Source organism: Pseudoalteromonas sp. MMG006 (genome assembly GCF_018101025.1).
In the GTDB taxonomy this organism is placed as follows: Bacteria; Pseudomonadota; Gammaproteobacteria; order Enterobacterales; family Alteromonadaceae; genus Pseudoalteromonas.
This window is the reverse complement of the sequence record NZ_JAGJEJ010000024.1, coordinates 1-50,141: the sequence shown is the minus strand read 5'-3', so window position 1 is coordinate 50,141 and position 50,141 is coordinate 1. Positions and strand designations below refer to the sequence as shown.

37 protein-coding genes and 1 pseudogene are annotated in these 50,141 nt (G+C 39.5%); 21 read left to right on the top strand and 17 right to left on the bottom strand.

Annotated elements, in window-relative coordinates; translation table 11 throughout:
- Nucleotides 1-164 precede the first annotated feature (164 nt).
- From J8L73_RS17290 to J8L73_RS17260, 7 genes and pseudogenes are all read right to left on the bottom strand, one after another.
- Nucleotides 165-3,092, bottom strand: a pseudogene (locus J8L73_RS17290) (TonB-dependent receptor).
- A gap of 169 nt (nucleotides 3,093-3,261) precedes the next feature.
- Nucleotides 3,262-3,966, bottom strand: coding sequence for a metallophosphoesterase (locus J8L73_RS17285; RefSeq protein ID WP_211018943.1), 705 nt, complete (start codon nucleotides 3,964-3,966; stop codon nucleotides 3,262-3,264).
- Nucleotides 3,967-4,165: 199 nt separating this feature from the next.
- A complete protein-coding gene (locus tag J8L73_RS17280) occupies nucleotides 4,166-4,411 on the bottom strand; it encodes a YfhL family 4Fe-4S dicluster ferredoxin (protein WP_211018940.1) in 246 nt (81 codons plus the stop codon).
- Nucleotides 4,412-4,840: 429 nt separating this feature from the next.
- Complete coding sequence (locus tag J8L73_RS17275; protein ID WP_211018938.1) at nucleotides 4,841-5,134, bottom strand: cyclic-phosphate processing receiver domain-containing protein; 294 nt, start codon at nucleotides 5,132-5,134, stop codon at nucleotides 4,841-4,843.
- Nucleotides 5,135-5,209: 75 nt separating this feature from the next.
- Nucleotides 5,210-6,307, bottom strand: a complete 1,098-nt coding sequence (locus J8L73_RS17270; protein ID WP_211018937.1) for a cell division protein FtsZ — start codon at nucleotides 6,305-6,307, stop codon at nucleotides 5,210-5,212.
- A 78-nt stretch (nucleotides 6,308-6,385) separates the two neighbouring features.
- Entirely contained in the window at nucleotides 6,386-7,360 is a 975-nt protein-coding gene (locus J8L73_RS17265) for a WYL domain-containing protein (protein WP_247659699.1), read from the bottom strand.
- A 144-nt stretch (nucleotides 7,361-7,504) separates the two neighbouring features.
- Nucleotides 7,505-8,128, bottom strand: coding sequence for a hypothetical protein (locus J8L73_RS17260; RefSeq protein WP_211018935.1), 624 nt, complete (start codon nucleotides 8,126-8,128; stop codon nucleotides 7,505-7,507).
- A 153-nt stretch (nucleotides 8,129-8,281) separates the two neighbouring features.
- Here J8L73_RS17260 and J8L73_RS17255 point away from each other — a divergent pair, with 153 nt between their 5' ends.
- The 3 genes from J8L73_RS17255 to J8L73_RS17245 all read left to right on the top strand — a co-directional run bounded on the left by J8L73_RS17255 (nucleotide 8,282) and on the right by J8L73_RS17245 (nucleotide 12,748).
- Nucleotides 8,282-8,809, top strand: coding sequence for an RNA polymerase sigma factor (locus tag J8L73_RS17255; RefSeq protein WP_211018933.1), 528 nt, complete (start codon nucleotides 8,282-8,284; stop codon nucleotides 8,807-8,809).
- A 63-nt stretch (nucleotides 8,810-8,872) separates the two neighbouring features.
- Nucleotides 8,873-9,850 carry a FecR domain-containing protein gene (locus tag J8L73_RS17250; RefSeq protein ID WP_211018931.1) on the top strand — a complete coding sequence of 326 codons (978 nt, stop codon included), beginning with the start codon at nucleotides 8,873-8,875 and terminating at the stop codon, nucleotides 9,848-9,850.
- Nucleotides 9,851-9,892: 42 nt separating this feature from the next.
- Complete coding sequence (locus J8L73_RS17245) at nucleotides 9,893-12,748, top strand: TonB-dependent receptor (protein ID WP_211018929.1); 2,856 nt, start codon at nucleotides 9,893-9,895, stop codon at nucleotides 12,746-12,748.
- Here the strand turns inward: J8L73_RS17245 and J8L73_RS17240 are convergent.
- Entirely contained in the window at nucleotides 12,745-14,532 is a 1,788-nt protein-coding gene (locus J8L73_RS17240; RefSeq protein ID WP_247659698.1) for a metallophosphoesterase, read from the bottom strand. The two genes, J8L73_RS17245 and J8L73_RS17240, sit on opposite strands and share 4 nt — an antisense overlap.
- Before the next feature lie 179 nt (nucleotides 14,533-14,711).
- On the opposite strand from J8L73_RS17240, the gene J8L73_RS17235 reads away from it, so the two are divergent.
- From J8L73_RS17235 to J8L73_RS17225, 3 genes are all read left to right on the top strand, one after another.
- The gene (locus J8L73_RS17235; RefSeq protein WP_211018927.1) at nucleotides 14,712-15,773 is read left to right on the top strand and encodes a Ca2+-dependent phosphoinositide-specific phospholipase C; all 1,062 of its coding nucleotides are present in this window, start codon (nucleotides 14,712-14,714) and stop codon (nucleotides 15,771-15,773) included.
- A 21-nt stretch (nucleotides 15,774-15,794) separates the two neighbouring features.
- Nucleotides 15,795-18,518, top strand: a complete 2,724-nt coding sequence (locus tag J8L73_RS17230) for a TonB-dependent receptor (RefSeq protein WP_211018925.1) — start codon at nucleotides 15,795-15,797, stop codon at nucleotides 18,516-18,518.
- A 600-nt stretch (nucleotides 18,519-19,118) separates the two neighbouring features.
- On the top strand, nucleotides 19,119-20,012 hold the full coding sequence (locus J8L73_RS17225; protein WP_211018923.1) for a LysR family transcriptional regulator: 894 nt from the start codon (nucleotides 19,119-19,121) through the stop codon (nucleotides 20,010-20,012).
- A 44-nt stretch (nucleotides 20,013-20,056) separates the two neighbouring features.
- Here J8L73_RS17225 and J8L73_RS17220 read toward each other — a convergent pair whose 3' ends face one another.
- Both J8L73_RS17220 and yegQ read right to left on the bottom strand, forming a co-directional pair.
- Nucleotides 20,057-20,929 (bottom strand): DMT family transporter, encoded by an 873-nt coding sequence (locus tag J8L73_RS17220; RefSeq protein ID WP_211018922.1) that lies wholly within the window; start codon nucleotides 20,927-20,929, stop codon nucleotides 20,057-20,059.
- Between the two features lie 223 nt (nucleotides 20,930-21,152).
- Nucleotides 21,153-22,538 carry a tRNA 5-hydroxyuridine modification protein YegQ gene (gene yegQ, locus J8L73_RS17215; protein ID WP_211018920.1) on the bottom strand — a complete coding sequence of 462 codons (1,386 nt, stop codon included), beginning with the start codon at nucleotides 22,536-22,538 and terminating at the stop codon, nucleotides 21,153-21,155.
- A 217-nt stretch (nucleotides 22,539-22,755) separates the two neighbouring features.
- On the opposite strand from yegQ, the gene ndk reads away from it, so the two are divergent.
- The 9 genes from ndk (at nucleotide 22,756) to der (ending at nucleotide 33,517) form a co-directional block, all read left to right on the top strand.
- On the top strand, nucleotides 22,756-23,187 hold the full coding sequence (gene ndk, locus J8L73_RS17210) for a nucleoside-diphosphate kinase (RefSeq protein WP_002961288.1): 432 nt from the start codon (nucleotides 22,756-22,758) through the stop codon (nucleotides 23,185-23,187).
- A gap of 170 nt (nucleotides 23,188-23,357) precedes the next feature.
- Entirely contained in the window at nucleotides 23,358-24,488 is a 1,131-nt protein-coding gene (locus tag J8L73_RS17205) for a bifunctional tRNA (adenosine(37)-C2)-methyltransferase TrmG/ribosomal RNA large subunit methyltransferase RlmN (protein WP_058550525.1), read from the top strand.
- A gap of 126 nt (nucleotides 24,489-24,614) precedes the next feature.
- Nucleotides 24,615-26,486 carry a type IV pilus biogenesis/stability protein PilW gene (gene pilW / locus J8L73_RS17200; protein ID WP_211018911.1) on the top strand — a complete coding sequence of 624 codons (1,872 nt, stop codon included), beginning with the start codon at nucleotides 24,615-24,617 and terminating at the stop codon, nucleotides 26,484-26,486.
- Nucleotides 26,483-27,352 carry a RodZ domain-containing protein gene (locus J8L73_RS17195; RefSeq protein WP_211018910.1) on the top strand — a complete coding sequence of 290 codons (870 nt, stop codon included), beginning with the start codon at nucleotides 26,483-26,485 and terminating at the stop codon, nucleotides 27,350-27,352. Before pilW ends, J8L73_RS17195 begins: the two co-directional genes overlap by 4 nt.
- 5 nt (nucleotides 27,353-27,357) lie before the next feature.
- Complete coding sequence (gene ispG / locus J8L73_RS17190) at nucleotides 27,358-28,476, top strand: flavodoxin-dependent (E)-4-hydroxy-3-methylbut-2-enyl-diphosphate synthase (RefSeq protein WP_211001699.1); 1,119 nt, start codon at nucleotides 27,358-27,360, stop codon at nucleotides 28,474-28,476.
- Between the two features lie 390 nt (nucleotides 28,477-28,866).
- The gene (hisS, locus tag J8L73_RS17185) at nucleotides 28,867-30,147 is read left to right on the top strand and encodes a histidine--tRNA ligase (protein ID WP_211018908.1); all 1,281 of its coding nucleotides are present in this window, start codon (nucleotides 28,867-28,869) and stop codon (nucleotides 30,145-30,147) included.
- A 19-nt stretch (nucleotides 30,148-30,166) separates the two neighbouring features.
- On the top strand, nucleotides 30,167-30,787 hold the full coding sequence (locus J8L73_RS17180; RefSeq protein ID WP_211001701.1) for a tetratricopeptide repeat protein: 621 nt from the start codon (nucleotides 30,167-30,169) through the stop codon (nucleotides 30,785-30,787).
- Nucleotides 30,788-30,797: 10 nt separating this feature from the next.
- Nucleotides 30,798-31,976 (top strand): outer membrane protein assembly factor BamB, encoded by a 1,179-nt coding sequence (gene bamB / locus J8L73_RS17175; protein WP_211001702.1) that lies wholly within the window; start codon nucleotides 30,798-30,800, stop codon nucleotides 31,974-31,976.
- A gap of 74 nt (nucleotides 31,977-32,050) precedes the next feature.
- The gene (gene der / locus J8L73_RS17170; RefSeq protein WP_058550518.1) at nucleotides 32,051-33,517 is read left to right on the top strand and encodes a ribosome biogenesis GTPase Der; all 1,467 of its coding nucleotides are present in this window, start codon (nucleotides 32,051-32,053) and stop codon (nucleotides 33,515-33,517) included.
- 71 nt (nucleotides 33,518-33,588) lie between these two features.
- Here the strand turns inward: der and J8L73_RS17165 are convergent, their stop codons facing one another.
- Complete coding sequence (locus J8L73_RS17165) at nucleotides 33,589-34,176, bottom strand: DUF4202 domain-containing protein (RefSeq protein WP_211018906.1); 588 nt, start codon at nucleotides 34,174-34,176, stop codon at nucleotides 33,589-33,591.
- Between the two features lie 228 nt (nucleotides 34,177-34,404).
- Here J8L73_RS17165 and J8L73_RS17160 point away from each other — a divergent pair, with 228 nt between their 5' ends.
- Entirely contained in the window at nucleotides 34,405-36,132 is a 1,728-nt protein-coding gene (locus J8L73_RS17160; protein ID WP_211018905.1) for a DUF885 domain-containing protein, read from the top strand.
- A 121-nt stretch (nucleotides 36,133-36,253) separates the two neighbouring features.
- Nucleotides 36,254-37,564 (top strand): DASH family cryptochrome, encoded by a 1,311-nt coding sequence (locus tag J8L73_RS17155; protein WP_211018903.1) that lies wholly within the window; start codon nucleotides 36,254-36,256, stop codon nucleotides 37,562-37,564.
- Between the two features lie 26 nt (nucleotides 37,565-37,590).
- Here J8L73_RS17155 and J8L73_RS17150 read toward each other — a convergent pair whose 3' ends face one another.
- The gene (locus J8L73_RS17150; protein WP_211018944.1) at nucleotides 37,591-38,673 is read right to left on the bottom strand and encodes a YeiH family protein; all 1,083 of its coding nucleotides are present in this window, start codon (nucleotides 38,671-38,673) and stop codon (nucleotides 37,591-37,593) included.
- A gap of 121 nt (nucleotides 38,674-38,794) precedes the next feature.
- On the opposite strand from J8L73_RS17150, the gene J8L73_RS17145 reads away from it, so the two are divergent.
- Nucleotides 38,795-39,673 carry a LysR substrate-binding domain-containing protein gene (locus tag J8L73_RS17145; RefSeq protein ID WP_211018901.1) on the top strand — a complete coding sequence of 293 codons (879 nt, stop codon included), beginning with the start codon at nucleotides 38,795-38,797 and terminating at the stop codon, nucleotides 39,671-39,673.
- Between the two features lie 325 nt (nucleotides 39,674-39,998).
- On the opposite strand, the gene J8L73_RS17140 is transcribed toward J8L73_RS17145, so the two are convergent.
- The 4 genes from J8L73_RS17140 to J8L73_RS17125 all read right to left on the bottom strand — a co-directional run bounded on the left by J8L73_RS17140 (nucleotide 39,999) and on the right by J8L73_RS17125 (nucleotide 44,597).
- Nucleotides 39,999-40,667: a hypothetical protein gene (locus tag J8L73_RS17140; protein WP_211018892.1), complete on the bottom strand. Its 669-nt coding sequence runs from the start codon at nucleotides 40,665-40,667 to the stop codon at nucleotides 39,999-40,001.
- Nucleotides 40,668-40,922: 255 nt separating this feature from the next.
- Entirely contained in the window at nucleotides 40,923-41,381 is a 459-nt protein-coding gene (locus tag J8L73_RS17135; RefSeq protein ID WP_211018890.1) for a thioredoxin family protein, read from the bottom strand.
- Between the two features lie 94 nt (nucleotides 41,382-41,475).
- Nucleotides 41,476-43,443 (bottom strand): hypothetical protein, encoded by a 1,968-nt coding sequence (locus tag J8L73_RS17130; RefSeq protein ID WP_211018888.1) that lies wholly within the window; start codon nucleotides 43,441-43,443, stop codon nucleotides 41,476-41,478.
- A 227-nt stretch (nucleotides 43,444-43,670) separates the two neighbouring features.
- Nucleotides 43,671-44,597 carry a LysR family transcriptional regulator gene (locus J8L73_RS17125; protein WP_211018886.1) on the bottom strand — a complete coding sequence of 309 codons (927 nt, stop codon included), beginning with the start codon at nucleotides 44,595-44,597 and terminating at the stop codon, nucleotides 43,671-43,673.
- A gap of 166 nt (nucleotides 44,598-44,763) precedes the next feature.
- Here J8L73_RS17125 and J8L73_RS17120 point away from each other — a divergent pair, with 166 nt between their 5' ends.
- The 3 genes from J8L73_RS17120 to J8L73_RS17110 all read left to right on the top strand — a co-directional run bounded on the left by J8L73_RS17120 (nucleotide 44,764) and on the right by J8L73_RS17110 (nucleotide 49,412).
- Nucleotides 44,764-45,441 (top strand): glutathione S-transferase family protein, encoded by a 678-nt coding sequence (locus tag J8L73_RS17120; RefSeq protein WP_149592725.1) that lies wholly within the window; start codon nucleotides 44,764-44,766, stop codon nucleotides 45,439-45,441.
- A 43-nt stretch (nucleotides 45,442-45,484) separates the two neighbouring features.
- On the top strand, nucleotides 45,485-46,612 hold the full coding sequence (locus J8L73_RS17115) for a zinc-binding dehydrogenase (protein ID WP_211018884.1): 1,128 nt from the start codon (nucleotides 45,485-45,487) through the stop codon (nucleotides 46,610-46,612).
- 238 nt (nucleotides 46,613-46,850) lie between these two features.
- Complete coding sequence (locus J8L73_RS17110; protein ID WP_211018876.1) at nucleotides 46,851-49,412, top strand: CotH kinase family protein; 2,562 nt, start codon at nucleotides 46,851-46,853, stop codon at nucleotides 49,410-49,412.
- A 207-nt stretch (nucleotides 49,413-49,619) separates the two neighbouring features.
- Here the strand turns inward: J8L73_RS17110 and J8L73_RS17105 are convergent, their stop codons facing one another.
- Entirely contained in the window at nucleotides 49,620-49,796 is a 177-nt protein-coding gene (locus J8L73_RS17105; protein ID WP_211001007.1) for a hypothetical protein, read from the bottom strand.
- Nucleotides 49,797-50,141: the final 345 nt, after the last annotated feature.

Here is a 50,141-nt window from a genome sequence, read left to right as displayed (position 1 = left end):
CGATAAAACTTCAAATAAAACACTGTTCGTTGAGTATTTGAGCTAAACACATTAAAAAAACAACATAACCAGCACTTTATTAACATTTTATACCTTTTAAAATTGTTTGTTATAGCTTGCTCTATCAAATAATAATGTCTTTGATCTGCTATTAAGCCATATATCTAAAAGCTATAGTTAAAACCAGCGTAATAACGACGACCTGAGTAGCTAGTATTGAGTAATCGTGCATCGGTGTCATTTCCTAAACGCGTTACTGATTCAGATTTAGTTAAATTAATAACCGCTGCAGTAAAGCTAAGCCCATCGTATAAATTTACGGATGCATTTACATCGAGTTGTTCGTAAGGGTCTTGGTATACATTTAACCCGCTATTTAAACCGAGTACTGTTTCTCCTCGCTTATTATAAGAAGCACGTACATTAAAATAATCAGCTTCGTAATAAACAGATGTATTGTACTGATATTTAGCGCTGCCAATTAGTGGCGATTAACCGAACGCTTCGCCATTTATAGTAACGTCTGCTTTATTAGTTTTGTTATAGGTATAGTTTGCGTAAAACCCGAAGCCATTATCAAATGCATGCTGAATAAATACTTCCACGCCTTTTGATACTGCATCGGTGCCATTACCCACAGTGCTGTAGGGTGAAATAGTAATAGTACCACTATCTACTATGTTGGTTTTTCCTGCAAAGCTTTGCTGTGCATTTATTACAAGCGGTACGACAAAGTTATCGACCTTTTTGTAAAATAGTGCCAAACCTACTGCTGAGCCTTCGCTGTAATAATACTCAATAGATAAATCGCTCTGTACTGACTCAAACGGTTTTAAGTTTTTATTACCACCGCTGCCACTAAAACCAGGAAGCTCGTTAAATGCAGATCTATCATTTGCCCATTCATCCGATACAAATGTAATACGCTGCTGCGCACCTAAATCGCCGTAATCAGGACGCGACATTCCTTTTGCAATTGCTCCACGAACAACCAAATCATCGGTAGCATCCCACGCAATATTAAAGCTTGGCAAAATTTGAGTGTCTTTATTTTGCTGAGTGACTAATTGATAGTCTTCTACAAAGCGAGCGTCACCTGTTACTGGCTCTCCTGTTTCATCATTTGTATGATCTAATTGATAGGTATATAAGTCAGTAGATGAAGTAAATGTTTTAGTTTGTACTATGCGTACGCCCAAATTACCTCTTACTTCACTAAACTCAAAATCACCTTGAATATAAAAAGCAGATATTTTTTCTTCTATATCGTAAACAAAGTTATCTTCAATTCGCGTATATGGGTTGTAGTTAGCTGTCACTAAATCACGATACTTGTCCCAGTCAACACTTGGCATTTGGTTTATGCCAAACCCACCTATGATATTTGTTTGATTAGTAAATACATCTTGTGCCAGCGGCATCCCACCATTCCATTGATAACTATCGAACTGCGTTATTCCTTGCTCACTCGCTTCACCTGCAGCAATATCAAAATTAGGATCTAAAAAAAACGTATTACCTGTTTCTCTATGAAGCGTCGCATGGCGATATTTAGCGCCTGTTCTAATGGTTTTTAAAAAGCCCCAGTCAACATAAAAATCGACATCTGATTGATAGTAGTCTTCTTCAAGCTCGCTGCGTACAAAGCTTGAGTTTGAAGAACCCGCATCACGCCCACCACCAATGCCATTTTGTAAGTTAGCGAGTGTGTTTGGATCAATATTAAGTGACACGTTATCTTGCTCTAGTGACCAACCAGCCGTTTGAGCTGCGTTTTGTATAGTCGCTGCGTTTTCGCCCGCGTTAGAACTTTTATACGCCGCTTCCCAGCTTTCCTCTGGGCCACCCTCTGATTGTGTATTACCAATTACAAAGCGTGCTTTGAAGTTATCATCCTCGTAAGTTAAATTAAAATCAAACGTGTCTGAAGTTGACTCTTCTCGCACATAGCTTCCGCGCATCCACGGAAACTGCATATCATTTTCGACGCCGCTTGCCATAGCATCGTACTGCATACCAGTTGCAATAGTGCCTGTTTCGTCGAGATTAACCGCCGTTAAAAAGTCTGGGCTGAGTGACCATTCAGGTATATCAATTACAGACTCAGTTCGGTCTTGCCCGAGTGTAAAACCAAAATAATTAAAACCTAGCTCTAAGCGATTTGTTGGCCGCCACTGCGTACTAAATTGAACCCCTTCGCGCTCACGTTGTTCGTTCAGTACTGAGCCACGCACTACTTGCGGAAACCACACCCCATCGTAACTATTACCACTTGCATCATTTATCGTATCCCAGCCATTGTTGTTATCAACTGAGTTACCAGTAATATCAGTAGGTTGGCTGTCACCAGTGTAGCGCCATACATTTGCATCGGTACCACCTGAGAGCGTTCTATTTGTTCGCTCTTGATAGGTATAACCCACTAAAATGCCAAAATTTTCATCATCGTTTTTCCACGAATACAACCCAGTAAATTGTGGTTCATACTCTTTGGTAACATCGGCGTAAGTGCTTTCTACATTAAATACACCTGAGTTCGCCTCCATGCTTAACGGCTTTCGGCTACGCATTAATACAGTACCACCAACACCACCTTCGTCTAATCGTGCTTCTGGCGATTTAAATACTTCAACGCTTTCAATCATAAAAGAAGGTAGTAATGTGTAATCAAAAGAACGCGAGGGCTCGCCCGGCGAAGATGCAATAAAATTACCATTAAGCTGAGTAAACGTAAGCTCAGACGATAAACCACGAATACTCACCGACGCACCTTCGCCACCATCGCGTTCAATAACAACACCGGGTACACGTTGTAATGAGTCAGCCACATTTTTATCAGGGAACTTACCAATATCCTCAGCAGTAATTGCGTCTACTACAGATCCCGACATACGCTTAACATCCAAATTTTCGGCCATGCTGGAACGTATTCCGCGTACTTCTATTACTTCCATCTCTTTTTTATTTACTGCATTTAAAGCTTCTTGATCTGCATAGGCGTAACCTGAACCAAGCGCTGAAAGTACAGATAAATAAAGTGATGATTTACAAAGTTTTGAAAAAGGGAGAGAAAAATGGCGTGTTAGTAACATGAGAGAGGCTGTTCCATTTAAACTTGCTTTGCACAAGCTAAAGCAAATAGTTAATCCTTTTACGTAATTATGTTACGTAATGGCAAATTTGCGCCAATTTTACATAGCCAAACTTAATCGTTTGTTAACGCAAATAAAAAATAGATTATTAAACAGCCATTACTATTAATTATTTTAAAGATATACTTTTAATAACTTCACTAAGCTCTAAAAGAGTTGGTTTTCCTCCTAAATAATTTGTATCAATATGATAGCTATTGTTAATCCAAAATGGCGTTTTGGTTGAATTATGCCCATGAATAGAAAAATCAACGCCATCACTGCTTATTATTTTATCGTGCTTAACTACATTACGATCCCACAGTAACGACTCTACAACGGTTGGCTTATCATCTGGGTAATTATTCCAATCCCATATTTGAGGAAATGTGTGAGATAAACCAACTTTGTAACCACGATATTCGAGAATTATCGAAAGCGGCTTACTTAAAAGCGCATTACACATAACTTTAAGCTTTTCACTTGAAATTGACTTGTGCCAATTACCACCATTTTCTGTCCATAATTTATATGCAGCTATATCGTTACTCAATAACGACTCAAGCATTAAATGCTCATGATTACCTAAAACCATAAATGCATTAATGGCCTGTAGGTAAGAGAATAAATCCGGGGTTTGCTCACCTCGATCAACAAAATCGCCTAAGCAAAATAAAAAATCTATTTGCGGGTCAAAATTTACTTTATTAAGTTCATGCTTTAAGGCAGGTAAGTCACCATCAAGATCGCCAATAACAAATACGCGACAATCATTATCAAGCGATATTACGTGTTTAGAGGGTGCACTTTGGATAGCGTTAGTACCTATTTTCAAAATAGACTCCTATAAATCTAACCCTATATCTAGATTAAACGTTGAGTTTATAAAGTACTAAAGTAACACACTATAATTAACATTTAATGAAGCTAAAATAATATTGGCCTCTCGGGATTGAAGTATGTTCAAGTTATAAGCAACCTTAGAGGAAACTATATTTGTACTATATTGTGATTACTTGAAAGATTTATTAACGCTAACTAGTTAACCTGACATACTTTTGAGCTAGTTCATCGAGGTTTTCACGATTATTAGGATCGGGCTTTATACAATTAATTGGGCATACAATAACGCACGTAGGGTTATCATAATGCCCTACACATTCTGTGCACTTTGCAGGGTCTATTTGATAAATTTCAGGCCCCATATAAATGGCCGTATTCGGGCACTCGGCAACACAAATATCGCAGTTAATGCATTTATTATTTATAAGCAAAGCCACTTTTTACCCTTTTTCAATTAAAATCATTATAAGACAAAAAGATGAGAAAAATTACAGCTGTGTTGAGGCTAATTTACACTCAACATTAGCTTAGTAAAAAGCCACAATTTTTAATTTTTTGGTGTGAGATACAGCCGCGAATTATGCCTGTTTTCTCTGTTGCTTTGTTGATCTCAATCAATAAAAATCGCCGTAAGGCCTCTATTTGTGAAGGTAATAGCAAAGCTAATAAATTTTTATCTAAATCGTCCTGTGGTCGCGCTTACCTATAGCTATATACCGCTGTCTTTGCTTGCAAACCCTACAAAGTGCTTTTACTACGTGGTGCAGATTGATTTCTTCTAAGAGCAGGGGTATCAAAAATATCCTATGCTTTTCGCTCAGTGGCGACCACTTTAGAACGTGACTTATTTTTAGTCTCATTCAATATTAATGCCTAGCCAGTAAATTAATTTGTGCAATTGCGCATTCCATTTTAATTCGTGCTGAGCTATTAGCTGAATGGACGGCTATTATCGGTGGTACAAAGCCATCAATAAACACTGCCCGCTCAATCCAAAGTAAAACGTCATAGCCAGTGCCTTTATTATCATTTCCTAAATCATGATCAAGGCTGAGCTGTTTTACTTTGCCGCTCTGCAAAAGTGCAATCACTTCATCAGGCCAATAGGCTCGTAACCAACCGGCTGGTGTTTCTCTTTCATCATCTAAATATACATTCATAGGTTTATCTCACTGAAAAATTTATTCAGACTCTGAAAGCAATAACTAACAACCCTTTAAGCTATATAATAATAGTTATTTTCCAGATGGTGCTGGAGCTTGATTACGTATAAACGCTGGTATGTCAAAAATATCAGAAGTTTGAGGTTTAGCTCTTGCAGCTAGCGATTGTTCGACTTCGCTACTAGGCGCATTATTGAAAGGTTCAACAATCATCTTAGCGCTTGCACCGGTTGCGATGATCAACAGCTCATAGTTAGTCGCTAGGCTTTCTATTTTTGATACACCACAAATAACTAACGCATTAGGGCTTACCTGCTGACGTACTGTATCGGTAATCAGGTTATAACTACCTAGTGAAATTTCATCTTTGCAATTTACTTGTATTATCACACCTGTACTTGATGACATATCAACTTGATTAACCAGCGGATTGTTAAGTGCACTATCAAGCGCAGTAGTAAGCTCGCTTTCTTCATCGCATTTACCAACACCTAGTACAGCATCTCCCTGGCAATCCATAATTTTAGCAAAGTCATTTAAATCAACGTTTATTAAGCCTTGATAGCAAAGCATATCGATTAATGATTTTATGAGTGAGTGGAGTATTTGGTTTGAGTGTTTAAACGCATCAAATAAGCCAATATCATTACCTAGCACTTTAATGAGTTGATCGTTTGGGAGCGTAATAACCGCATTAGCATACTCTTTGAGTTCATTTAGACCAGTTTGCGCTATATTGCTTCTAAACTCACCTTCACTACTAAATGGCAATGTAGCAACAAATATAATGGGCTTACCTTGCTCACTAGCAAGCTCTGCAATATACGGGCTAGCGCCAGTTCCAGTACCACCACCCAACCCTGTTGCACACAGTATGATATCGCAACCATTAATAAGCGTTAAAAGCTGCTCTTTACTTTCCTCTGCTGCTTGCAGCCCAACTTTAGGATCGGCGCCCGCACCATATCCATGAGTGAGCTCAGCACCTATAAGCACTGCTTCATCACTTTGTGTATGCTCAAGCACTACTTTGTCGGTATTAACACTGTACAAGTGCGCCTGATCAGACTCACGTTGCTCAAAAATACTGTTAAGCGTATTACAACCGCACCCACCAATACCAAATACACCGATTGATAAACCATCATTTTGCTGAATTAATTGAAACATAATCTAATCACTCCTTAACTTTTAAAGGAGCATAACAAATGGGTGCGTCAAAAATTGACGCACCTAAACAAGTTGGAGTTATTTATAGATGTTAGCGGCCGCTTTAAGCTTTGTAGTGATTCTTTGCCGCAGCTTTTCAGGTTTAATAACTTCAAGCCAATGAGCACATTTAAATAGCTCATCGGTTAGTTGCTCGGTATCAATCGTCCGGTAGGTAAGTAATACGTTTTTATCGTCAATCTGTTGCTTATCAGTCAGCTCACCAAGCTCAATAAAGCCTTGATTAACCGCCGAGTGCCTGGGTACTTTTACAATTAACTCAATCGCTTCTTGCGACATGCCTTTGTTAATCGCACTACGTAACGACTTTAATTGCTCAGAACTTGGCTCACGTCGTGTCTTTTGCAAAATGTGTACATTACGAATGCGGTAAACCGGCATTTGATAACACTTGTCGTGAAGCTCTCCCACCATAAACTGCGCCATTAAAACGCCGCCTTGCTCGACTAAGTTATAAAAACTTAACTCCGCAAATTTTAGCCAATGAGCCTCATCGTAAAGTACTCTATAAAGCTCAGCGCTCACGACACGCTTATGCTTAATCGCATGCTCAATTTGCGCAACTAATTTGCTATCAATATTCACTTTTAACGCCGGTTTTGGCAGGGTTGAAAGCCAATCGGGCAAATGGCCATTAACACGTTTAAGCGCCTGCTCTGCTTTAATATGAACTGAGCGTTTAACATCGCTCGATACAGATTGCGGTAGTAACTGCTCCAACAACAAATAATGCTCAGCAACTTCGCTGCTCATAACTTTTGCGTTACCACCTCGCCACTGCGCGTTAATAGACCAACCATAGGGCTTACTACGCATATCTTTTTCAAGACCAAAACAACCTTGATCGTAAAGTGATTGTAGATCGCGTTGCAGCATGCGAGTTGAAATATCAAAGTCACGTTCAAGCAATTTTTGCTGCAACTGGAATGTCGAAATAGAGCTTGGCGCTATTGGCACAAGCTCTAAAATGGATAAATGGCGGTGTGAGATCATTATATTAAATGGTGTGGAGTCATTTTTGAATTACTCTAAAGTGCTCTTGGATACTTCGTCCAAATTTTATGTCAGCTGATAAAGCTATACGATACCCACGTAAATAATGTTTATCTAACTTTGATCGATCTTTTAAAGGGACTGTTATGAGCTTTTTTTCATAACTTCAACCGCATCCCATGCAGAAATATCAACTTCAAGAGAGGCAATTATTACTTGGTTTCCAGGACTCCCCGTAATACCAAGTATTAACGTCGGAGACAGTTTTTTATCTTTAATCCAAGTACCTAGATATTTATTATTTCCTAGTTGCCAGTATTTTTCTACTCTTTCAACTATTGCAGCATCACTAGGTGGCTCTACTAAATTATACCCAACTCTATCACCTAACGTTTTATCTGTGACCTTAACTAATATAATTGACTCTGTATTCCCTTTAAACAAATCGCCATAGTTTAAAGGTTGTTGCTCAAGCCTAGTAACGTATTTTTCTGGCACACCCAAAGGGCGAAAGCTGTACTTGGAAGACTCTTTTCGCATATTAAATTCAGGCTGGTGAGTGGAAATTAATGCTTCTTCAACAGCAATTGCTGTTTGTTCATTTTCATACGGGCCTGCTATTTCGAGCTTATAGCTTGCATTTTTCAGCCAATTCTCAAATTCGATGTTATGTGTCTTTTTTTGGTGCGATGAGGCTCGTGTAGCAGACTTTCCCCGCCCCGCATATTTAATTTTGAAAAGCCTTTGGGTCTCTGTATATATAGACATACTGTTCATTAACTTTCATAGATATCCTTTTTAAAAATTAAAGCTTATAAGTCCAGTTCTTAATTACCTTCTTTGACTTACCAAGCGTACCTGTAATCAATTGGTCATATTATTCACTTAGTATTTATTTAAAACAAAATTCTAGACTGAGTAATGAAGACTTTTAAAAGCCCCCTGCCATCAAATTTAAATATTTCTTCTGAACAAAGCGATGTAAAAAACGTTATCAGCCATATTCGTAAATTCATTAGTCGTCGGACCAATAATACAGATGACGTAGACGATCTTGTGCAAGAAGCTCTAATAAGAACATTAAATAGAAATGATACATCAGAAATTGAAAACTTTCAGGCGTACATAAATCAAGTCGCAAAGTCTGTTATGTATAGTGATTGGCAAAAAAATAAAAGCCAGCCAAATAATGCAGAAGATATTGAGCTTTTTACAAATGATAATAGCGATCCAGAAGCGCAGTCTATTACAGAGCAAAAGCTCGAGCTTGTTAAAAGTGCGTTGGAAGAATTGCCACCGTTAAGAAGAAAAGTATTTAAGCTTCGACGTATTGACGGATTAAGTCGCGAAGAAATTAGTCTGCAATTAAATATGAGCCAAGAATCTGTAAAAAAACATATTACGCGCGCAATGATACAAATAACGCTTAGCATTGAAAAAAATCAATAAAAATGTCCCCTTTATCACACTTTTACGCTCTTTATATTTAATAAACGCAGGTTAGGTTTTTTAATGAACGAACAACGCTTAGAACAGGCAGCAGATTGGGTAGATCGGATTAATGATTTAAATGATCATGACCGTGAAGAACTATCGCTTTGGTTAAAATGCACAGAAAATAAGAATGCATTTGAAAAAATAGCCAATGTATTTGGCGATCCTGCTGTTAAACAGGCTCTACACATTTACACTAATCAAAATAGTTTACCGACTCCAATAATTGCGTCTAATAGTAAACGTTTTAGGACCTTACCTATGCTCGCGTTAGCAGCTAGTTTTAGCGCTATCGCTTTTGCAGTGTACTGGCTTGCTATATCTCAACAGGCATTGTCACCAACACCTATTGCAAAAACCGCAGTTAAACCTAACCAGCCTCAGCTTTTAGAAGCACATTTAGGTAAACGTGTATCGCAGTTATTAGATGACGGTTCATATTTACACTTAAATGCAGATAGTGCGTTAACTACGCACTTGCTACCACACTCAAGGCAAATCGAATTAAAAAAAGGACAGGTTTTTTTTGATGTAGCCAAAGATAAAACACGGCCATTTATAATAAATTCAGGACAAGCAAGCATTAAAGTACTGGGTACTTCTTTTGATGTAGAGCGCAATAAAAATGAAGTAGTGGTAACTGTGTACGAAGGCAAAGTAGAGGTGTCGGCTTTAGATAAAGTGATATTAACTCCCTCTCAACAAGCTGTTATAAAAAATGGCCATATAACTGTAGATTATAGCCAGCAGTTAGCACAGCTCCCTGCTTGGCGAATGGGTTGGATTGATGCAGAAAAAGAACCTCTAACCAGTGTTATTAAACAATTACAGCGTTACAGCCCTATGGTAATTAAAGTGGATAACATACTAAATAACACACTAATTAGCGGACGATTTAATCTCGAAACGCCACAACAAAGCCTTATGCTCATTGCATCAACTTATAACTGGAAAGTAGATAAGAAGAACAACGTACTTCATTTAACGTTACCTTAAATGAGTAAAAAAATATGACTGTATTACTTTGATTAAACGATTATGCTAAAACAGGTACGTACATTAAATAAAAATATTTTAGCGTACTTTTTTATTGGTGTTAGTTGTTTAACAACATTGCCTAGTGCAGCAAAAAATACAAGTACCTTTATTTATATACCAGCGGGTTCTCTCAATGATAGCTTAAGAGAGGTAGCAAATGCATATGCAGTCTCTTTTAGTAGTAACCCTTCACTTATCAGCGACAAAACTACGTCCACCTTAATGGGCGATCATACACTTGCTCAAGCACTCGATTTTTTATTAAAAGGCAGCGAGTTAACATATAAAATTCAAGACAAAGGTTTTGTTATTTTTCAAAAAAAAATAACAACCAATAGCGAAGTGCTTGAAGAAATAACAGTAAAGGGTATTCGCTATTCATTAGCTAGCTCACGAAATTTAAAACACAATAATAAAACGATTAGTGAAGCAATTTCAGCACAAGATATTACCGATATTCCCAATACTAACTTGGCCGAGGCCTTACAGTATATTCCTGGCGTAGCAATTACTCGCGAAGCAGGCGAAGGTCGCCAAGTATCAATACGAGGTAACTATCCTGATTTTAGCTTGGTGACACTCAACGGCATGCCCGTGTTAGCAAATAATGATTCACCTATGGATAGCCGAGTGCAAAAACAGCGAGATCGTTCTTTCGACTTCAATATTTTACCTGCCGAACTTTTTAAACAAATACATGTAATTAAAGCATATTCCGCCGATAAAATTGCAGGTGGAATATCTGGAACAATGGCATTACAAACTATAAACCCTCTAGATAATGAGGGGTTTAAGTTTATTATCACCCCAGAAGTTGGCTACAACGACTATGTGGGTACAGGCGCAAAACGCTATTCAAGCTTAATTTCTAACACGTGGAATAATTGGGGAATACTTGCAAGTGCTGCATACACAACCAGAGAGTCGTTAGAGCAAGGTGCTAATACATTTCGCTGGCGTAATATCGCAATAGATGGGGCTGACCTATCGGCTTTAACCCAATCACAAGCACTGCATTTGACTCAAGGCGATTATATAGTTCCTCGCGGTAATCGTTACTCAGTATGGCAATCTGCACAGCAGCGATTTGGGGCAAACCTATCTGTAGAGTATAAAAATGAAAACACCCATTTTGATTTTGATATGCTCTCAGGTTTTTTAAAAGGAGATAGGTATGAATATCATTTATACCCTAGAGGGGAGCAGTCTACGCCTATAATTAAAGGGCTAACAACAATTACAGACATTCAAGCTAATGAAAATAATGAGTTAGTGTATGCACGTTATGAAAATGCACGAGTCGCAACAGAAAGTAGAACCCAAAAAATAAATACGGCATATCAACAAGGTGTGCTATCGCTTACGCAACAAGTGAATAAAAATTGGAAAGTAAATGCCATATTAGGAAAAGAACAATCAAAGTATGACATTCCTTACAGCAATAAGATTTATACCCAAGGCATAAGTGACGTTACGATTGATTATCGTAAAACTCCATTTTATGCAGATATTAACTACAGTGAAAATTTAAAAAATCCTACAATGTGGCAAATGCATCATGGTGATATAGAACAATACAATTCAAATAGTGAATACACCTTCGCAAAATTAGATTTTAAATATGACATTAATAGTTTAATAAAACTGCAATTTGGAGCTGATTGGACTCTGTTTGAAAATAAAATGTATAACGCACAGCAAAACGATATTTTTTTTAATGAATTAACCAACACACCACAACAATTAACTAACCTTACTGCGTCGTATGTTTCACCGCAAAATGCACACAAAAGCCTACAATGGTTAAAAATAAACACTAATGAGGCACTTAAACTTTATGGCATCGACCCATTCAACATACAAAATAATAGTTCATCAATCACCACTGAAACCGAGCATATACAAGAATATAGCAGAGGAGCTTATACTTTAATAAGCACAGAGCAGGCACAATGGGAAGCTCATATAGGTTTACGTTACCAAGCAGAATCTATAACATCTCACACCCAAGCCCCTTACTCTCCTATTTCATATAGCCTTTGGCTTCCAACTTTTAATGGATCATATTTTATAAACGATAAATGGCGATTACGTGTAGGACTTTCTAAAAACTATTCAAAACCATTACTGAACTCACTAAGTTTTGATGGTTTAAACGATACCCTAAATAGTACAAAATATATATTTAACTCAAAACTAAAACCTTACTTATCTTATAATACCGATATCTCCTTAGAGGCAGATTTTAGTAGTCGTAGTACGTTTAATATATCACTCTTTTATAAAGGTTTAGATGATTACATAGTTACCACACAAGTCCCTTTATCAAAAACTTTAGAGTCTACAGTCCCCAATATAAATAACCTTTGGCTAAGTAATGCAGAATCAGCTTATCAATGGGGAGCGGAAATAAGTTTAAATTATTTAATACATAATTCTGACTGGGGTATCAACCTACAAACAACTTACAATAAAGGCAAAGTCACGTATTACGACTCAAATAATGGCTCAGCTTTATTTAAAAAAAACCTACCTTTTTTATCTAAAATAACCGCCTCAAGCATGATCTTTTACGATCATCCTAAGTTCAATTTTAAACTAGGCGCTATTTTTAGAGATAAATATTTAGTTCGGGCAGGCAGTCTTTTGCTCGATGAAAACGAAACGGGGTTTATGCCAACTATTTATTGGGATGCAAATATAAATTATTATTTTTCTAATCATTGGAAACTTAAATTTAGCGCATTTAATCTCAGCAATGAACAAGAGCGACAATACAGTAATTCAACACTAAGAGCCTACAACTCAACCACAAGTGGTCGCACTTATTACTTGGGGTTGAGTTATCACTACTAGGTAATCTCCCCTGTTTTTAGATCAACCCTAAAATTCTCACCTTGGCTATGCTTACTAAATTTTGCCATTACTTTTATTAACAAAGCTAAGTATTGCTGTGTTTGCGTATCTGTTATACATGTCGATTTAGCTAAAAAATCATTTAGCTGTTGATAAGTAATACGCTTTTGAGGCGTTATATCTGCAGTTACATCGCCATTTCTTAATACATAAAAATCTTGAAGCCATTCTTTTGTTGATAAAGCTTTCAGTTGAATTAACAAATTAGGCGAGACCTTACTTAAACACTGCATATTTGTTAACCAATCAGCCAAATAGTGATTATTGTTTAGCCATGTCACTAAATCTTTTGGCCAATCGCGTTTTAAAAAACGCTGACTAATAAGTCCAAATAAATGCTGTTTAGTAAAATCACCATAATTTTTTGAGCTCAAAATAGTTCGGTCAAAGTTACTAAGGTTATGCCGATTACGATATAACCATTCCTCTTCATATAAACCAAATAAATCATTAAAACCAGGAACATCGTCTAATGTATGAGTACTTACCAATGCGGTTTGCTCAGCTAAATTTAGCTCTGCAACCTTATATGCAGCTTTATAAGCAGCTAAACTTGGCACTTGTACATTAACTAACTGTGAGTCCCGATTACTTGTTACCAGCGCAGTATCATTTAGATGCATATGTCCTGCAAAATGTAGTGTTAGTCCTGTATCTGCAAGTATTTGTGCTGTACGGGGTGTAGGCACTCTAGGTAGGGAAAAGTGGCCACGGCTAAACACTTTATGTAATTCATCATTCGCATTATCGTAAAACTCTCCCATTGGAAAGTGACTAAATGCGATCAGTGTTTTGTTTTGCTCTTTTGACCTTTTTACAACCGTTTTTATCCACTTTAACAGTAAGGGCTTTGCATCAATTAAAGCATTATAGCCGGCACTAGACGATCCCTTAAAAGTGAGTGGCGAATTTTGCCATTGTGGTGCATACACATTGGCATCTATTGCCATTAACCAAACATCTTTTATGGGCTCAACTAAGTAGCTCGCATCTGGCATCGTGATACAATGATTCATATCATGAGGGTCACACCATATAAACTCTCGGTTTTTATAGGGTGTTTCATATAACACGTCACTTTTATGTTTGCTAAATCCAAAGTCATTAAGTGTGCTTAATATTTCAGTGTATCCCCAGTTTTTTAAACCATCATCACATACAGACTGCTTAGTCATACACTTTTCATGTTGATAACTATACACGCCAAACTCTTTACCTTGAGCCGTTAAGAAGTCAGCTTTACCTGCCACAGTTGTAAATGGCTTTACGGGGTCATGATTGCCTGGAATCGCAAAAAAACGCATCCCATATTTTTTTCCATAATGGCCTAAAATACGTGCCAGAGCCCTTACATTAATGGGTTGGCCGTCATCAGTAAAATCGCCAGGTAAAACGACTAGCTTAATTTCTTTTTCTACCAGCTCATCTAATACATGTAAAAAAACGAAATAATTTTCATTGAAAAGTCGCGTTGAGTGAAGCTGCGCATACATACTGCGCACCAGTAATGGTTGCTTTGACCCTACATCCTTTGGTAGCTCTATGTTGTCTGTATTATGTAAATTAGCAAAAATATCATGTAGATGAATATCGGCTAAAAATGCAACTTTAACCGTCTCCATCTTCGCCTGACTTTTAACCTCGAAGTACTCAATAGCACTCACTTTAAATGTGATACATAACCCAATCCATAGTGCTAACCACACAGTTTTTACTTTAATCATTATGGTTTATCCAGTTTTCAATCACCTTATTAACTAGAGAGTAATAAAGGATAAAAGGGGACATAAAACTTTAAAAAAGTGTTTTTCTATTATGAAGCTTTTATTAAATCCATATTTTTATGTCCCCTAATTTATAAATGCTCGCTCTTAGATAGCAAACTCAACAATTGAGACACGCTATGCCACTTTTTATTTTTATTATATTTGTAGGTCATATAACCAGCGTTAACGCTAAGCCATTAAACACAATGCAAATTATTGGCTCACATAACAGTTATAAAAAAACATTAAACGTAGGCGTTAAACATAAATTAAATGATTTAAACCCTAAATTAATGGCTAGTATTGATTACGGTCATTCTCCTATTACTAAGCAGTTAAATAGCGGTGTTCGCCATTTAGAAATTGACGTTTTAAAGGACCCTAATGGGGATTTATACATAAAACCCTGGGCTAATTCTTTTGCAACCCCTCCTTTGTTTAATGAGTTAGAAAAAAAGCAATTAGCTACTCCCGGATTTAAAGTAATGCACATCCCAGATATTGATGTGCAAAGCCATTGTGTATTGCTTAGTGGATGTTTGAATACATTGAAAACATGGTCAGAGGCAAACCCGCAGCACTTTCCTATTGTTGTAATGCTCAATGTAAAAGAAACGCGATCAGATTTAGTGCTTGGGAATAATCCACTTAAGTTTACATCGAAGGATTATTATTTACTCGATGAAGTAATTCGAAAGTCGTTACCTAGCTCATTATTTACACCTGATAACTTACGTAAAATACCGTTATCTTTAAACCAAACAGTCGTTAAGTTTGGGTGGCCAAGTACACGCGCCTTGGCAGGTAAGTTCATATTCTTATTTGATGGCAATACACAACAATCAGCCCTTTATAAACAAAATAGGTCCTCGTTAAAAGGGGCTTGTATGTTTGCCAATTATGATGAAAGCGAGCCCGAAGCTGCTTTTATGGTTGTGAACAATCCTACACTCAACTTTTATAAAATTCAGCAACTTGTACTTAAAGGTTACATGGTGCGTACCCGCGCAGATGCAACTTTAAGTGCAACCAATTCTCAGCGAACAATTCAATTTAACGCCGCAAAAAGTAGCGGTGCTCAAGTAATTTCGACCGATTTTATACCCGGCTCGCCACAACAGGCGCGCTTTAACTATGTGGTTCAATTTGACGAAGGTCATTTAGTGCGCACTAACCCTTTTATTAATAATCAACTTTAAATTAAAAACCAAGGAAGCATCATGTTAAACAAACCATCTCGTACGCTTTTAGCAACTGCTATAATGAGCACGTTAGGTATTTCAAACTATCTACATGCAGAGCAAGGTGTAAAGCCAGAAGTAGAAGAAATAGTTGTACAGGGTTATCGCAACAGTTTGTTAAAAGCAAAAGATTTAAAACGAAATGCTGTGGGCGCACAAGACTCTATTGTCGCTGAGGATATTGCTGATTTTCCAGATCTAAACCTAGCTGACTCACTACAACGAGTGCCTGGCATTGCGATTACTCGAGAAGGTGGCGAAGGCCGACAAATTTCATTACGAGGCTTAGGGCCAAACTTTACACAAGTACAACTTAACGGTATGGAGGCTTTGGGTACGTCTTCTTCGGCAATGGATAGCCGAGGCTCAGTCAGCAGATCACGCGCCTTTGATTTTAACATATTTGCTTCTGAGCTATTTCAGCGCGTTGACGTAAAAAAATCTTTTTCAGCCGAAATGGATGAAGGTGGTATAGGCGGAACTGTTGGACTTCATACAGCAAAACCATTTGATTTTGATGGTTTTAATACTGCAATATCAGGTCAACTTGGTGACAATTCACAAACTGATGATGTTAGCCCACGTTTTGCAGCTCTGATCTCAGATACTTGGGATGATAAGTTTGGCGCATTATTTTCAATTGCATACAGCAAACGTGATGTAAATGAGCAAGGTTACAATACGTATCGCTGGCGCAAAAAAAATGCTTCAGGCTCTGATATCTCAAATCTTTCAGGTGAACTACAAGACAAAATAAATAACGAAGAAGTGAGCTTTTCACGCGGTAATCGCTATTCGTTATTTGAGAATGATCAAGAACGCTTAGGTACAACGCTTTCGCTACAGTATCGCCCCACTAATAATTTTGAACTCGGCTTTGACGCGGTATATGGCGAACTTAATAACGATCGTAATGAATATCATCTACAAAATAGGGGCTCAAGTTCAACAGCTATTGGCTGTACTGGACCGGCTTACAATAACGAGCAAATATGCTCAAAGCTCACAACACTTGAAATAAACGAAAATAACGATGCTATTTATTCAGTATTTGAAAATGCAGCTATTCATTCAGAAAGCCGTAGCCAATATGCTGATACCCAAATAAGTCAGTTTGTATTAGATAGTGATTGGCAAATTACAGAAGATTTAAATATGACCGCCTTAGTTGGGCGTTCACAAACCAAGTTTAATACAGGCAGTGTTAAAGTTTACCTAGAGACATTTGGCGATGAAACTATTGATTATCGCGAGGATACTTATTATGGAGAAAATACATATGGGTTTGATCCTACTGACAGTAGTTTATTCCGCTATCACGAAATTGATATATCTGAAGAAGAAATAACTAATACATTTGACTCTATAAAATTAGATTTTAATTACACACTTAACAGTACTTCAAATATAAAATTCGGTGTATCTAATAAAAAGTTTGAAAGTGAAAACGGTGAAACTAAATCTGATAACGTTAACCGTAGCGATTGGGAAAATGGCGTACTTAATGACACAGTCGACTCAAGCCTGACATTTACAAATACAGCACACAATAAACAGCAATGGGTAAGTGTCGATGTACTAGGCACGCTAGCAAGTATGAATATCGATCCTAATTTAGATAATCCAGATTTTACCGATAACGTACAAGAAAAAACCTTTGGGGCTTATTTGCAATACGAAGCTGAATGGGAGCTAGGCTCAGGTTACTTAATGGGTAATGCTGGTGTACGTCATTACGATACTAAAACCAATGCCATTGGTTTAATAAATGGAGAGGTAGTTGATGTTGAAAACACCTACTCAGGACTATTACCTGCTATAAATTTAGTTTGGGATAGTAATAACAGTTTAGTACTGCGTGCAAGCTATGGGGAAAACCTAACCCGCCCTTCGCTCGGTGCATTAGTGCCAACAGGTGTTGTACAAAATGATGCCACATCAACCAATGGCCTCAGTATCAGTTCAGGAAACCCAAACCTTAAACCTTACGAATCTGTTAACTTTGACTTTTCAGTCGAGTATTATTTTGAAAACATTGGGTACGCGGCCGTAAGTTACTTCCATAAATCTATCGATAACTTCATTATCACCGAAACATATGATATTCCATACAGTCAAACTGGATATCCTCTTAGCTTTTTAGGCGACGTAGACGAAAACGGTAATCCGCAAACAGCAAATACTGTTTTTACTGTTATTCAGCCACAAAACTTAGATGAAAGTGATATTAGTGGCTGGGAGCTCGCTTTTCAACGAGACCTCGACTTTTTACCAGCCCCATTTAATAACTTAGGTGTTATTGCTAACTATACATTTGCTGATGGTGAAGCACTGTACCGTAATGTGGGTAATTCAGGTAGTGATCAATATAAATCATTCCCTGGTCTGTCAGAGCATTCGGGTAACTTTACAGTATATTACGATTCTGATTCATGGGGCGCACGCGTTGCAGCAGCTTATAGAAGTGACTATATCGCATCGGTACAAGCGGGTAACGGCGATGAAGACGAAAATGGTTTTCATGCCAGTACATATATAGATGCATCAGCATTTTATCAGGTTAATGAAAAGCTAAAGCTCACTATAGAAGCCAGTAATTTGACTAATGAACGAGAAGAGCAATATTCAGACTCTAATGATCGTTTATACAATACGACGGTAAATGGCCGTACTGTTTATTTAGGTGCAAGTTATCGCTTTTAAGTTATAAAGATGAGGCTCCACTTTTGTGTGGAGTCTCTAGGGTCTGTTGTTCTTTCAAGGTTAAATTTGCAGCAGTCTGTTTGGTATTTAGGCAAGGCAGAGCCTATGTAGTGTGGTTATTCCCCATAAATGGGCGATAACGTAGCATTAATGCCAAACAGACGCTGCCCAAAGGGTTCTTTCTAGGGGCTATTTACTCTTTGTTGCTCGGTTTTTACTTAGCCCACTAGGTTACAAACCTCGCGCCGCGATTAAATAGCCCCTAGTTTGAACAAATTTTAATCCGCAAAGATCAACAGACCCTAGTTATTCTTTAAGGACTCATCAAAAAAGATGACTTATAAATTCACTTAATTAAATAAAGCACTCGTTGTAAATCTATTTTCAATGGCTTTAACCAGCATGGCTTAAAACTACTTTTAATTTATTTGCTGAACAGATTGAGTTACGTTGTTTACCAGTGCCTTTATTGCAGAGTTATGAAATCAAAGTTATATAAAATTTTATTGCCTAACTTCAGTTCTTACCCCTTAATCTCTAATGAAATTTTAAAGTACCGCTGTTAATATTGCCTAAAACCTAAATAATAAAGTAGTTCTGATGGCAGCTATTTATTCTCTCGATGATTTACGTTATTTTTGCACCATAGTAAAATTAGGTAGCTTTAAAAAAGCATCAACAAGCCTTGATATGTCACTATCAACTATAAGCCGTAGAATACGTTTATTAGAGCAGGCTCTGCAATTAACACTCCTAAATCGAGATGCCCATAGAGTTACACTTACGCATACCGGCGAGTTATATTACGACCGCTATAGTAAGTTATTTGACGAAGTAGAGTGTATTGAGCAGGCACTTTGTGATGAAAAAGACCAACCCAAAGGGAAAATTAGGATCTCTGCACCCATTTACATGGGTAAACACTTTTTAAGTGCTATTTTTTGTGATTTTTTACTGCTATATCCCGATATTCAACTAGATTTACGCTTTTCCAATAACCTTATTGATATTGAAAAAGAAGGAATTGATATAGCGTTTAGAGTAAGAAACCCAGCCATTGAAGATTGGGTGATTAGAGAACTTAAGCTTACTCATAATCTGCTGTGTGTTCACCCCGATTATGAACATCATCCCATCACTCATCCTGAGCAATTAGAAGATCACCCAAAAGTTACGTGCGTTGGGTTAGTTCCGTGGCAGTTAAAAAATCAGCAAACGAGCGAAGAGTATAGTTTTAATCCAAACACGCATGTCCGGCTAGAAGTTGATGAAATTCAAATGATGAAACAAGCCGTTGAGTCTGGTGTAGGCATTAGCTACATTCCTGATTATATAGCATTGCCTCTTATTGAAGCCACAAAGCTTAAACGTATTCTTCCTGACTGGAAAAGTAACGGGCAGCCATTTTCTATACTTTATCGCGACAGAAAACAAATACCTTATCGAGTGCGATTACTGATAGACCATACACTGCAACACTTTAATAATGTGTAGCAGTGTGGGTTTTAATCATTGCAATAATTAAGCTAATTCGACGTTTAAAAACTAAGCCTAAGTACAATTACACCTAAAAATGCTGTTGCTAATCCTATCACTTCTTGGCGGGTAAACGACTCTTTTAGAATGATGCGTGAGTAGAGCAAAATAATTAAAATGTTCATTCCGGAAATTGCCGAAACTAGTCCTGTATTACCAATTGCAAAAGCAGATATTATTGCCACCATACCTGCTACGTTTGTTAACCCAATAAGTAATCCGCACGAAAATGTTTTACGCGCAGACCAATACGTATCAGAGCTGTCTTGCGCTGCAAGTGCATTTTTACGTTTTACTAACCAACTGACAGCAAATAAAAAGCTGCCAAACCCAAACATAGAGGTTAAAGTTGCAAACGTATCGGCCTCAAGAAGTGTTGATTGCTTACCCATTAAATCATTAAATGCAAAGGCAAGTGCAGCGAGTAATCCCCATTGTGCACCTTGTAGGTTGTTCAACGAAATATCGCTTGAATAACGAATGATATAAAGGCCACCAAAAATAATGAAAAAGCCAATTAATTGAATTGTTGTTAAAGTCTCCTGCCACAATAAAAAAGCAAATAAAAGGACAAACAGAGGCGTTAATCCAGATAAAATACTAATTAAAGACGCTTTACCAACCGAAAACCCTTTATGCAACAAACCATTAGCAGCAAAAGAGCCAAACCCTAAAGCCAGCCCAACCGTAATGTCTGCCCAGCCATACCATGTGTGCTCAAACACCACAGTACCTAGCGCACTAATAATAAACCCAACAAAGAATACACCGAATAATAATAAGTTACGGTTAATCTTTTTTTGCGACGTCCATTGATACAATACCCCTCGAGCACCAAAAAAAACGGTCGCGAGTAATGCAAAAATTATCCACATACAAAATGATTCCTTTAAAAAGTAATGGGGTAACCGTGAGGAGCGATTTAACAACACGTGTTAAGTACGAATATCCATTATATTCGCTTTTAAAATTTTATAAATAAGCATTAATGATAAGGTAAATTCCATAAATGGTATCTAAAAAATAGCAGATGAAGATATAACTGCTCAGCGTCACTCTATTTAATAAAATAGCTTTGAGCAGTTATTAGAATGGGTCCTAACTGACCTCTTTGAATGGATTTCGGGTATCTTGGTGTGCATCTAGGTTACGCATTAAAATAGCGTGATCTAAGTTAACGCTCTCATCTAGCGGGATTTTTACAATGTGACCAGAACCTTTAGCTTCGCTAATACTTTCTCCCTTTTTGTTTTGCATGTATTCAAGCGTAAAAGAAATGTTTCCCTGCGGGGTCATCAGTTCAAGTGAGTGGCCGGTGCAAAATTTATTTTTAACGTCTATGTTAACTAAGCCATTTTCGCAGCGCCCAAGTACTTCACCCACAAATTGCTGCTTATTAGATACCGAGTGACCGTATTCATAGTTTTGATATTCTTGATGGGCATGGCGTTTTAAAAAGCCTTCGGTGTAGCCTCTATGTGCTAAGTTCTCAAGTGTTTTGAATAAGTTAGTATCGAATGGTTTACCCAAAGCCGCGTCATCTATTGCTTTTCGATACACTTGTGCAGTGCGCGCCACATAATAAAATGACTTAGTGCGCCCTTCTATTTTTAAACTATGTACACCCATTTTTGTTAACTGTTCAACATATTGAACGGCGCGTAAATCTTTTGAGTTCATAATATACGTGCCGTGTTCATCCTCAAATGCAGGCATATATTCACCAGGGCGGCCTTGCTCCTCTAACATAAATACATCGTTACTCGGCGCGCCCTCACCAAGGGTAGGAATCACCTGTTTGGGATCAAACTTATGCACCATGTCACCGGTTTCGTTCTCAACGCCTGGTTTTACATCGTAATTCCAGCGGCATGCATTTGTACAGGTACCTTGGTTTGGGTCGCGTTTGTTTATATAACCAGAGAGCAAACAACGCCCAGAATACGCCATGCATAATGCACCATGTACAAACACCTCAAGCTCCGTATTTGGGCAGAGCGTGCGTATTTCTTTTATTTCTTCAAGCGAGAGCTCGCGAGATAAAATAACCCGCTCAATGCCTTGTTTTGCCCAAAACTGTACACTTGCAAAATTAACTGCGTTTGCTTGCACAGATAAATGGATAGGCATCGCCGGCCACTTTTCACGAACAAGCATAATGAGCCCAGGGTCTGACATAATCAGCGCATCGGGCCCCATAGCTATAACCGGTTCAATATCTTGTAAGTACGATTTAACCTTAGCGTTATGCGGGGCAATATTTGATACCACATAAAACTTTTTATTTAGTGCGTGTGCTTCATTAATACCTATTTGTAATGTGCCTAGGTCAAACTCATTATTTCGTACACGCAAACTATAACGAGGCTGCCCTGCATATACGGCATCTGCACCATAAGCAAAGGCATAGCGCATATTTTTTAAGCTCCCTGCTGGGCATAACAGTTCAGGTACAAAAGAAGTTAAAGAAGAAACAGTTGGCATGTGCGCTCCATACATCGAACCGAGTATAAGTCGGTTGCATGATTAATTAATTTACAAGCGCGGCATTATAAATCCGCCAAGCATTGTGCTTTTGATCAAGATCACAAAACAGCAATCAAACTGGTTTTTAATAAAATTAGGATTTTTCAGCTAAAGCGCGTATAATTCGCGCCCGTTAATATTCACACTTTTACTTATAAATTATTGGAGCATAAAGATGGCTTTAGAGCGTACTTTCTCAATCGTAAAACCAGATGCAGTAGCTAAAAACCACATTGGCGCTATCTACAACCGTTTCGAAACTGCTGGTCTTAAAATCGTTGCAGCTAAAATGGTTCACCTTTCACAAGAGAAAGCTGAAGGTTTCTACGCAGAGCACAGCGAGCGTCCTTTCTTTGGCGCTTTAGTATCTTTCATGACATCTGGTCCAGTAATGGTTACAGTTCTTGAAGGCGAAAACGCTGTTCTTAAAAACCGTGAAATCATGGGTGCTACTAACCCTGCTGAAGCACTAGCTGGTACTTTACGTGCAGACTACGCTGATAGCATCGACGAAAACGCTGTTCACGGTTCTGACGCTGTTGAATCTGCTGCTCGCGAAATCGCGTACTTCTTCGCTGACGAAGAGCTTTGTTCACGTACTCGTTAATTCGAACTCGTTAACAAAATGAAAAGGGCTTTCGGGCCCTTTTTTAGTCATTACGTAAAGTATTCATAAGCACATTTTTTGATATTTTACTTAATGATTAAACTGAGTGAATTGTGTACAATTCGTCCTTGTAAATTTTTATCTCCACCGTCACCGATTGAGGTTGTTTCATGACCGAGCAAAAAAAGATTAACTTATTAGATTTAAACCGAGATGCAATGCGCGAGCTATTTGTATCGTTCGGTGAAAAGCCATTTCGTGGCGACCAGGTGATGAAATGGATTTATCATTTTGGCGTAGATAACTTCGACGAAATGAGCAACGTAAATAAAAAGCTTAAAGAAAAGCTTAAAAACGAATGCGAAATTGTTGCACCAGAAATATCTGTACGCCAACAAGCAAGCGACGGCACAATCAAATACGCATTAGTACTTGAAGGCGGCCAAGAAGTAGAAGCGGTGTGGATCCCAGAAAAAGAACGTGCAACGTTATGTGTATCTTCACAAGTTGGCTGTGCTTTAGAATGTACGTTTTGTTCTACCGCGCAACAAGGCTTTAACCGCAACTTAAAAGTATCAGAAATTATTGGCCAAGTATGGCGCGTAGCTAAAGATATTGGCCTTGATGGCAACAGCGAAAAACGCCCTGTTACTAACGTAGTAATGATGGGTATGGGCGAGCCATTACTTAACGTTAAAAACGTAGTACCAGCTATGGAATTAATGATGGACGACTGGGGCTTTGGCTTATCTAAGCGCCGCGTAACATTAAGTACATCGGGTGTAGTACCTGCACTTGATTTATTAAAAGAGAAGATTGACGTAGCGCTTGCTATTTCACTTCACGCCCCAGATAACGCACTGCGTGATATTTTAGTACCTATTAATAAAAAGTACCCTATTGAAGAGTTTTTAGCGGCATGTCGTCGTTACATTGATGGCTCTAAAGCAAATAAAGACGTAACCATTGAATACGTAATGCTTAACGGCGTTAACGACAGCACTGATCAAGCTCACGAATTAGTTAAAACGTTAAAAGGTACACCGTGTAAAGTGAACCTTATTCCATTTAACCCGTTCCCGGGTAACGAATACACGCGCTCTAGCAATAGCCGAATTGACCGTTTTTCTAAGGTTTTACAAGCAGCCGGCATTACCTGTATTGTGCGCCGTACTCGAGGCGATGATATTGACGCAGCCTGTGGTCAATTAGCAGGTGATGTAGTTGACCGTACAAAACGTATGGCGAAAAAGAAAATGCGTGACGATAACGCCATTAGCGTTAATATTCAGCAAGCATAAGCCTATATCCACCCTGCGTAATTTACCTATGTAGGGTGGTTAAGTTGTTTATTTTTAAATAAATGATGCAACACGAGAGGTTTTAGGTAAGATAGGCGCTATGGACAAAAATAAAGAGACAAGGTAATGCGATCTATACTTGCTTTAACACTATCAGCACTTGCCCTAAGTGGCTGTGTTAGCGAAAGTAGTTATAACGGAAGTAACAAACCTGTCGTCAATAATAAAATTAACAATGCTGGCGCAGCACGCACACGTATAGCTTTAGCCCTTCAGTACTTAAAAGCGGGTAATAACTCCCAAGCAAAATATAATTTAGAACGCGCATCTGAATTTGCCCCAAACTTACCTGAAGTTCACTACTCTCTTGCTTATTACTACCAACAAGTTGGCGAAAACGCACGTGCAGATAAAGCTTACCAAAAAGCACTTGATATCAAACCAGACGACCCTAATACCCTAAATAACTACGGCGTATTTTTGTGTGGTATTGATGAATACGACCGCGCGACAGACCAATTTTTGAAAGCCATTGACGTACCCAGCTATATTCGAGTTGCCGAAAGCTACGAAAACTTAGCCTTATGTGCCATTGAGTTTGACGACTTTGAAAACGCTGAAAGCTACTTTAAGCAAGCGCTCAATCATAGCTCACAACGTACATCTACTTTAATAAGTTTAGCAGCACTGTACTACGCTAAAAGCGATTTACACAAAGCCGGCGAACTTGTAAAACGATACGACGATACAGGGCGAGTATCTTCTCGTGCTTTAATGCTCAGTTATTTAGTAAAAAACAAAATGGGACGAATAGAAGAGTCGGAAAAAATAGCCGCTACTATTTTACAAACTTACCCAAGTAGCAACGAAGCTTACGCAATAAGAGAAAAGCGCACACGCTTTAACGAGTTTGAAATGCTACGCGAAAAATACCGCAAAGCTAAATTAGATGAGTTAAAAGAAGACGAAACGGGCGCTTACGTTGGCGCTAAACCAAAAATAAAAATTGTCAGGAAAAAAAGCGCATCGCTTGATAACTCTATCAGCTTAGTTGCTAAAAACAATAAACCAGAAACACTACCACTAGCAGCGCAAGACGCAAACCCAGTTATAGCGCGAAAAACACAAATAGAGCCAGCACAAGCAGCAACTAGCAACCAAGTTAATGAAAGCACAAAGCAGCTAGCAAATGTAGCACCTGCAGTTACAAACAAAGCTCCTGCAGCAAAACCGGCACCAAGTGAAAAAGTATTAACACCAAGTGCACCAACCGATACATCAGCAGTTATGCTAGCACTTACTACAGAGCACGACTCGGCAGATAACATTGCTCCTCAGCCAAAAAGCAAACAAAAAAGTACATCTAAACCGAGTGTTTCTAAGCCAACGACTGCTAACGCTGTGAACGCTCCTGCGACAACCGACGATGAAGTTAAAATAATTTCATTTGGCGCACCTAAAACAGCCAATTTTAACTCGCCGAAAGCAACAAATAACACAATAACTGCACCTGTAAGTACAGTAAAAAATGAAGGCGCTGACGTAGTATTTTACGAAACCACTAAAGATGCCGGCGTGTTTAAAAATAACGATTACCAAAGTAGCTCAGATATAGAGTTTAAACCTTACGATGCAGTGAAAAAAACCGAGCCACCAATGCTCAATCCTAAAGTGCCCGCTTTGCGAGTACCGTTTCATGTAATTGCTGCTGGCGAAAACCTATTTAGCATTTCGGTGCGATACAATGTTAAACTACAAAAACTCTTGCAATGGAATGGTTTGAAAGAGTCGGATCGGGTGATGAACGGAAGTAAAATTTACCTAAACGATCCTAATATTTATTACGAAATTAAAGCTGGCGATTCCCTTTACGATATAGCTACCCAGCGGCATGTATTAATTGATGAATTAATGCGATGGAATAAATTAAGTCCTGATATAGCATTAACGCCAGGACATAGACTTTTACTAGTGGATCCAGACTCGTACACATTATGAATGAAGAAAATACGCAAGCTCAAAGCGAGCAACCTACGGTAGGCCAAATACTAAAAAAACACCGTGAGCAAGCAAGCGTTAGCATAAAAACTATCGCAGCCCCATTAAAGCTGTCTGAATTACAAGTACAGCGCCTTGAAAACGACGAATTTGCATTACTAGGTCCTATTACGTTTGTAAAAGGGTATATAAAAAACTATTGCCGCGAATTAAAAGTTGATAGCGCACCGATAATAGCGATGATGCCTGCGCCGCCTGAGCCTACAAAGCCAGCTAACATGCAAAGTTTTTCGCGTCGCACAGAAAAAGAAGCAAACGATAGCCGCTTAATGCTATTTAGTTACTTAATTTTGGCGATTGTTATTGGCTCGTCTGCTTTATGGTTTTGGCAAAATGCGACCCCAATTGAAGAGCAAACCAGCAACATAAATGTCGAGAACTCAAAAATGAGTGAACGCCAAGCTGCGCAGCCAACAGTTTTACAACAAGAGCAACAAGCCCAAATAGATGACGAATCGTTATTAACGCCGCAAAGCACACTTGCAACTAGCGAAATACCCACGCCACAAACGCCTGTTGAAGCAGCACCTGCGGCACAACAAGAACAAAGTACAGATAACCTAAGTACGATTGTAATGAACTTTAACGATGAAAGTTGGGTTGAAATTTACGATAGCGAAGGAGAAAAAGTAGCATTTGGTGTTAAAAAAGCAGGCTACAAAATGACCGTAAGCGGCACCCCTCCTTTTTCTGTTGTGCTGGGTAAGCATGACGTTGTAAGTATTACCCTAAACGGCGAACCTGTTGATATTTCATCGTTCCCTAAAAATCGTTTAGCTAAATTTAAATTACCATTAGCAGAGTAGTCGCTATGTTTTCAGAATCTCCAATTAAACGCAGAAAATCCACCCGTATTAATGTAGGTAACGTGCCTATTGGTGATGGTGCCCCTATTGCAGTGCAATCGATGACCAACACCGACACCATGGACGTTGATGCAACCGTTGCACAAATTCAAGCTATACAAGATGCTGGTGCCGACATAGTACGCGTATCAGTGCCGACTATGGACGCAGCACAAGCGTTCAAAAGTATAAAAGAGCAAGTAAGTATTCCGCTTGTTGCCGATATTCACTTTGATTATCGCATAGCCTTAAAAGTGGCAAAATATGGCGTAGATTGTTTACGTATAAATCCAGGTAATATAGGTAGCGAAGAGCGTATTAGAGCCGTAGTTGACTCTGCACGCGAACATAACATTCCTATTCGTATTGGCGTAAACGGTGGCTCACTTGAGCGCGACTTACAAGAAAAATACGGCGAGCCAACGCCCGAGGCATTACTCGAATCAGCAATGCGCCATGTAGATATATTACGTCGCCTTGATTTTGATCAGTTTAAAATATCGGTAAAAGCGTCAGACGTATTTTTAGCGGTAGGCGCGTATCGTTTACTGGCTAAAGAAATAGATCAGCCATTACATTTAGGGATCACTGAAGCTGGCGGCATGCGCTCAGGCTCGGTTAAATCAGCTGTTGGCCTTGGTATGCTACTTGCTGAAGGCATTGGCGACACGCTACGTGTATCGCTTGCTGCCGATCCAGTACAAGAAATAAAAGTAGGCTTTGATATTCTAAAATCGCTGCGTATACGCTCACGCGGTATTAACTTTATTGCCTGCCCTAGCTGCTCACGCCAAGAATTTGATGTAGTGAACACCATGAACCAGCTTGAAGAACGCCTAGAAGACATTATTGAACCGGTATCGGTTTCGGTAATAGGCTGTGTTGTAAACGGCCCAGGTGAAGCACTAGTAAGTGATATTGGTCTTGCAGGTGCAAACCGTCGCTCAGGTTTATACATTAACGGCGAACGCCAAAAAGCACGTATAGATAACAACAACATTGTTGACCAACTTGAAGGCTACGTGCGCGACTTTATTGCTCAAAAAGAGCAGCAAACACCTATCGACGTTAAAATAGTCGAATAAATACCGCATAAAGCGCCAAACAGCGGTGTTTGGCGCTTTATAGCTAGAGGATACCCAAACGACTCCAAGATACAGAATTCAGCGTTTCACAGGCTCTTAATATCAAGGCGTTACTTTGCAATAATGGCAATCCCTTTTAAAAAGTAACAACGATGAGAGTAAGTGTCTGTGAACCGCCCAACGGGTTGGTTTAAAAGCGATTTATACTGCGTTATTGATTTTAACAATAGAACCACTATTACTTTCAATCAATGCCTTGCCTAAATCGCTTTTAATTCCAACTGAAACTCGCATCATGGGGTCATTTGGGTATATAATACCGGGTCAATTTTTAGCATTCTTGTTGTGTAAGCATTTTTATTACACATAAACAGTAATTAGGATTTATCAGTGGCAAAACAAATTCAGGCAGTTCGCGGTATGAACGATTGTCTGCCGGGCGACACGCAAGTTTGGCAGAAAGTAGAAAACATTTTACGCGAGACAGTAGCTTCGTTCGGTTATCAAGAAATTCGTTTTCCTATTGTAGAATCAACCGATTTATTTAAACGCTCTATTGGTGAAGTTACCGATATAGTAGAAAAAGAAATGTACACCTTTGCCGATCGCAATGGCGATTTGCTAACACTTCGCCCAGAAGGCACCGCAGTGTGTGTACGTGCAGGTAACCAAAATGGTTTACTGTACAACCAAGAGCAACGCCTTTGGTACATGGGCCCAATGTTTCGCCATGAACGCCCGCAAAAAGGTCGTTACCGTCAGTTTCACCAATTTGGTTTAGAAACATTTGGCATTGCCACAGCCGACATAGACGCAGAAGTTATTTTATTAACAGCCCAATTATGGAAAGCGTTTGGCATTAGCGAGCACGTACGTTTAGAGCTAAATTCTTTAGGATCTAACGAAGCGCGCGCCGATTACCGCGATGCTTTAGTGGCCTACCTTGAGCAACATACCGACGTGCTTGATGAAGATTCAAAACGCCGTATGTATTCAAACCCATTGCGTGTACTCGATAGCAAAAATCCAGACGTTCAAGCAATCTTAGTAGATGCGCCTAAATTGTCTGAGCATTTAGATGCTGAATCAAAAGAACATTTTGAAAATTTATGTGAACGTTTAGACGCAGCTGGCGTCATATACACGGTTAATGAAAAGTTAGTGCGTGGTTTAGACTACTACAACCGTACAGTTTTTGAATGGGTAACAGATAGCCTAGGTGCACAAGGTACAGTGTGTGCCGGCGGACGCTACGACGGCTTAGTTGAGCAACTTGGCGGTAAAGCAACGCCAGCAGTTGGTTTTGCAATGGGTTTAGAGCGCTTAGTACTGTTACTACAAGCACTTGAGTGCGTAGGTGACATTCGTCGTAATGCTGATGTATATTTAGCGGCAATGGGCGACAAAGCCAGCATTCAAGCACCAGCTATAGCAGCGCAACTTCGCAGCGACGTACTAGGTTTACGCGTTATGGTTCATGCTGGTGGCGGTAACTTTAAAAAACAATTAAAACGTGCTGATAAAAGCGATGCACTTGTTGCAGTGATTATTGGTGAAGATGAATTAGAAAAAGGCGTTGTGACCATAAAATATTTACGCGAGCGTAAAGAACAAGTCACATTAGAATTAGAACAAGCTAAAGCGCTACTAGCTGAGCTTATAAACGGCTAAGCGAACATTAGAGGTAAGAATGGACATTTATTCAACAGAAGAACAACAAGCAGAAGCCATAAAGCGCTTTTTCCGTGAAAACGGCCTTTCACTTGCGCTAGGTGTAATTGTTGGTTTAGGCGGTTTATATGGCTGGAAAGCATATAACCAAAACCAAATTACTACCGCTGAGCAAGCGTCTGATTCATACACTAAGCTTGTTGAAAGTGATGATGTTTTATCATCTGCAGATACATTTATTAGCGAAAACAAAGACACAAACTACGCAACCCTAGCGGCATTTGTAGCTGCTAAAGATGCTGTAGAAGCGCAAAAGTTAGATGTTGCTAGCGAAAAATTAAGCTGGATAGTATCAAACGTTGAAAACACAGAGTTAAAAGCAATTGCTATTACACGTTTAGCGCGAATTCAAATTGCACAAACTAAATATGACGATGCATTATCTACACTAAATGCACCATTACCAGAAGCATTTGATGCAAACGTTGCCGAGCTTAAAGGCGATATTTACACAGAGCAAGGTAATGCAGAACAAGCTCGTACTGCGTATCAAGCAGCAGTAGATGCAGGTGGATTAACAGGTAACCCACTTTTACAAATTAAGTTAGATGACCTAGCAGTAACTAGCCCAGCGGCATAAGGTTTTAGGTATGAGAAAAATAACTACAGCAACGCTTGCCTTATGTATGGCAACATTAATGGGTTGCTCATCAAGCGATGATGAAGACGAACTAGTACTACCTGAAATTGTAAATCAATTTGAAACAGACGTAGTTTGGCAAGAATCTGTGGGTGATGGCGTTGAGCATTATTTCTCTCGTTTATCGCCAGCTGTATATAAAGATACTATTTTTGTTGCCAGCCGCGAAGGCCAAGTAGAAGCGTTATCGCTAGCTAATGGTGATGTAAAATGGGAAACCGATGTTCGCCAAGATGTATCATTTTGGCCTTGGAGTGACAACGGCACTGCAAAATTATCAGGTGGCATTTTACAAGCCTATGGTAAAATATACATAGGTTCTGAACATGGCTTTATTATTGCCCTTGACCGCGAAACCGGTGAAGAGGTTTGGCGTAAACAAGTACCAGGCGAATCTCTGTCTAAACCAACAGCAGGTGATGGCCTAGTCTTTGCAAATTTAGGTTCGGGTAAATTGTTAGCCCTTCACCCAGATACTGGCGAAGAGCGCTGGAGCTTTGAACAAGAAGTTCCGCCACTAACATTACGCGGACAAAGCTCACCAACTGTTGCAAACGGTGGTGTATTAGTGGGCCTTGAAACAGGCAAACTTAGCGTATTAATTTCAGACAGTGGTTATTCTGCATGGAGTGCCGAAATAGCAGTTGCTAAAGGTGCATCAGAATTTGAACGCCTTGTTGACGTAGATACTCAGCCTCTTATTAGCGGCCCATATGCCTACGCAATTGCCTACAACGGCAATCTTGCAGCAGTTGATATTCGCTCTGGCAATGTGGTATGGAAACGTGAATACAGCAGCTACCGCGAAATTGCGATGGATGCACAAACTATCTACTTAGTAGATAGCGATGGTGTTATTTACGCATTAGATAAAAATTCAGGTATTGAACGTTGGAGCCAACCCGCTCTACGTGGTTGGTACCTAACAGGCCCTGCAGTTGCAGGTAACCACTTAGCTTTAGGTGACCAAGAAGGTAACCTACATTGGCTTAACAAAGAAACTGGCGAGTTAGTATCTCGCGAAGACTTTGACAGCTCAGGCTTTTTTGTTGAGCCTATTGTTGCCGACGACAAGCTAATTTTATACACCCGTGATGGTGAAGTTAGTGTGGTAAACATACCTAACTAACTAGCTAACACTTAAAGGTTTTTTGTAAGGCTTCGCACTGCGAAGCCTTTTGTTGTTTTTTAAAGAGGTAGTTTATGCTTCCCGTGATCGCTCTAGTTGGGCGACCCAATGTGGGCAAATCCACATTATTTAACCGTTTAACACGTACTCGTGATGCGCTCGTAGCCGATTTTCCAGGTTTAACACGAGATAGAAAATATGGCCAAGCTAATTACGATGGCTTTGAATTTATCGTGGTAGACACGGGTGGTATTGATGGCTCTGAAGAAGGCATTGAAACAGAAATGGCTGATCAGTCATTACTTGCCATTGAAGAAGCCGATATAGTGTTGTTTTTGGTTGATGCCCGCGTAGGTATGACCGTAGCAGACCAAGCCATTGCTAATCACTTGCGCAAGCAAGAGAAAAAGAGCTTTGTGGTTGCTAACAAAACCGATGGTATTGATGCAGACTCAAACTGTGCTGAATTTTACCAGTTATCATTAGGTGAAATACACCATATTGCTGCTGCACATGGCCGTGGTATTACATTACTACTTGAGCAAACTCTTCAGCCAGTAATTGCTGAACTAGCTGCACAAGACGAAGATGTAACAGACGATGACGAAAGCCTAATTGACCTTTATCAAGAAGGTGAAGGCGACGATACAGACCATCAAGCATTTGCAGATAAACCTGTAAAACTGGCTATTATCGGCCGCCCTAACGTAGGCAAGTCAACACTTACAAACCGTATACTCGGTGAAGAACGTGTCATTGTATACGATATGCCAGGCACAACGCGCGACTCTATTTATATTCCGATGACCCGTAACGACAAAGAATATATTTTAATCGATACCGCTGGTGTTCGTAAGCGTAAAAAAGTAAGCGACGTAGTTGAGAAATTCTCAGTAATTAAAACACTTCAAGCAATTGAAGATGCAAACGTTGTACTACTTGTTGTTGATGCGCGCGATGGTATTTCTGATCAAGATTTAAGTTTATTAGGTTTTGCGCTTAACTCAGGTCGTTCATTGGTTATTGCCGTGAACAAATGGGATGGGCTTGATGATTACGTTAAAGACCGTATTAAAACAGAGCTTGATCGCCGTTTAGGCTTTATTGACTTTGCACGCTTACACTTTATATCGGCACTTCACGGTACAGGTGTTGGCCACTTATTTGAGTCGGTTGATGAAGCGTACGAGTCAGCAACTAAGCGTATTAGCACCGCAATGCTTCGCCGTATTATGGACATGGCACAGGCCGATCACCAGCCGCCACTTGTTCGTGGACGTCGTGTTAAGCTTAAATACGCGCATGCCGGTGGTTATAACCCGCCACGTATTGTAATTCACGGTAACCAAGTTCACGATTTACCAGATAGCTACAAACGCTACCTTATGAACTACTACCGTAAAGCACTCAAAATTATGGGCACCCCAATCAAAATTGAATTTAGAGAAGGTGATAACCCATTTGCAGGGCGTACTAATAAAGTAACGCTTTCGCAAAAACGTAAAATACGTGCATTTGCAAAAGAAAACCGTAATAAATAAATTTGTTAAAAATTAGTTTATTGCAATAAAAACGGCGTACTTTTTAGTACGCCGTTTTTTTATGCACTAAATTATTCAAGTGCTTTATGAATAAGGCCAACGAGTGGCGCTGGCAATGTAATATTTCCTGCCAATACAAACTCATGCGCGTCATCTGACATTTTTTGCCATGTACGGCGAATAATCCCTATCCATTTTTCTTCATTATAATCAGGTTTTGCATTTGCAAACCCAAGCATGTAATGCTCAATAAATACGAGGCTTGCTACATCTTCTACTAATTGGCTGTCTGGGTTACGTTTAATATTCTTTTTAGCGACTGCATCGTACACTCGGTTTTGCTCAGCCTCGCTGTACCCAGCTTGCTTCATGAGCGCTACAACACTACTTGCATGAAATATATAAAGTGCACTGCGCCACTGATGATAGCCTTGCTTGTTCATTGCAAAGTCGCTACGCGGCGACTTCCAACGTTGTATATGCTGCCCACGCACTGCAATTTGCATAAGCTCGTCAGCATCAGGCTTAAATCGGCTAAGCATGTCGCTCATTCGAGTAGCATAAAGGCTTTCTTTGGGCACGCTTTGCCCATTAAATTGCTCAGTGTTTGGGTCTTGGTTGTTAGCTTCATCAATTAGGGCGATTACTTTATTAAACATGACGGTCATTTTTTATAATAAGTTTTAATCATTCTAAACGCTGATAAAACAATAAACTAGTGCGCCACTCAGTTACGCAGTGAAATTTGTTCAATCAAAAAGTTATACTAAGAAGTACAGGTTATAAAAGTAGGCGCATTGATTAAGTTAACTTGTTATTATCTTAGAAACAAAAATAACATATGTGCGTAAACTAATAAAAATCAACGCGCTAAAAATGAGAATAATATGTTTAAAAAAAGTATTTTAGCCATTTGCTTGGCTTTTACATCGCTACCAAGCCTAGCCGACAGTAACAGCGATTTAAAAATCATTATTGATAACCATTGGCAAAATGCAAAAGCTGAAAAAATATTTTTTCGAACTGACCCAGACGGATGGAAACCAAACGGCACATTACCAAATTGGAGCGAACAAGCCATTGCTAAGCGCCAAGCTTATAACAACAGCGTACTAAAAAGCTTAGCCAGCATTGACCCAAAAGCGCTCAACAACGAGCAACTAATGAACTACCGCTTATTTAAATATGAGCGAGAAACCGAGAAGCAAAGCTACCTTTATCAAGATAAGTATTTTCCGGTTAATTTTTTAAGTGGCTGGCATACTTACTTTGCAGAAGCGCCCGCTAACATGGCTTTTTTAACAGCTGATGATTACAACGCATTTTTAATCAGCCTTGCCGACTACCCTCGCTTTAATCAGCAAAATATTGATTTAATGAAAGAAGGTATAAAAACAGGGTTTACTCATTATTGTAAAACCTTTGAAAATTACAGCCAAAGCATTAGCGCGCACATAGTTAACAACCCCGAAAACAGCGCCCTTTACGAACCCTTTACACGTATACCTAATACCTTTAATACAGCGCAAAAGGCAAGTTTAAAACAAAAAGCCCAAGCTGTAATTAAAGACAAAGTAATTCCTGCCTATCAGCATTTTTACGACTTTTTTAAAAATGAGTATATGCCACACTGTAGAGCGCAGCCTGGTATTGCAAGCGTTAAAGGCGGGCTTGATTACTACAAGTACACCGTTAATTACTACACCACAACAAACGCCACACCAAAGCAAATTCAAGAGCTTGGCTTAAAAGAAGTCGCGCGTATTAAAGCGAAAATGCAAAGCATTATTGATGAAGTAGAATTTGATGGCACCTATAGTGAGTTTTTAGAATTTTTAGCAACCGATGAGCAATTTTACGCAACGGACGCGCAAGATTTACTTGAAAAAACAGCCTTTATTACGCAAAAAATGTATGGCAAATTACCAACCTACTTTAATCATTTACCGCGTAACACCTTCACTGTTAAAGGTTCAGCGAGTCGTGGTGCGTTTTATATGCCACCTGCTGATAACCGCTCTCCTGGCACTTACTTTTTAGCCTCAACACCTAAACTGCAGCCTTTGTATAATTTAGAAGCACTTAGCTTACACGAAGCCATACCTGGGCATCATTTACAAAATGCCATTGCTATGGAGTTAAATGTACCCGAATTTAGACGCACACTTAGCCACTCAGCATTTGGCGAAGGTTGGGCACTTTACACCGAACGTTTAGGTAAAGAAGCCGGATTTTATCAAAGCCCATACAGCGACTTTGGTCGTTTAGGTTACGAAATGTGGCGTGCCGTGAGGCTTGTTGTTGATACTGGGATTCATGCCTTTGGCTGGAGCCGCCAAAAAGCAATCGATTACCTAGCAAGCCACACCGCTTTGCCACAAAGCGCGGTGGAGGATCAGATAGATCGTTATATTTCATGGCCAGGCCAAGCGCTCTCGTACAAAATGGGCGAAATTAAAATACGAGAACTACGTGCAAAAGCCGAAAAAGAACTCGGCCCACAATTCGACATACGCAGCTTTCACGACACCGTTATTGGCCAAGGTTCGCTCCCTATGGCAGTACTAGAAGACGTAATAAACGATTGGATAGCAAAACAAAAATCCGCTATTTAAACATTAAAGGAGGCGGTATTATTTGCCGCCTCTTTTTAAAACCCTCTTAAACAACTCAAAACTAATCTCTACCCGCTTTTGCTTCGTAAAGTTAATTGATTATAAAAACCAGAGCATAAGTATGAGCAAACGCATTTTATATTGGCTACAAAACGATTTACGCCTAACCGACAACCCAATTTTTAGTGACCTTGTGTTGCAGCAATGTGCGCTTGATATTGTATTTGTTATAAACCCGCACTGGTTTAAAAATAATAACTACCAACAAAAACCCTACGGCATACATAAGCAGCAGTTTTTGATGCAAAGCTTGTACGAGCTTCAAGAAGCACTTATTGAGCGTGGGCAAACCCTGCATGTACTTGAGGGCGAACCTGTATCACTTTTAAAAGCGCGTATTAATGAGCAAAATATAGATGAAGTGGTATACAGCGAGCAATTTGGCCTGTACGAACAACGCCAAATAAACTTACTCAAAGCACATTGTCCCAATACAAAATTTACAGAGACGCAGCAAGATACGCTCTATAAACAAAGTGATCTCCCCTTTGATTTAAACGAATTACCTAAACACTTTACCCCGTTTCGTAAAAAGGTAGAGGCCGCTAATAACCCCATTACTCCTTCTACTTTGCCAAACGGTTTAGTCCCCCAACCTATAACATTATGTGCGGCCAAACCAATTGAGCTTATTGATGACAACAACGCGATAATGCACGGCGGATTTAAAAGTGCGCAAACTCATTTAGCACAGTACTTTTCGGGTTTACTGCCAAGCACCTATAAAACAACTCGAAACGAGCTTGATGGCTTTAATAACACCACAAAATTTAGTACTTGGCTTGCCTTTGGCTGTTTAAGTGCAAAACAAGTGTATAAAGCCGTGGAAGATTACGAGCAAAGCAACACGGCAAACGAGTCTACTTACTGGATTAAATTTGAATTGCTATGGCGAGAGTATTTTAAATGGCACGCACTTAAAGCAGGTAGCAGCCTGTTTAGCTTTAAAGGCCAAAAACAGACTAAACCACTCACTACCTTTATACCAACACGCTTTGCAGCATGGTGTAATGGCACAACGCCTTACCCACTTGTAAATGCCATTATGGAAGAACTAAACACTACGGGTTACATTTCAAACCGTGCAAGGCAAATTGCAGCAAGCTGTTTAGTGAACGAGCTTGGCCTTGATTGGCGATACGGCGCAGCCTATTTTGAGCAGCAATTGATTGATTATGATGTAGCGGCTAACTGGGGCAACTGGCAGTACATAGCCGGTGTAGGGGTAGACCCGCGTGGCGGACGCCACTTTAATATACAAAAGCAAACGACGCAGTTTGATCCAAATGGTACTTATACCAACAAGTGGCATGGGCACAGTAATAAAACAGAGCAGATCGATCACTTAAACGAGGTAGATTGGCCTATTTAATCCAATCTACCTCCAGCAGGTTATATTTAAAACACTTGCGCAATGCCTACATTAATTGCAAAGCCACCCAAAGTTAAAAATAAAAATAAACAACCTGCTAATAACAGCGGTTTAATACCTGCTTGGCGAATAGCGCTAACATGTGTGCGCAAACCTAAAGCCACCATCGCGATGGTAAGTAATATATTATCAAACCATACAATGGAGTTTGTAGTACCTTGCGGAATAATAGAGAGTGAATGTACACCACTTGCCACAATAAATAACACAGCAAACCAAGGGATTGTAATACCCGCTTTTTGCTCGCTGCTGTGCTTGCTGTTGTTTGTTTTTGCATGCTTTTTACTTTGCCAAAACGATAAACCCAATAAAAATGGCGCAAGCATCATCACTCTTAGCATTTTTTCTATTACTGCGGTGTCGGCCGCATTGGCACTTATCGCAGTACCCGCTGCAACCACTTGCGCTACTTCATGAATGGTTGAACCTACAAAAATACCGTATGCGTGCTCGCTCAACCCCATGTATTCAAACATTATTGGGTAGGCAAACATGCTTAACGTGCCAAACACCACCACCGTTGCCACAGCTACTGATACTTTGTGCGCTTGCGCTTTTATAACCGGCTCAGTCGCCATTACAGCTGCTGCGCCACAAATAGAGCTACCTGCGCCAATTAATATTACTGTTTGCTCATCAAGCTTAAATACTCGTTTGCCAAGCTGTATTGCTAATATAAACGTACCACTGAGCATAACAATATCGGTTAGTAAGCCATGCCAGCCAACGCCAGCTACCTGTGCAAAGGTAATTCTAAAACCAAATAAAATAATACCTGCTTTGAGTAAAATACTTTTAGCGTAATCAACACCTACATCGGTACGCGCAGCAATATGCGAAAATACACTGTTACCCACAATAATGCCAAGCACAATACCAATCGTTAAAGAGCTAAATTGCGCACTTTGCATTATGGGTAACTTACTTAATGCAACAGATACCCCCGCTAAAACAACCACCAGCAGGATACCTAACCACCAGCGTATATCACTGTACTGCTTAGTATTAATACCCAAAGGCTGAAACCCATTTTTAATAGCACTAAGCATCATGTTCCCTCAATTAAACAATGTTGATGTGTTGACTTCATTTTAAGAAAGCGCAAAATATAACTCCAATACATTAAAATCATGATTCGATAACTTAAAGTTATGTAATTTGAGAGACACGATGAACTTGCATGCACTTCGGGTGTTTTATAACGTAGCAAAGCTTGGTAGTTTTTCAGGCGCAGCCGAAGCGCTTTTTATAAGCCAGCCTGCGGTATCAAAGGCTTTAAAAGAGCTAGAGCATCAGTTAAATATACAACTTATTGAACGTGCTTCTAAAGGTAAAAAACTTACTTTAAGCGAAGGCGGCCAAGCCTTGTATGATCACGCCCGCAGTATTTTTGCTATCGAAAAAGCCGCCGTTGACGATATAAAATCGCGCACGGGGCTTAAACGCGGCACACTCGTTATTGGCACCAGCACCACCATTGCCAGCTATTGGCTACCGCCTTATTTAGCTAATTTTTGCGCTCAGTACCCGCATATAAAAGTAGAAGTACAAGTTGCCAATACCGCACAAATTGAGCACGCATTACTTGAATGCACCATCGATTTAGCATTGGTGGAAGGCACACCTACCGAGCCGCATATCATAAGTAAACACTGGCAAAATGATTTAATGAGTGTCGTTATACCTAGTAACTTTAAGCCCACTAAAAACTTAAAAGCATGGTTAAACGAGCAATTTTGGTTATTACGCGAGCCAGGCTCTGGCACTTTAGAAATGTCGGAAAAGTTATTAGCAGAACATGGCGTACAAGCAGAGCAAAGTATGCAATTGGGCAGCAACGAAGCCATAGCAAGGGCCGTCGCTCAAGGTATGGGGGTCGCTTTATTGCCAAATGTAGTCACTGAGGATTTAGTGCAGCTAGGTAAATTAACACGCCTGAGCCAAAAAAATAACGAGCAACTCTCTCGGCCACTTTATCAACTGCATTATAAAGACAGACCGTCTTCACACGCTGCACAAGCGTTCGAAAAAGGCTTGTTTAGTCAGTAGTGATTATATGCGTAAATTTAACCGTTATATGTATGCTACGTATGTGCAAATTGCGAACGCTATTGACTTAAGATGCATGGAATCAAGATTTAATCCCTTTAGCTAAAGCCTTCATTGACGGGTTTTGTATCTAAGATCACTTTCAAACAATGGATAAAGACCCCTAATAAGCATGCTATGGATGTTATCTGACAAACTAAAGAAGTTTAAGTGTAGTGTTAGAAAAATTTAGTCATATAAAAACCCGCTAAATTAGCAGGTTCTAGTAAAACAGGTTTAAAGACCTGCTGTGGATATTGAGCGATGATAGGATGGAAAACTGCACCTACTGACTTAAACTTATTAAGCCCGCATGAACTTTTTTGCTATATTCTTTATCTCTAATGCAAAATACAAATTCAGCACTGGAAAAAAAATTAATTATAATTAAAGTGTCGGTATTTTTCATATTTAAAAAAGTATAATTAACTGTCTGACCATTTACACTAAACCATTTCGCATCCTTAAGCCTATTTTCTACCTCTACTTTATCTTTTTCATAAACAAAAGGGGTTGGAACAAATGAAATTGACTTACTCTTGGTTAGTACTTCGCCAAACTCTCTAAAATAAAGCCCTTTCGCACATTTTTCCGCTGAATCTAAAACTATTTGTGTATGCTCTCTAGCATTCCATAACCTAACTTCCAGTCCATTACGTTCCTCTATTAGTAAGTTATGTATAAAACTTCTTTTTAACTTACCATTATTATCAAATGTTTTACTGACACTATATAAAAGCTCATTTCCATCCTGCTGCGCTACCAAACCAATAAACACTTTAAAAATTTCATCTTGTTCTGAAGAGCCATTATTACAAGATTCACAAGCTTTTAAAGTATGTAAGTTAGGAATGATTTTCCTTATCTCTTTAGGGTATAGACCTTTTTGTGGTAGGTGCTCTTTTGTTAACTTTTCCGTAAAACGACCACATAATGCGCACTCTAGAGCAGCCATAGAGACTCTCCTTAATAAGACATAGCATAATAAAAATCAGTTCCCTCATGTATATAAGTTGGTGGCGGTACTATTTATATGATTATTCAAAACAGATATACATCAGATAAATCTTACTCAACATATAGAAGGAATCCAAAAGGGTAAATTTTGGCCTCATACATTAAAATATTAAGAGGCTACTCATAACAGCCCACCAACTAACATATAAACTCATCAGCTAAATAGGTAAGCTCTTATATCTCTAAGCTCTACTCACAAACCCTGCGTTAAATCTTGCGCTAACGTACCCGTTGGCTTTTCAACTACGCGAACTAACTCTTTACCATTTTGTTTAACAATGAACGTAGGCGTGTATTGTAAGTCATGAGCCTGTGCAATGCCTGCATCATCGCGTTTATCGTAACCTACGGCCACATAGTCAATGCTTACAAGTGTAACTTTCGATGCATCAAGTAATTTAATAAGCTTTGGTACTTCGCGCTCACTGTCGTGGCACCACGTGCCAAATAATACAATTAGCTCCTTGCCTTCTAGCTTTTGCATTAGGGCTATATCTTGCTCGGTTGGTGTAAACGCTTTGTATTGCTCGTTAAATTTATCGTAGTCGCTTAGCAGTGCTTGCGTACTTATCTCGCCCGAAAATGGCGCTGTAGCAGCGCAGCTTACAAGCGGCATGCTTAAAGCGCACAGTAAAATTAATTGTTTAAACATGAGGTACTCTTTAATTGGGTATTTAATTAAGTAATAATTTAGGTATCAAACGACTATACCCAATATTGAGCGTGGAGTGAACAGCTCTCAGGCGTTACTTTTTATCCATAAAAAAGTTAACTTGCGATAAGTTAGTTAAATATTCTCGCCTTACGTCTTTATTCTCAGCTAGCTTATCTAAATCACCAATTAAGGTTACAAGCTTAGTATGCGAGTGGCGATTCGTTTCTATAAAATCGTCTTGCTTGTCATCACTCTCATCGCGCTCTTTTTTATGCACAGAGTAGCTATTTTCGTTTTCTTCGAGCCAAATATCGTCAATTAAGCGAATGTCACTTTTGCTAATGGTTTGTTCTTGCATCGCCATTTGCAGCTCGTATTGATTTGTTTGCGGGTTAAACTCAAACATTTTTGTATCAACATCAACTTTGTGAGACTGATCGAGCCCCACAAGTTCTTTATTTTTAACGGCGGTGTTTACGTTATAACTCTCTTCTTTGTCGTAGTAGTCAGGGCGACTGTATTGATAATCAAAGTGGCTATTTACGTTTTTACTTTGTGTTAAACCACTAAGATCCCCTAATTGGGTTTGCTCAGTCGCTTGGTTTAGCTCAATAGTGCTTTTAGGCTGATAGTCACCGCTATCCAGTGCGTACGAAAAGGTAGCATCAAAATCAGCGAGCTTAGAAATACCCGCCCCTAAAGTATTGGGTGCTTTATTACCGAGTCCTTGGTAACGGCCATCGTTTGTAATTATGTTATCAACCAAATCGGCAACCATGGCGCGTCCGTCATTAAACTGCTGATCTGCAAGCGACTCTAAATTGCTATAACGTTCAGCCGCCGACGACATACTCGTAAAAGCGCCTTTAAACAATGCAAAACCTTGTTGCATTGTCTCGTCGCCCTTACGACCAAATGCCGAGTCTTTACTATCCTCGGTACTGTTTACTCGACTATCTTCTAGGCTTTGATCAAGCGACGCTAAATACTGCTGCATTTGCTGCGTGTCTTTAACGCCAATGGTTGACATATCGAGTGCAAAATCAATGTCGTTTTTCCCACTCTCGGCTTTAAACACAAGTGCTTGCTGGTTTGATGCTTCATCAATGGAATAACTTAAATCAAGCGTATTCTGGGCAGTATCAAGCTCATCATTTTGCGTTGTTGAAAACGACACATTAAAACCGGCTAACTGCTCACTATTAAAGCCCGCTAAAAAATCTAAGCTCATGTCTGTTTGGTTTGGCACTATAATAGGATTAAATGAGTTTTCATTCACTTTAAAAAACTCATCGGCCATTTCACCAACACCCGACATAACCTGCGTTAAAGCCGCATGTTCAGCCTCAGATAAATCGCCATTTACTTCGTAACTTATACCAAAGCCATCTATCGCTTCACCTGCTTCTTCGTCGTAACCTTGCGATGAGTTAAAGCTAATGTTTATAACATCACCTTCTTTAGTTTTTACCGAGAGCTCAAACAGGTAGTTATCGTCATCCTCGTATTTTGCGCGATTAAGACTTTCCATGTACGGATTAAGCGTGCGCTCAACACGTTGCTGACTTGAGGCTAAAAAGGTTTTTTGCTCATGCCCAAGCTGCCTTAAATTCGATAAAATATCGCTAGTATTAGCGTAAGCCCCCTGAATATTTTTAACCGACGTATTTAACCGCTCAATTAATTGGATACTGTTTTCGTTTTTTAATAACCCCTCATGCTGAGAGGTAATTACGGTGCGCAGGGCGAGTTCTTCATTGGAGGGTTTATAGTTATTAAGGCTTGGTGTACTCGATATTGTAAATAGTGAGGTCAATTGCTGCTGTAAAACATCCTCAACTTTTTGATTACTAGCCAGTGCTTCGTCAATAGTTTCGTTATTTAACTGGCTAAGCAGTTCGTCGGTTATTTTAGGTGCGTTAATGTGTAAAGCATTAATAGCTTGAAGGTCGCTACTGGTATGTAGCGAAGGACTCACAGAGCTTTGACTCCTATTATTAACTGATTGAGCAAGTAAAGCGCTTAAATTGGCGTGGTTGCCAAGAGTACTGTTGACCATGATTTTCCTTAATCGCTAAACCCTATTAAGTAATCTATCGGACACAGCATAAAAATCTTTAGTTTAAGGAGAGGTTTTTTACCTATTAATTATACAAACAACCCATTAATAAATTTAATAAGCATAAATGACATAAATCAAAACCGTATAAACGTAGGTCGGATAAGCGCAGCGCCATCCGACCATTCACCACTCGGTTTATTTACAACCCACCCAACCTTTAGGCGCTATTCTGCTCGCTTATTACTTTCATCTGTTTCTTTTATCCTTTGCACTAAAAAGTCGACCGCCGCTTTTACCTTTGGTACTAAATAACGCTGCTTTTGGTGCAACAGATAAACGGCCATATTGGTGTTTTGCGTTATCGCTAACTCATGCTCAAACTTAAGCTCTTGCAACTCACCCGTTTCAAGGTAGGATTTAAGCGCCCACCGTGTCGACATTAAAATCCCTTCTCCGTTGCAGGCTTTTTTAGCCAGCCAATTCCCATTATTTGAAATAGCGACGGCAGGCGCTGATACGTCGTGCCATTGTTCATTTATTTTACATAACCACGGCGTAGGCCCTGAGGGTGTTTTAAAATATAGGCCACGGTGCTGCAGTAATTCCATAGCACTTTTAGGCGTCCCGTATTTTTGCAAATACCCAGGCGACGCAACAGGTATAAAGCCATTATCCATAAGCTTAATTGCTAACACGCGCTCGTTAGGTGCATACCCTCCACGAATGGCTATATCAACGTCGTCACGCCCAAGGGTAGAAAGCTCATCGCTTAGGCTTACATCCAGTATAATTTCGGGATACAAAACACTAAATTCATCAAGTAGCGGCATTAAAATTTTGTCGCCAAAGCCAACCATACAACTAATTGATAATCGCCCCATGGGTGTAGTTTGGTAACTGCGCACTGTTTCTTGGCTCTGCGCCAGTTGCCCCAAAATTTGCTGCATATCGTTGTAGTAAATATGCCCAACTTCGGTAAGCTTAACAATGCGGGTTGAGCGTTTTAAAAGCGTAGCGCCTAAATTTTTTTCTAAATCGGCTACTCGGCGCGACAACGACGAAGGCGGCACACCAAACGCTTTTGCAGCTTTAGTAAAACTGCCTGTTTCGACTACTTTTATAAAATACCGTATGGCTTTTAGTTGATCCATGCTGCCTCAGGGTTAAATAAGCCTTGTTATTGCCTTAAAGGCAAAAGTGATTCGCATTTTCCCCTATATATAAGCAAATTAAAACAAGTAATAATAACCTTAACTTATCTACACGCTTTAATTTATTTAACGCCAATAGTTAAAGCTTAAAACCAAAGGCTACATTATGATTACTTTGCACGGCTTCGCAGCTAGTAACTATTACAACTTGGTTAAGCATGTACTTTTACACAAAGAGCTGCCATTTAATGAGCACCTTATATACAACAACGACGAGCAGTTTTTAGCTATAAACCCTATGGGGAAAGTGCCGGCTATTACCACCGCTGATGGGCTAAATATTGCAGAGTCGAGCGTTATTTGCGACTACCTTGAAGAAACCTACCCAAGCAACACGCTATACCCTGAAGATTCAGCCGAGCGTGCTTTTGTTCGCCAAATAATGAAAATAAGTGAGCTTTACTTCGAATTGCCAAGCAGACGCTTAATTCCGTATGTATTTACAGGCTCCCCTGCACCTGAACACGTAAAAGACGACATTCGCAAGCTATTAACGCGCGGTGTAAACGCCCTTTGTGAATTAACGCATTTTTCGCCGTGGATAGCAGGCGAACAATTTAGCATGGCAGATATTTACGTTTACTACGTAAATACAGTGGTTAACGCATTCACGCCAAAAGAGCTTAATTGGGATGTACTGGCCGAAATACCTGGTATGAAAGAATGGCAAGTAAAAATGAGTCAATCGACTATTGCACAGCAAATAGAGGCAGATCGCCAAGCAAATATGCCTGAGTTTATGCAAAAGGTAACAGCACAAATACAGGCAGCTCAAAGCAAGTAATTACGCTATACGCTACCCATTCTCAATTTATAGGAACAGTATTATGACAGATAAAAATATCCAACTTACTTCAACTATCAGCGAAGACAATAAACTCACACTTGCTTTAAAAAACATCGAGATGCCAAAGCCAAATGCCGATGAAGTAGTTATTCGTATTGAAGCTGCACCGCTGAACCCATCTGATTTAGGTGTGCTATTTAGCGCAGCTGATATGTCTACTGCAAAGCAATCGGGTACTGATGAAAACCCAGTAATTACTGCTGATGTTCCAGCTCAATTTATGCCATCACTTAAAACACGTGTTGGTAAAGCAACACAAGTAGGTAATGAAGGTGCAGGCACCGTAGTAGCAGCAGGCTCATCACCAGCCGCACAAGCATTAATGGGTAAAACCGTTGCAGTAATTGGCGGCGGTACGTATCGTCAATTTATATGTGCCAATGTACAAAGCTGTTTAGAATTAAAAGAAGGCACTACCGCTAAAGAGGGAGCGTCGTCTTTTGTAAATCCGCTTACTGCACTAGCCATGGTAGAGACCATGCGCGCCGAGGGCCATAAAGCCATTATTCATGCAGCAGCGGCTTCTAATTTAGGGCAAATGTTAAACCGCATTTGTATTGCCGATGGCGTTGATTTAATTAATATTGTACGCAAGCCAGAGCAAGAAACTCTACTGCGTAATATGGGTGCTAAATACGTTGTAAATTCAAGCAGTGATACGTTTATTGACGATTTAACAGCGGCCATTATTGAAACTGGCGCGACTATTTCGTTTGACCCAATTGGTGGCGGCCAATTAACAAGCGATATACTAAACTGTATGGAAGTAGCGGCCGCACGCGATATGAAAGAACACAGCCTATATGGCTCAGACACGTTTAAACAAGCATATATATATGGTGCGTTAGATCGCGGGCCTATTACACTTAATCGTAATTTTGGTTTTGCATGGGCTGTAAGTGGCTTTTTACTATTTAATGCCTTAGGTAAATTAGGCACTGAAACTGTAATGAAAATGCGTAAACGTGTAGCAGATGAAATAACAACCACCTTTGCAAGCAATTATACACATGAGGTTACCCTCGCTGAGGTATTAAAACTGGAGTCAATTGCCGCTTATTCTAAACAAGCTACTGGCGAAAAATTCTTAGTTAAACCACACGCTTAATTGTAGCCTACCCCCTTATAGAGCAGATACTTGCAGCAGTATCTGCTTTTTTATAAATATACATGCTAATCACAGCCTAGCTGTGAGGTTAATGCACAGTATAAGCCCTCTCAATACTGTTTATTAAAACCCTTCATAAAATCATCACAAAAACGTAACTTACTGAATGTTTACACATTGTTTGCACCTTCTATTTTTATAGTTTTGCGACGTTAATAAAATAAAAAAGATCGCATCAATGAACATAAAACCCATGCTATTTTATTCCGTTATTGCCTCTACTGCCTTTTTGTATGGTTGTGGTGGTAGTGAACAAAGTAGCGACACCAGCTCAGAGCAAAGCACTGATCAAACTGAAACAACCACCAGCACCGGCACACTCGTTATAAACGAAATTGTTGCAAGCTCAAGTGATACCAACTACGACTGGATAGAACTCTATGCCACTGCAGACATAGCCGACTTATCGGTATTTTCGCTTGTTGATGACAACGCCAACAGAGAGCCACAAGCTTTACCTGCCGTATCGCTTTCGCAAGGTGAGTTTATTGTTATTCAAGCCATTGATGAAACCGACACACCGCCCGACAACGGCTATTACGTAACCTTTAAATTAGGTAGCGACGATGCAGTCACGTTATACGAGGACGACACTGCCGTTTCTGTACTTGATTGGGAAGAAGGTGAAGCCGCTGAAGGCTTTAGTTACGGCTTATACACCGATGGTACCGGCACAGCGCAAACATTAACGCCAACAGAAGGCACAGCTAACCAAACAGCCGACACCTCTACACTTGTTACAACCCTAATTGCTGAAGATGCGCCACTGCGCATAAACGAAGTAGTAGCAAAAGATAGTAGCGGCGGTGAGGACTGGATAGAACTTTATGCAACGGGTAACACTGATGTTTACCTAGCAAACTACACCCTGAGTGATGACAGTAACGAGCAGTTTCCATTGCCTGATATTACGTTATCGCCCGGTGAATTTCACCGTATTTACGCAAGTACCGACGATTTAGATGACCTGCCAAGCGTAGCGTTTAAGTTGGGCTCAAGTGATACCGTAAGCCTATACAGTAACAACGTAATTATAGAACAACTCGCTTGGAAAAAAGGCCAAGCACTAAGTGGTTACAGTTATGGCCGCTACCCTGATGGCAGCGATGCAACTGCGGTATTAACTCCAACAGAGCTTAGCCAAAACAGCAAAGCAACTCACGGGCCACTCGTTATTAACGAAGTGGTGGCAAGCGCCGCAGACGATGGTAACGATTGGTTTGAGCTATACAATAACAGCGACAATACAATTAACTTAGCCAACTACCAAGTTATTGATGAAAGCGACGATATAGACCCAGTAACCCTTCCCGACATAGATTTATACGCAGGCCAATACATTACTATTTATGCCACCGACGAAGATCCAGGTACTTACTACGTACCCTTTAAGCTAGGCAAAGAAGACGAGCTAAGCTTAATGCTCAACGACGAAGTAATTGACTACATTGATTGGGACGAGAGCGATGTAGCCACGGGCTTTAGTTATGGCCTAAGTAACAGTACCGATTTTACTCATGCGTTTTTAACACCGACCCCAAGTAGTGAAAATACAGTTGCAAACGCATTTACACCCACAGCTGTTAATACGCTTTCTATTACAATTACCGACGAAAACTGGCAAGACATCCTAGACAACCCACTTGATGAGGAATACCACGAAACCGCTATTACCTTTAACGGGGTAACGCTAGATAGCGTGGCTATTCGTACTAAAGGCGGCTCTAGTTTAAGCACCGTAGCTAACTCAAGCAGCGACCGTTATAGTTTTAAAGTTGATATAAACGAATATGTGTCGGGGCAAACCTTTTTTGGGCTGAAAAAATTTACATTACAAAACTCGTTTAACGACCCGTCGTACATGCGTGAAGTAATCGCCTACGACCTAATGGACGAAATGGGTGTACCTACCCCTGAGCATGCTTACGTTAATTTTTATGTAAACGGGGAGCTATTTGGTTTGTACTTAATGGTAGAGGCCATTGATGGTGAGTTTTTAGAAAAACACTTCGCCAACAGTAATGGCGATTTATACAAACCAGATGGCACAGGCAGTGATTTGCTATGGCTAGGCGACGACATACAAAGCTATACGGATATAAACCTACAAACCAACGAAGAGAGCACCGATAACGGCGCATTTATTAACTTTGTAGAATCGCTCGATGCAGGTGAAACCAACGCCATAGATGAAGATACATTACTGCGTTATATGTCGGTAAGCACTTCTTTATCTAACCTTGATAGTTACCACGGTACACTTGCTCATAACTATTATATTTATGACCAAGACGGCGTATTTAGTATTTTGCCATGGGATTTTAACGAATCATTCGGCACCTTTAATATGGACTGTAACAGCGTAGATATAAGAGAGCTTTATATAGATGAGCCCGTAAGTGGCGCATTAAATGAACGCCCAATGCTTGCTAATGTATTTGCTGATCAAAGTAACCTTGATACATACCACAGTTACTTAACACAGCTTATTAATGGTTCACTTTCAAGCGACACCTTTAGTGTCCGCGTAAATGAAATAGCCGACCTAATTCGTGAGCACGTACAAAACGACCCTACTAGTTTTTATGGCTCATCTTTTTTTGAAAAAAACTTAACCTCAACCGTTGATAGGTTTTATGGGTTAACTGAGTTTATGGATTATCGCATAGCAAATATGACGGCGCAGCTTAATGGTTCATTACCCTCTGCAGGCGACGGCAGCGGCTTTTGTTCTAGATAAACAACTCATCTTCCATGTAGTGCCAGCAAGCTGGCACTTTATTACCTTACAATTTAATAACCTGAGAAAATTATAGAAAGTCCGGAACTTTTAAAAAGTGCAAAAATTTAGCTAGCTAAAACTATAAAGCCTCTGTATTAAAATGCTAACAACTTAAATGTTTTAGTTCGGCTTTTAGAAAGTTTAACTATGCAATAACAAATCTATTTAGTCGCCTTTTATATTGCCTTTCCCCTGCACTGCTTTTATTAAAGGTATACATGCTAAAGAAAGTATTAGTGCAATAAAAAAACCGATCATAGTGTTGCCAAACCAGATCCTAAAAATATTAGTTAATAAAGTTAAAATAAGAGCAGATATAATCCATGGATTTACGTTTTTCATTTCTAATTCCTTTTATGTTTTAAACAACTATTTTTTATCCAACTGGACTTCCCGTACTTTGCTAAACACTCAAGTACATTAAACATTTAGAGATATAATTAATTTGCTCGGTGTACTCTTACAAACTTCGCTAATGTGCCATGTATAGTGGTCACTGGTAAACTTTGATGTATGAAGTCAAGATTTGACCCCATTCGCTTCAGCGAATGAATTCAAGATTAAAAAGCAATCAATTAAAAATAGTAAGATATGTTCCTAAAAAGAGTAATTATACAGCCTCAACGCCTTGCTAAGCGGAAAATAATGGTTGGCTATAATCGCGAAGCGATGGCCAACTGTTATTTT

What these genes read in the sequence shown, in the direction of transcription:
- J8L73_RS17115 (WP_211018884.1), top strand. Translation starts at nt 45,485, where the DNA reads ATGACAGATAAAAATATCCAACTTACTTCAACTATCAGCGAAGACAAT.
- J8L73_RS17240 (WP_247659698.1), bottom strand. Translation starts at nt 14,532, where the DNA reads ATGATTAAAGTAAAAACTGTGTGGTTAGCACTATGGATTGGGTTATGT.
- J8L73_RS17235 (WP_211018927.1), top strand. Translation starts at nt 14,712, where the DNA reads ATGCCACTTTTTATTTTTATTATATTTGTAGGTCATATAACCAGCGTT.
- J8L73_RS17120 (WP_149592725.1), top strand. Translation starts at nt 44,764, where the DNA reads ATGATTACTTTGCACGGCTTCGCAGCTAGTAACTATTACAACTTGGTT.
- pilW (WP_211018911.1), top strand. Translation starts at nt 24,615, where the DNA reads ATGCGATCTATACTTGCTTTAACACTATCAGCACTTGCCCTAAGTGGC.
- J8L73_RS17180 (WP_211001701.1), top strand. Translation starts at nt 30,167, where the DNA reads ATGGACATTTATTCAACAGAAGAACAACAAGCAGAAGCCATAAAGCGC.
- J8L73_RS17260 (WP_211018935.1), bottom strand. Translation starts at nt 8,128, where the DNA reads ATGTCTATATATACAGAGACCCAAAGGCTTTTCAAAATTAAATATGCG.
- J8L73_RS17195 (WP_211018910.1), top strand. Translation starts at nt 26,483, where the DNA reads ATGAATGAAGAAAATACGCAAGCTCAAAGCGAGCAACCTACGGTAGGC.
- J8L73_RS17230 (WP_211018925.1), top strand. Translation starts at nt 15,795, where the DNA reads ATGTTAAACAAACCATCTCGTACGCTTTTAGCAACTGCTATAATGAGC.
- J8L73_RS17150 (WP_211018944.1), bottom strand. Translation starts at nt 38,673, where the DNA reads ATGCTTAGTGCTATTAAAAATGGGTTTCAGCCTTTGGGTATTAATACT.
- J8L73_RS17105 (WP_211001007.1), bottom strand. Translation starts at nt 49,796, where the DNA reads ATGAAAAACGTAAATCCATGGATTATATCTGCTCTTATTTTAACTTTA.
- J8L73_RS17255 (WP_211018933.1), top strand. Translation starts at nt 8,282, where the DNA reads ATGAAGACTTTTAAAAGCCCCCTGCCATCAAATTTAAATATTTCTTCT.
- J8L73_RS17245 (WP_211018929.1), top strand. Translation starts at nt 9,893, where the DNA reads ATGCTAAAACAGGTACGTACATTAAATAAAAATATTTTAGCGTACTTT.
- J8L73_RS17270 (WP_211018937.1), bottom strand. Translation starts at nt 6,307, where the DNA reads ATGTTTCAATTAATTCAGCAAAATGATGGTTTATCAATCGGTGTATTT.
- J8L73_RS17130 (WP_211018888.1), bottom strand. Translation starts at nt 43,443, where the DNA reads ATGGTCAACAGTACTCTTGGCAACCACGCCAATTTAAGCGCTTTACTT.
- J8L73_RS17155 (WP_211018903.1), top strand. Translation starts at nt 36,254, where the DNA reads ATGAGCAAACGCATTTTATATTGGCTACAAAACGATTTACGCCTAACC.
- der (WP_058550518.1), top strand. Translation starts at nt 32,051, where the DNA reads ATGCTTCCCGTGATCGCTCTAGTTGGGCGACCCAATGTGGGCAAATCC.
- J8L73_RS17160 (WP_211018905.1), top strand. Translation starts at nt 34,405, where the DNA reads ATGTTTAAAAAAAGTATTTTAGCCATTTGCTTGGCTTTTACATCGCTA.
- yegQ (WP_211018920.1), bottom strand. Translation starts at nt 22,538, where the DNA reads ATGCCAACTGTTTCTTCTTTAACTTCTTTTGTACCTGAACTGTTATGC.
- J8L73_RS17135 (WP_211018890.1), bottom strand. Translation starts at nt 41,381, where the DNA reads ATGTTTAAACAATTAATTTTACTGTGCGCTTTAAGCATGCCGCTTGTA.
- ndk (WP_002961288.1), top strand. Translation starts at nt 22,756, where the DNA reads ATGGCTTTAGAGCGTACTTTCTCAATCGTAAAACCAGATGCAGTAGCT.
- bamB (WP_211001702.1), top strand. Translation starts at nt 30,798, where the DNA reads ATGAGAAAAATAACTACAGCAACGCTTGCCTTATGTATGGCAACATTA.
- J8L73_RS17145 (WP_211018901.1), top strand. Translation starts at nt 38,795, where the DNA reads ATGAACTTGCATGCACTTCGGGTGTTTTATAACGTAGCAAAGCTTGGT.
- J8L73_RS17275 (WP_211018938.1), bottom strand. Translation starts at nt 5,134, where the DNA reads ATGAATGTATATTTAGATGATGAAAGAGAAACACCAGCCGGTTGGTTA.
- J8L73_RS17165 (WP_211018906.1), bottom strand. Translation starts at nt 34,176, where the DNA reads ATGTTTAATAAAGTAATCGCCCTAATTGATGAAGCTAACAACCAAGAC.
- ispG (WP_211001699.1), top strand. Translation starts at nt 27,358, where the DNA reads ATGTTTTCAGAATCTCCAATTAAACGCAGAAAATCCACCCGTATTAAT.
- J8L73_RS17250 (WP_211018931.1), top strand. Translation starts at nt 8,873, where the DNA reads ATGAACGAACAACGCTTAGAACAGGCAGCAGATTGGGTAGATCGGATT.
- J8L73_RS17140 (WP_211018892.1), bottom strand. Translation starts at nt 40,667, where the DNA reads ATGGCTGCTCTAGAGTGCGCATTATGTGGTCGTTTTACGGAAAAGTTA.
- J8L73_RS17125 (WP_211018886.1), bottom strand. Translation starts at nt 44,597, where the DNA reads ATGGATCAACTAAAAGCCATACGGTATTTTATAAAAGTAGTCGAAACA.
- J8L73_RS17110 (WP_211018876.1), top strand. Translation starts at nt 46,851, where the DNA reads ATGAACATAAAACCCATGCTATTTTATTCCGTTATTGCCTCTACTGCC.
- J8L73_RS17265 (WP_247659699.1), bottom strand. Translation starts at nt 7,360, where the DNA reads ATGATCTCACACCGCCATTTATCCATTTTAGAGCTTGTGCCAATAGCG.
- J8L73_RS17225 (WP_211018923.1), top strand. Translation starts at nt 19,119, where the DNA reads ATGGCAGCTATTTATTCTCTCGATGATTTACGTTATTTTTGCACCATA.
- J8L73_RS17205 (WP_058550525.1), top strand. Translation starts at nt 23,358, where the DNA reads ATGACCGAGCAAAAAAAGATTAACTTATTAGATTTAAACCGAGATGCA.
- J8L73_RS17220 (WP_211018922.1), bottom strand. Translation starts at nt 20,929, where the DNA reads ATGTGGATAATTTTTGCATTACTCGCGACCGTTTTTTTTGGTGCTCGA.